The organism is Streptomyces sp. HUAS 15-9, assembly GCF_025642155.1.
GTDB lineage: Bacteria > Actinomycetota > Actinomycetes > Streptomycetales > Streptomycetaceae > Streptomyces.
Genome location: NZ_CP106798.1, coordinates 4,386,607 through 4,444,277, shown reverse-complemented (window position 1 = coordinate 4,444,277; position 57,671 = coordinate 4,386,607). Strand labels below are relative to the sequence as shown.

The 57,671-nt window shown below is 70.1% G+C and carries 49 protein-coding genes, 2 tRNA genes and 2 pseudogenes (2 of these 53 only partly in view); 24 read left to right on the top strand and 29 right to left on the bottom strand.

Annotated elements, in window-relative coordinates; genetic code table 11:
• Together N8I87_RS20560 and mftM are read left to right on the top strand one after the other, a co-directional pair.
• Positions 1-590, top strand: partial view of a VWA domain-containing protein gene (locus N8I87_RS20560; protein WP_263210642.1) — the 3' portion only. Its footprint begins 934 nt before the window's first position; 590 of the gene's 1,524 nt are visible here — the last part of the coding sequence; its start codon lies beyond the left edge, outside the window; its stop codon occupies positions 588-590.
• Entirely contained in the window at positions 587-1,513 is a 927-nt protein-coding gene (mftM, locus tag N8I87_RS20555; RefSeq protein ID WP_263210641.1) for a mycofactocin oligosaccharide methyltransferase MftM, read from the top strand. Before N8I87_RS20560 ends, mftM begins: the two co-directional genes overlap by 4 nt.
• Positions 1,514-1,532: 19 nt before the next feature.
• Here mftM and N8I87_RS20550 read toward each other — a convergent pair whose 3' ends face one another.
• From N8I87_RS20550 to N8I87_RS20540, 3 genes are read right to left on the bottom strand one after another with little or no spacing between them, the layout of a single operon-like run.
• Positions 1,533-2,198: a MadR family response regulator transcription factor gene (locus tag N8I87_RS20550; RefSeq protein ID WP_263210639.1), complete on the bottom strand. Its 666-nt coding sequence runs from the start codon at positions 2,196-2,198 to the stop codon at positions 1,533-1,535.
• The gene (locus N8I87_RS20545) at positions 2,195-3,565 is read right to left on the bottom strand and encodes a MadS family sensor histidine kinase (protein WP_263210638.1); all 1,371 of its coding nucleotides are present in this window, start codon (positions 3,563-3,565) and stop codon (positions 2,195-2,197) included. The genes N8I87_RS20550 and N8I87_RS20545 overlap by 4 nt, the downstream gene beginning before the upstream one ends.
• 10 nt (positions 3,566-3,575) lie before the next feature.
• Positions 3,576-4,850: an iron-containing alcohol dehydrogenase gene (locus N8I87_RS20540; RefSeq protein WP_263210637.1), complete on the bottom strand. Its 1,275-nt coding sequence runs from the start codon at positions 4,848-4,850 to the stop codon at positions 3,576-3,578.
• A 223-nt stretch (positions 4,851-5,073) separates the two neighbouring features.
• On the opposite strand from N8I87_RS20540, the gene N8I87_RS20535 reads away from it, so the two are divergent.
• The 5 genes from N8I87_RS20535 to N8I87_RS20515 all read left to right on the top strand — a co-directional run bounded on the left by N8I87_RS20535 (position 5,074) and on the right by N8I87_RS20515 (position 9,229).
• A complete protein-coding gene (locus tag N8I87_RS20535) occupies positions 5,074-6,315 on the top strand; it encodes a helix-turn-helix domain-containing protein (protein ID WP_263210636.1) in 1,242 nt (413 codons plus the stop codon).
• Between the two features lie 139 nt (positions 6,316-6,454).
• The gene (gene exaC / locus N8I87_RS20530; protein WP_263210635.1) at positions 6,455-7,972 is read left to right on the top strand and encodes an acetaldehyde dehydrogenase ExaC; all 1,518 of its coding nucleotides are present in this window, start codon (positions 6,455-6,457) and stop codon (positions 7,970-7,972) included.
• A gap of 15 nt (positions 7,973-7,987) precedes the next feature.
• Positions 7,988-8,392, top strand: a complete 405-nt coding sequence (locus N8I87_RS20525; RefSeq protein ID WP_263210634.1) for a DUF779 domain-containing protein — start codon at positions 7,988-7,990, stop codon at positions 8,390-8,392.
• Between the two features lie 137 nt (positions 8,393-8,529).
• Positions 8,530-9,054 carry an ATP-binding protein gene (locus N8I87_RS20520; protein WP_263210633.1) on the top strand — a complete coding sequence of 175 codons (525 nt, stop codon included), beginning with the start codon at positions 8,530-8,532 and terminating at the stop codon, positions 9,052-9,054.
• Positions 9,047-9,229 carry a hypothetical protein gene (locus N8I87_RS20515; protein ID WP_263210632.1) on the top strand — a complete coding sequence of 61 codons (183 nt, stop codon included), beginning with the start codon at positions 9,047-9,049 and terminating at the stop codon, positions 9,227-9,229. Before N8I87_RS20520 ends, N8I87_RS20515 begins: the two co-directional genes overlap by 8 nt.
• Positions 9,230-9,695: 466 nt before the next feature.
• Here the strand turns inward: N8I87_RS20515 and N8I87_RS20505 are convergent, their stop codons facing one another.
• The 5 genes from N8I87_RS20505 to N8I87_RS20485 all read right to left on the bottom strand — a co-directional run bounded on the left by N8I87_RS20505 (position 9,696) and on the right by N8I87_RS20485 (position 12,061).
• Positions 9,696-10,742 carry a DMT family transporter gene (locus N8I87_RS20505; RefSeq protein ID WP_263210631.1) on the bottom strand — a complete coding sequence of 349 codons (1,047 nt, stop codon included), beginning with the start codon at positions 10,740-10,742 and terminating at the stop codon, positions 9,696-9,698.
• 52 nt (positions 10,743-10,794) lie between these two features.
• The gene (locus tag N8I87_RS20500) at positions 10,795-11,004 is read right to left on the bottom strand and encodes a 2OG-Fe dioxygenase family protein (RefSeq protein WP_263210630.1); all 210 of its coding nucleotides are present in this window, start codon (positions 11,002-11,004) and stop codon (positions 10,795-10,797) included.
• Entirely contained in the window at positions 11,001-11,138 is a 138-nt protein-coding gene (locus N8I87_RS20495; RefSeq protein ID WP_263210628.1) for an argininosuccinate synthase, read from the bottom strand. The genes N8I87_RS20500 and N8I87_RS20495 overlap by 4 nt, the downstream gene beginning before the upstream one ends.
• Positions 11,087-11,803: an argininosuccinate synthase domain-containing protein gene (locus tag N8I87_RS20490; protein ID WP_263210627.1), complete on the bottom strand. Its 717-nt coding sequence runs from the start codon at positions 11,801-11,803 to the stop codon at positions 11,087-11,089. Before N8I87_RS20490 ends, N8I87_RS20495 begins: the two co-directional genes overlap by 52 nt.
• A 185-nt stretch (positions 11,804-11,988) precedes the next feature.
• Positions 11,989-12,061, bottom strand: a tRNA-Ala gene (locus N8I87_RS20485).
• 173 nt (positions 12,062-12,234) lie between these two features.
• Here N8I87_RS20485 and N8I87_RS20480 point away from each other — a divergent pair.
• Positions 12,235-12,783, top strand: a complete 549-nt coding sequence (locus N8I87_RS20480) for a helix-turn-helix domain-containing protein (RefSeq protein WP_263210626.1) — start codon at positions 12,235-12,237, stop codon at positions 12,781-12,783.
• Positions 12,784-12,926: 143 nt separating this feature from the next.
• The gene (locus N8I87_RS20475; RefSeq protein WP_263210624.1) at positions 12,927-14,408 is read left to right on the top strand and encodes a protein kinase domain-containing protein; all 1,482 of its coding nucleotides are present in this window, start codon (positions 12,927-12,929) and stop codon (positions 14,406-14,408) included.
• Here N8I87_RS20475 and N8I87_RS20470 read toward each other — a convergent pair.
• Complete coding sequence (locus tag N8I87_RS20470) at positions 14,372-15,763, bottom strand: hypothetical protein (RefSeq protein WP_411577257.1); 1,392 nt, start codon at positions 15,761-15,763, stop codon at positions 14,372-14,374. The two genes, N8I87_RS20475 and N8I87_RS20470, sit on opposite strands and share 37 nt — an antisense overlap.
• 218 nt (positions 15,764-15,981) lie before the next feature.
• Positions 15,982-16,110, bottom strand: coding sequence for a DLW-39 family protein (locus tag N8I87_RS20465; protein ID WP_003999697.1), 129 nt, complete (start codon positions 16,108-16,110; stop codon positions 15,982-15,984).
• A gap of 348 nt (positions 16,111-16,458) precedes the next feature.
• Between N8I87_RS20465 and N8I87_RS20460 the strand changes: the two genes are divergently transcribed.
• From N8I87_RS20460 to N8I87_RS20450, 3 genes are all read left to right on the top strand, one after another.
• Complete coding sequence (locus tag N8I87_RS20460; RefSeq protein WP_263210622.1) at positions 16,459-16,806, top strand: DUF6344 domain-containing protein; 348 nt, start codon at positions 16,459-16,461, stop codon at positions 16,804-16,806.
• Between the two features lie 180 nt (positions 16,807-16,986).
• On the top strand, positions 16,987-17,775 hold the full coding sequence (locus tag N8I87_RS20455; RefSeq protein WP_263210620.1) for a GntR family transcriptional regulator: 789 nt from the start codon (positions 16,987-16,989) through the stop codon (positions 17,773-17,775).
• Complete coding sequence (locus N8I87_RS20450) at positions 17,772-18,539, top strand: glycosyltransferase (RefSeq protein WP_263210619.1); 768 nt, start codon at positions 17,772-17,774, stop codon at positions 18,537-18,539. Before N8I87_RS20455 ends, N8I87_RS20450 begins: the two co-directional genes overlap by 4 nt.
• Positions 18,540-18,597: 58 nt before the next feature.
• On the opposite strand, the gene N8I87_RS20445 is transcribed toward N8I87_RS20450, so the two are convergent.
• From N8I87_RS20445 to N8I87_RS20435, 3 genes are read right to left on the bottom strand one after another with little or no spacing between them, the layout of a single operon-like run.
• Positions 18,598-19,518 carry an FkbM family methyltransferase gene (locus tag N8I87_RS20445; RefSeq protein WP_263210618.1) on the bottom strand — a complete coding sequence of 307 codons (921 nt, stop codon included), beginning with the start codon at positions 19,516-19,518 and terminating at the stop codon, positions 18,598-18,600.
• Complete coding sequence (locus N8I87_RS20440) at positions 19,515-19,709, bottom strand: ferredoxin (protein WP_263210617.1); 195 nt, start codon at positions 19,707-19,709, stop codon at positions 19,515-19,517. The genes N8I87_RS20445 and N8I87_RS20440 overlap by 4 nt, the downstream gene beginning before the upstream one ends.
• A 38-nt stretch (positions 19,710-19,747) precedes the next feature.
• Positions 19,748-20,959: an amidohydrolase family protein gene (locus N8I87_RS20435; protein ID WP_263210616.1), complete on the bottom strand. Its 1,212-nt coding sequence runs from the start codon at positions 20,957-20,959 to the stop codon at positions 19,748-19,750.
• Between the two features lie 171 nt (positions 20,960-21,130).
• Here N8I87_RS20435 and N8I87_RS20430 point away from each other — a divergent pair, with 171 nt between their 5' ends.
• Entirely contained in the window at positions 21,131-21,652 is a 522-nt protein-coding gene (locus N8I87_RS20430) for a hypothetical protein (protein ID WP_263210614.1), read from the top strand.
• A 406-nt stretch (positions 21,653-22,058) separates the two neighbouring features.
• Positions 22,059-26,060 carry an nSTAND1 domain-containing NTPase gene (locus N8I87_RS20425; protein ID WP_263210613.1) on the top strand — a complete coding sequence of 1,334 codons (4,002 nt, stop codon included), beginning with the start codon at positions 22,059-22,061 and terminating at the stop codon, positions 26,058-26,060.
• Positions 26,061-26,339: 279 nt separating this feature from the next.
• Here N8I87_RS20425 and N8I87_RS20420 read toward each other — a convergent pair.
• From N8I87_RS20420 to dnaA, 9 genes and pseudogenes are all read right to left on the bottom strand, one after another.
• A tRNA-Ile gene (locus N8I87_RS20420) sits at positions 26,340-26,416 on the bottom strand.
• A gap of 109 nt (positions 26,417-26,525) precedes the next feature.
• A pseudogene (locus N8I87_RS20415) lies at positions 26,526-27,327 on the bottom strand (DUF3566 domain-containing protein).
• Positions 27,328-27,345: 18 nt separating this feature from the next.
• Positions 27,346-29,940 carry a DNA gyrase subunit A gene (gene gyrA, locus N8I87_RS20410; protein ID WP_263210612.1) on the bottom strand — a complete coding sequence of 865 codons (2,595 nt, stop codon included), beginning with the start codon at positions 29,938-29,940 and terminating at the stop codon, positions 27,346-27,348.
• A gap of 42 nt (positions 29,941-29,982) precedes the next feature.
• Entirely contained in the window at positions 29,983-32,022 is a 2,040-nt protein-coding gene (gene gyrB, locus N8I87_RS20405) for a DNA topoisomerase (ATP-hydrolyzing) subunit B (protein WP_263216563.1), read from the bottom strand.
• 420 nt (positions 32,023-32,442) lie between these two features.
• A complete protein-coding gene (locus N8I87_RS20400) occupies positions 32,443-32,985 on the bottom strand; it encodes a DciA family protein (protein WP_263210611.1) in 543 nt (180 codons plus the stop codon).
• Positions 32,982-34,103: a DNA replication/repair protein RecF gene (recF, locus tag N8I87_RS20395; protein ID WP_263210610.1), complete on the bottom strand. Its 1,122-nt coding sequence runs from the start codon at positions 34,101-34,103 to the stop codon at positions 32,982-32,984. The genes N8I87_RS20400 and recF overlap by 4 nt, the downstream gene beginning before the upstream one ends.
• A 67-nt stretch (positions 34,104-34,170) precedes the next feature.
• Positions 34,171-35,046, bottom strand: a complete 876-nt coding sequence (gene gnd, locus N8I87_RS20390; RefSeq protein ID WP_263210609.1) for a phosphogluconate dehydrogenase (NAD(+)-dependent, decarboxylating) — start codon at positions 35,044-35,046, stop codon at positions 34,171-34,173.
• A gap of 163 nt (positions 35,047-35,209) precedes the next feature.
• Positions 35,210-36,340, bottom strand: coding sequence for a DNA polymerase III subunit beta (gene dnaN / locus N8I87_RS20385; RefSeq protein ID WP_263210608.1), 1,131 nt, complete (start codon positions 36,338-36,340; stop codon positions 35,210-35,212).
• Positions 36,341-37,201: 861 nt separating this feature from the next.
• A pseudogene (gene dnaA / locus N8I87_RS44050) lies at positions 37,202-39,162 on the bottom strand (chromosomal replication initiator protein DnaA).
• Between the two features lie 396 nt (positions 39,163-39,558).
• Here dnaA and rpmH point away from each other — a divergent pair.
• The 9 genes from rpmH to N8I87_RS20330 all read left to right on the top strand — a co-directional run bounded on the left by rpmH (position 39,559) and on the right by N8I87_RS20330 (position 46,462).
• The gene (rpmH, locus tag N8I87_RS20370) at positions 39,559-39,696 is read left to right on the top strand and encodes a 50S ribosomal protein L34 (RefSeq protein WP_003956500.1); all 138 of its coding nucleotides are present in this window, start codon (positions 39,559-39,561) and stop codon (positions 39,694-39,696) included.
• Positions 39,697-39,717: 21 nt separating this feature from the next.
• Positions 39,718-40,089, top strand: coding sequence for a ribonuclease P protein component (rnpA, locus tag N8I87_RS20365; RefSeq protein WP_263210606.1), 372 nt, complete (start codon positions 39,718-39,720; stop codon positions 40,087-40,089).
• Positions 40,086-40,451, top strand: coding sequence for a membrane protein insertion efficiency factor YidD (yidD, locus tag N8I87_RS20360; protein WP_263210605.1), 366 nt, complete (start codon positions 40,086-40,088; stop codon positions 40,449-40,451). The genes rnpA and yidD overlap by 4 nt, the downstream gene beginning before the upstream one ends.
• Positions 40,452-40,454: 3 nt before the next feature.
• Entirely contained in the window at positions 40,455-41,714 is a 1,260-nt protein-coding gene (gene yidC / locus N8I87_RS20355; protein WP_263210604.1) for a membrane protein insertase YidC, read from the top strand.
• A gap of 15 nt (positions 41,715-41,729) precedes the next feature.
• Positions 41,730-42,242 (top strand): Jag family protein, encoded by a 513-nt coding sequence (locus N8I87_RS20350; protein WP_189311399.1) that lies wholly within the window; start codon positions 41,730-41,732, stop codon positions 42,240-42,242.
• Positions 42,243-42,359: 117 nt separating this feature from the next.
• Positions 42,360-43,076, top strand: a complete 717-nt coding sequence (gene rsmG / locus N8I87_RS20345; protein WP_263210602.1) for a 16S rRNA (guanine(527)-N(7))-methyltransferase RsmG — start codon at positions 42,360-42,362, stop codon at positions 43,074-43,076.
• A gap of 265 nt (positions 43,077-43,341) precedes the next feature.
• Entirely contained in the window at positions 43,342-44,415 is a 1,074-nt protein-coding gene (locus N8I87_RS20340) for a ParA family protein (RefSeq protein WP_317633561.1), read from the top strand.
• Positions 44,412-45,512 carry a ParB/RepB/Spo0J family partition protein gene (locus N8I87_RS20335; protein ID WP_263210601.1) on the top strand — a complete coding sequence of 367 codons (1,101 nt, stop codon included), beginning with the start codon at positions 44,412-44,414 and terminating at the stop codon, positions 45,510-45,512. Before N8I87_RS20340 ends, N8I87_RS20335 begins: the two co-directional genes overlap by 4 nt.
• A 332-nt stretch (positions 45,513-45,844) precedes the next feature.
• Positions 45,845-46,462: a GNAT family N-acetyltransferase gene (locus N8I87_RS20330; protein WP_263210600.1), complete on the top strand. Its 618-nt coding sequence runs from the start codon at positions 45,845-45,847 to the stop codon at positions 46,460-46,462.
• A gap of 94 nt (positions 46,463-46,556) precedes the next feature.
• On the opposite strand, the gene trxA is transcribed toward N8I87_RS20330, so the two are convergent.
• The 7 genes from trxA to N8I87_RS20295 form a co-directional block, all read right to left on the bottom strand.
• On the bottom strand, positions 46,557-46,889 hold the full coding sequence (trxA, locus tag N8I87_RS20325) for a thioredoxin (RefSeq protein ID WP_263210598.1): 333 nt from the start codon (positions 46,887-46,889) through the stop codon (positions 46,557-46,559).
• Positions 46,890-46,933: 44 nt separating this feature from the next.
• The gene (gene trxB / locus N8I87_RS20320) at positions 46,934-47,902 is read right to left on the bottom strand and encodes a thioredoxin-disulfide reductase (RefSeq protein ID WP_263210596.1); all 969 of its coding nucleotides are present in this window, start codon (positions 47,900-47,902) and stop codon (positions 46,934-46,936) included.
• Positions 47,903-48,071: 169 nt separating this feature from the next.
• Positions 48,072-48,992 (bottom strand): anti-sigma factor family protein, encoded by a 921-nt coding sequence (locus N8I87_RS20315; RefSeq protein WP_263210595.1) that lies wholly within the window; start codon positions 48,990-48,992, stop codon positions 48,072-48,074.
• Positions 48,989-49,711: an RNA polymerase sigma factor SigM gene (gene sigM / locus N8I87_RS20310; RefSeq protein ID WP_263210594.1), complete on the bottom strand. Its 723-nt coding sequence runs from the start codon at positions 49,709-49,711 to the stop codon at positions 48,989-48,991. The genes N8I87_RS20315 and sigM overlap by 4 nt, the downstream gene beginning before the upstream one ends.
• A gap of 22 nt (positions 49,712-49,733) precedes the next feature.
• Positions 49,734-51,431: a protein kinase family protein gene (locus N8I87_RS20305; RefSeq protein WP_263210593.1), complete on the bottom strand. Its 1,698-nt coding sequence runs from the start codon at positions 51,429-51,431 to the stop codon at positions 49,734-49,736.
• 118 nt (positions 51,432-51,549) lie between these two features.
• The gene (gene murJ / locus N8I87_RS20300) at positions 51,550-53,892 is read right to left on the bottom strand and encodes a murein biosynthesis integral membrane protein MurJ (RefSeq protein WP_263210592.1); all 2,343 of its coding nucleotides are present in this window, start codon (positions 53,890-53,892) and stop codon (positions 51,550-51,552) included.
• 46 nt (positions 53,893-53,938) lie between these two features.
• A complete protein-coding gene (locus N8I87_RS20295) occupies positions 53,939-56,302 on the bottom strand; it encodes a DUF6049 family protein (RefSeq protein ID WP_263210591.1) in 2,364 nt (787 codons plus the stop codon).
• Between the two features lie 257 nt (positions 56,303-56,559).
• Between N8I87_RS20295 and N8I87_RS20290 the strand changes: the two genes are divergently transcribed.
• On the top strand, positions 56,560-57,671 hold the 5' portion of the coding sequence (locus tag N8I87_RS20290) for a CCA tRNA nucleotidyltransferase (RefSeq protein ID WP_263210590.1). The gene runs 355 nt beyond the window's last position; 1,112 of the gene's 1,467 nt are visible here — the first part of the coding sequence; its start codon is at positions 56,560-56,562; its stop codon lies beyond the right edge, outside the window.

Below are 57,671 nucleotides of genomic sequence, written 5' to 3'. Positions count from 1 at the left end.
ACGGGGTGCCGTTCCGCCCGGTCACCGTCACCCGCGCCGAGGACCGCCCCCGCCTGGTGATCCTCACCGATGTCTCCCTGTCCGTGCGGGCCACCGCCCGCTTCACCCTGCACCTGGTGCACGGGCTGCAGTCCCTGTTCGGACAGGTCCGCTCCTTCGCCTTCGTGGACGAACCGACCGAGATCACCGAGCTGTTCACCGAGCACCCCCTGGAGCGGGCGCTGGGCCTGGTCTTCGACGGCCTCCCGGCCGGCGGCCTGCTCGACGTGGACGCGAACTCCGACTACGGCCGGACGTTCGAGCTGCTGCTCGCCGAACACGCCCCCGCGCTGAACCGCCGTACCACCCTGCTGGTCCTGGGCGACGGACGCGGCAACGGCAACCCGTCCGGGCTGGCCGCCTTCGAGGAGATCACCCGCAGGGTGCGCGAGACGATCTGGCTGACCCCGGAACCCCGGTTCTCCTGGGGCCTCGGCTCCTGCGACCTGCCGCTCTACGCCGAGTACTGCGCCCGCGTCCAGGTGGTCGCCGACCTCGCCGGTCTCGAACGCACCGCCCGCCGCATGGCCACGGAGGTGACCGGACGATGAGCCTGCCCAGCCTGCGCAGCGCGATCGCCGCGCGCCGCATCGACCCCCTGGCGCCGTGCCCGTCCGGCGCGTACGCCGACCACCTGGTCCGCGTGATCCGCGACAGCCCTCGCCCCGACGACGCCACACCACGGCCCATCGTCCGCACCGAGCACTTCACCCTGCGCCGCCGGGGCCGCCGGGTCGAGCTGGGTCACTCGCTGCGCCCCGAGCACCTGGACAACGATCTGGCCGGCCTGCTCGCCGAGGAGCTGTTCGCCCCCGGCTGGCTGTCCGGCAGCGACATCTTCGAGCGGGTCTTCACCGGGGTGGTGCGCTCCTGCGTGGACGGAGCGCTGCCCGCCTGGACCACGTTCTACGACAACACACTGGCCCGCATCCGGGAGTCCTGGCGGGCACCGAAGCCGGCCGATCACTCGTCGATCGCCGGGTTCGCCCCCGTCTACCGCCGCACCCTGGACCTGGTGGCCCCGGGCACGGTGCTGGACATGGGCTCCTGCTTCGGCTTCCTGCCCCTGCTGATGGCAGAGCAGCAGGGGCACACTGTGATCGCGTCGGATCTCTCCCGCGGCACCATGCGCCTGCTGGCCGCCGTGGCGGGGGCACGCGGCCTCGCCCTCGACACCCTGGCCTGCGACGCGGCACAGGTCCCCCTGCCGGACCGCTCGGTGGACACCGTCACGGTCATCCACGTCCTGGAGCACCTCGATCCCGGGCACGGCGACACCGTCGTACGGGAGGCGCTGAGGCTGGCCGGGCAGCGGGTGGTGGTGGCCGTGCCGTACGAGGACGAACCCACCGCCGCCTACGGGCATGTGCGGTGTTTCGACCCGGCCGGGCTCACCGCACTGGGCCGCCGCACCGGCCACCGTTTCTCCGTCACTTCGCACCACGGCGGCTGGCTGACCCTCGAAACGAGCTGACCGCGCTCGTCTCCCGTTCTCAGATCACGCCCATCTTGGTCGCCTCGTACACGACTTCGGCCCGGCTTCCGGCCTCCGTCTTCCGCATGATGTTGCGGACGTGGAACTTCACCGTGGTCTCCGAGATGTACAGCTCGGCGCCGATCTCCCGGTTGCTCAGCCCGTGGGCGAGCAGCCGGAGCACCTTGAGCTCGCGGTCGGTGAACTTCGGCCGGTCGGGCTGCACGCGCATCGACCGCACCATCGCCGCGGCGGCGTGCGAGTCGAAGGCGCTCTCGTTGCGGGCGACCGCGCGGATGGAGCGCAGCAGCTCGGTGGTGTCGACGTCCTTGACGACGTAACCGCGCGCGCCATGCTGGATCGCCTGCACCACCAGGGAGTCGTCGAGGAAGGTGGTGAGCACCAGCACCGCCAGATCCGGGTACCGCTGGGTCAGCCGGGCGCACAGGTCCAAGCCCTCGGTGTCGGCCGCCGTGGACAGCTTCAGGTCGAGCAGCACGATCGACGGGTCGGTCCGCTCCACGACGGCGGCGGCTTCGGCGGCCGTGCTCGCCTCGCCCACCACCTCCAGGTCGCTCTCGCGTTCCAGGATCGACCTGAGGCCGTGCCGGACGATCGCGTGGTCGTCGACCAGGACGATCCGCTGGGCCTGCGTGGGCGCCGCGGCCGACTGCTGAGTGGTCATCTGCTGCCTCCTGGACAGTGCTTCACCGGCAGCGGGATGCCGACCCGCAGCAGGACGCCTCCCATGCCCGACCGGCGGATGGACAGCCGGCCGCCGAACTCCTCCGCCCGGGTGACCATGTTCGCCAGGCCGCGGTGTCGGCCGCCCAGATCGGCGGCCCTGGACAGCCGCAGCGCGCGGCGCAGCTGGGCCGGATCGCCGCAGCCGTCGTCGGACACCGTCAGCACGACGGCCTCGGGCAGATACCGCAGCCGGACCAGTGCCCGGCCCGCCTTGCCGTGCGTGGCGGAGTTGAACAGCGCCTCGCCGGTCAGCCGGAGGATCGACTGGTCGGCCTCGGGCGGCAGCGGCACCGGGCTGCCCGTCACCTGGACCCGTACGTCGAGGTCCGTGGTGAGATGCACCGTGGACAGCCGCTCCAGCATCACCGGCAGCGGCCCCGTGGGCTCCTGCGACGTGTGCTGAAGGGCGTAGATCGCGGCCCGCAGCCGCTCCACGGCCTGCCGGTTGAGGTCCTTGGCGCCGGCCAGCCGTTCGGCGATGTCCGCGGCCGGCCCGCCCAGCGCCGCCAGCTCCGCCCGGCACACCTCGACGGTCATGCCCGCGCTGAGCACGTACTGGGAGACGCTGTCGTGCAGTTCGCGCGCGATACGGCGCCGTTCGTCGTCCAGTGCCTGCCGCTGCAACGCCTCCAGCAGCCGTGCCTGCGTCTCGGCCAGCTCGGCGCTGCGCGCGGCCAGGTCGCGGGCCTGCCGCTCGGCCGCCTCGGACAGTTCCTCGGCCCGGCCGCGCAGGGTGGTCGCCGCGTGGAAGAGGAAGGTGTGGTGCAGCGCCACGGCGGCCTGGTTGGCCAGGACCCGCAGGATCGCCAGGTCGGTGTCGGCCACCTCGACACCGGGGCCGGGCGCCGCCGCGATCCCGCCGACCGGCTCGTCGTCCAGGGTCATCGGCGCGCGCACCCAGTCCCGGCCCCGGTCCGGCGTGCCGGCCTCCCAGGGGTGACTGCGCAGCAGCGCCAGATGCTCACGCACCTCGGCGGGCACCCTGCTCTCGTTGTCGATCAGCAGGTCGTCGGCGTACAGCAGGAAGCGGGGCCGGGCCGCGCGCAGCGCTCCGTCCGCCACGGCCAGCAGCAGCCAGCGGGCCTGCAGATGCTCGGCCGCCGTCCGGACGACCGCCTCGACCAGGGCACGCGGGCCCTCGGCGGTGCGCACCAGGGCGCGGGAGATCCCGTCGAGTGCCTCCACTGTCCGCTCCAGCCGCTCGGCGGAGCGCACGTAGGCCGGGTAGTACGACCGTTTGCCGGACCGCAGCCCGGTGAGGACGCCCAGGTCGGCGGTCTGCGGGTACCGGTCGGGGACGCTCACCGGGATCGCCTCACAGGGCTTCGCGGAACAGCCGCTCGACGTCCCGCACGTCGACGTCCCTGGGGTTGGTGGCCATGCAGGCGTCCCTCAGCGTGGTGCGGGCCAGCACGGGCACGTCGTGTTCCGCGACCCCCAGGCTCGCCAGGCTCTTCGGGACGCCGAGGTCGTCCGCGAGGGCGCGCACCAGGTCCGCGAGCCGCTCGGCCACCTCGTACGGCGGAACGCCGTCGGTGGGCAGGCCGGCCGCCGCGCCGAGCCGGACGAACCGCTCCGGCCACGCCGCGGCGTTGAACCGGATGACGTGCGGCAGCAGGACACCGTTGACCACGCCGTGCGGCGCGTCCAGCAGTCCGCCGACCTGGTGGCTCATGGCGTGCGTCGCACCGAGGATCGCGTTGGTGAAGGCCATGCCCGCCTCCAGGGAGGCCTGGGCCATGGCCAGCCGGGCACCGAAGTTCTTCGGCTGCACCTGGGTCCGTACCAGGTTGCCGGTGATCAGCTCCACCGCGTGCAGCGCGTGGATGTCGGTCAGCGGGTTGTGCGCCCGGGACACGAACGCCTCGACGGCGTGGGTCAGGGCGTCCAGCCCGGTCGCGGCGTTCAGCCAGTCCGGCATGGTGGTCAGCAGGCGTGGGTCGATCACCGAGATGTCCGGGACCAGGGTGCGGCTGACGATGCTGATCTTGATCTGCTGGGTGGTGTCGGTGATGATGACGAACTGCGAGACGTCCGCCCCGGTGCCCGACGTGGACGGCACCATCACGGTGGGCGGGATGGGCTGTACGACCTGGTCCACACCCTCGTAGTCGAGAATGTGCCCGCCGTTGCCGGACAGGATCGCCACGCCCTTGGCGGCGTCGATGACCGAGCCGCCGCCCACCCCGACGATCACGTCGCAGCCGCTCTGCGCGTACCTCTCGAAGGCGGCCTGGACCTCGTGGTCCTTGGGATTGGGGGTCACGTCGTGCCAGACGACGGGACGCAGGCCGACCCGCCTGAGATGGCCGACCGCCTCGTCCGTCCAGCCCGCCTCCAGCACTCCCGGGTCGGTGACCAGGAACGGGCGACGGCCGCCGAGGCGCAGCGCACAGTGTCCCAGCTCGGTCAGCGAGCCAGGCCCGAACACGACCTCGGGCACGTGGAACTTGGCCAGCCGGGCCGACCTGCGGACGGCGTCACTGCTCGTCTCCTGCGGCCCCAGCAGCTCGCCCTGGCGCTCGTCACGGCTCCAGTCGGCGCTCGGATCGGTGCCACCGGTCGTCACGGCGCCGGTCATGAGCGTCATGCGACCTCCCATGAGCAAGGCCCGCAACGCGGACGCAACCTTGATTTTACCGCCTGATTGACGGATAAAACTTTCTACGGACCGAAGACCAAGCTAGGCACCCCGGTCCGGGTACGGCACCTGTCCGATCGGACAGGGAAACCGGCCCGACAGGTCAGGTGCGCCGACGAAGTTCTCGCGGACAATAGCCGAATGTCCCCGTTCGACGGCAGGGGAAATGCAGATGTCACAGCGCAGTGACCTCCAGCGCCGCAAGGCCACGCTGGAGGGTGAGTGGTTCCGCCTGGTGCCGCGGCTGAAGACCACCGGACCCGCGGCGGACGGCGGCGCCGACGCGTTGCGCCACGAGGTGACCGAGTCCTGGGCGCGCTCGCTCGGCAGCGTGGACCCCGGCCGGGACAGCGCCCCCGTCAGCGACGGCGACACGGTGCATCACCGCTGGACCGACTCCCCGCTGCGCCGGCCGGTCGACGACCTCGCCGACGAGCTGCGCGGCATCGCCGACGACGCCGGATTCGTCACCGCGGTCACCGACGAGTCCGGGACCATCCTGTGGACCTGCGGCGGCCGGACCATGCGCCGCCGCGCCGAGCGCGTCAACTTCGCGCCCGGCGGACGGTGGGACGAGCAGGCCATGGGCACCAACGCCCTCTCCCTCGCCCTGCGCACCGGCCGCCCCAGCTCCATCTTCTCCGCCGAGCACCTGGTGACGGCACTGCACGGCTGGGTCTGCTACTGCGCCCCCGTCCACGGCCCGGACGGACGCGTCCTGGGCGTCCTGGACATGTCCACCACCTGGGACCGCTCGAACCCGCTGGCCATGTCCACGGTGCGCTCGCTGGTGTCCGTCATCGAGGCCCGGCTGCGCACCGAGCCGCCCCGCCGGACCCGCGACAACCCGGGCCCGGTGCGTCTGACCTGCCTGGGGACCGACCAGGCCGTCCGCGAGGAGCGGCCCCTCGCGCTGCGCCCCCGGCAGCTGGAGATCCTGACCCTGCTCGCCCTCGAACCGGACGGCTTCTCACCGGAGCGGCTGCGCGAGGCCCTGTACGGCGACCGCGCCATCACGGCCTCCACGTTCAAGGCGGAGATCTCCCACCTGCGCCGGGCTCTGTCGGGCGGCATCGCCACCCGTCGCTACGCCCTGACCACCCCCGTGTCCTGCGACGCCGTGGACGTGCTGCGCGCCCTGGAGAACGGTGACGCGGAGACCGCCCTGCGCCTGTACCGCGGCCCGCTGCTGCCCCGCTCGGCGGCGCCGGGCATCGAGCGGTGGCGTACGTACCTGGAGGTGGCCGTCCGCGAGGCCGTCCTGGCGAGCGCCCGCCCGGAGCACGCCCTGCGCTACGGCGAGCGCGCCCCGTACGACACGGAGGTGCACGAGCACGCGCTGAGCCTGCTCGGCCCGGGGGACACACGCCGCGCGGTCGCGGCGGGGCGACTGAGCACGGCGCTGCGCGACTGACACCACCGCCGGACTCCTGGCGTCCGGTCCTCGCCGTGGCCCACCAACCTCGCGCCAACCTCGAAGGCTCACAGTGAGCGGCGGCACGGCGGCACGGGCCGTCGTACCACCGCACTCACCATCCCCGAGGAGAGCCGCCATGGTGTACGCGCAGCCAGGAACAGAAGGCAGCATCGTCGACTTCGCCCGCCGCTACGACAATTTCATCGGCGGTGACTGGGTCGCCCCCGTCGAGGGCCGCTACTTCGACAACCTCTCGCCGGTGGACGGCAAGGTCTTCTGCGAGGTCGCCCGTTCCTCCGCCGCCGACGTCGAGCTCGCGCTGGACGCCGCCCACGCCGCCGCCGACCGCTGGGGCCGGACCTCCACCACCGAGCGGGCGAACCTCCTCAACAAGATCGCGGACCGCATCGAGGAGAGCCTGGAGAAGATCGCCGTCGCCGAGACCTGGGAGAACGGCAAGCCGGTCCGGGAGACCCTGAACGTCGACATCCCGCTCGCCGTCGACCACTTCCGCTACTTCGCGGGCGTGGTCCGCAGCCAGGAGGGCACCGTAGGCGAGATCGACGAGGACACCGTCGCCTACCACTTCCACGAGCCGCTGGGCGTGGTCGGCCAGATCATCCCGTGGAACTTCCCGATCCTGATGGCCGCGTGGAAGCTCGCCCCGGCCCTGGCGGCGGGCAACTGCGTGGTCATCAAGCCCGCCGAGCAGACCCCGGTCAGCCTGCTGAAGGTCATCGAGCTGATCGCCGACCTGCTTCCGCCGGGCGTGCTCAACGTGGTCAACGGCTTCGGCGTCGAGACCGGCAAGCCGCTCGCCTCCAGCCCGCGCATCGCCAAGATCGCCTTCACCGGCGAGACCACGACCGGCCGGCTGATCATGCAGTACGCGTCCGAGAACATCATCCCGGTCACCCTGGAGCTGGGCGGCAAGAGCCCGAACATCTTCCTGTCCGACGTCATGGCCGCCGACGACGCCTATCTGGACAAGGCCGTCGAGGGCTTCGTGATGTTCGCGGTCAACCAGGGCGAGGTGTGCACCTGCCCCTCCCGGGCCCTGATCGCCTCCTCCGTCTACGACGAGTTCATGGCCCGCGTCCTGGAGCGCACCAGGGCCATCAAGAGCGGCAGCCCGCTCGACCCCGAGACGATGATCGGCGCGCAGGCCAGCAACGACCAGTTCGAGAAGATCCTCTCCTACATCGACATCGGCAAGCAGGAGGGCGCCGAACTCCTCACCGGTGGCAGGGCCCGCACCGTCGACGGCCTGGAAGGCGGCTACTACATCGAGCCGACGATCTTCAAGGGCACCAACGACATGCGGATCTTCCAGGAGGAGATCTTCGGCCCGGTCGTCTCGGTCGCCACCTTCGACTCCCCCGAAGAGGCCATCAAGATCGCCAACGACACCCCCTACGGCCTCGGCGCCGGCGTCTGGTCCCGCAACGGCAACCTCGCCTACCGCCTCGGCCGCGAGATCAAGGCCGGCCGTGTGTGGACCAACTGCTACCACGCCTACCCGGCCCACGCGGCCTTCGGCGGCTACAAGGGTTCCGGCATCGGCCGCGAGACCCACAAGATGATGCTCGACCACTACCAGCAGACCAAGAACCTCCTGGTCAGCTACTCGGAGCAGAAGCTCGGCTTCTTCTAGGCCGGAGGCTTCACGATGAGCGAGCGGGCGACGCGAGTCGAACTGACCGCAGCCGCTGAGGACTTGCTGAGACGACTGACGGAACATCACGGCCCGCTGATGTTCCACCAGTCCGGCGGCTGCTGCGACGGCAGCGCGCCCATGTGCTACCCGCGCGGCGAGTTCCGGGTCGGCGCCGCGGACGTCCTGCTGGGCCGGGTCGCCGGGGACACACCGTTCTGGATGAGCGCCGGCCAGTACGCGTACTGGCGGCACAGCCGCCTCACCGTCGACGTGGTCCCCGGCCGGGGCAGCGGCTTCTCCCTCGAAGCCCCCGAGGGCGTGCGCTTCCTGCTCCGGTCCCGGATCCTCACCGACGAGGAGTGGCAGCGCCTGGCAGCCGAACCGCCCCTGCCGACCGGGGCGGACATGCCGGGGTGAGCGGATGACCCGGCGCGGGCGGTGGTGACGGGAGGCGGACACCAGGTGTCCGCCCCCGCACCCCTACCCCTACCCCTACCGGCAGTCGACCAGGGCCCCGAACGCCACGTCCCTTCCAGCCAGCCCCAGAGCCGATCATGAGCACCACCACACTCACGAAGAAGAAGCACTGGTCTCCCGGGGCCCGCCCCGCCGCATCCCGCCCGGCCGCACCCCGCCCGGCAGGCCGACCCGCTTCCGAACGCGTGGCCGTCCTGGCACTGCCGGCCGAGATCCCCTGGGTCCCGGAGGCCCGCCACTGCGTCACGGCGGTCCTGGCCCGGTGGCGGCTGTCCTCCGGCGACCGGGAATCCGCCGAACTCATCGTCGCCGAACTCGCCGCGAACGCCGCTCAGCACGGCGGCGAGGACATGACACTTCAGCTGTCCCTGCACGCCGGAGCCCTGCGGATCTCGGTGACGGACTCCGGCACCCGGGCCCGGCCGCTGCCTGCCCGGCACACCGACCCGGACGAACACGGCCGGGGACTGTCCATCCTCGAGCTCCTGGCCCACGAGGTCCGCGTCCACCAGAGCCCTCGCGGCCGGCACGTCAACGTGGTCCTCCACGCGGCGTCCGAGGAACCGGAACCCGTGGAGACCCCGGGTCCACGGTGTGGATGACTTCCAGCTGCCCGACATGCTCAGCGAGCCCCAGGTGCTCGCGTCCACACGCACGCTGCTCGGCCGTGCGGCGCAGTTCCTCGGCCCTGTTCAGCGCTCCCCCGGCTCAGCCCTTCCCGCCACGTCCGGGACTCCAGGACCGCGCCCGACGGACATCGCGTACACGACGGGCTGAACGCGCACACCTCTCGTACGCGCGAGACGCGCCACGCGTCGCCGAGGATTCCGCCGCACACGGCGAGGAGGGCCGGGGATGCCGGCGGGCGGCCTCACGGACGAGGCGATGGCCCGCAAGCTGGGCCTGTCCGAGCGCACGGTCCGCCGCCTCGTCTCCGAGCTGTCCGAACGGCTAGGGGGTGTCGTTTGGATCAGGTCGGCCGTGACAAACGGTGCGGTCTGGCCCTCCCCGAGCGGGGTCATGGGGTCCCCCCTGCTCGAGCGCAGTCGAGAGCTTGGGGGAGCGTGCAGCTGCAAGGCGGAGGAGGGAGTCGACGCGGAGCGGTGGGGGTCCCCCCTGCTCGAGCGAAGCCGAGAGCTTGGGGGAGACCGACGACAACGCGGCTGGGGGTCCCCCCTGCTCGAAGAGCTTGGGGGAGTGCGTGCCAGACCCCGCGACGCCGGGATGATCCAAACGACACACCCTAGGCGCGGCGAGCCGGTTCCAGGCCGGGGTGTGTGCCGTCCGCTCCGGCTGGCTCGACGACTGATCCGAGGGCGGTCTCGGGCTGCGGTGAGGGCCCGGCGGTGGTCTGTGCGGCGGCCGCGGCGCGTTCTTCGGGCTTCGTCCTCGGCGCGGGCTCGGCCGCCGTGCGGCCCCACGACGTACCGGCGAGGACGAGGACGGCGCCCACGAGGCCGAGCCAGCCCGGCCGGTCGCCGGCGAGCGCGATGCCGACGACCGCGGCCCACACCGGCTCGGTACCGAGCAGCAGGCTGACCCGGGACGGGGAGGTGCGCCGTACGGCCCACATCTGCACGAAGAAGGCGAACAGGGTGCAGAAGACGGACAGGTAGAGCAGACCCAGCCAGCCAGCCGCGCCAAGGTCCGCGGCGGCCGTCCAGGGCGCGGTGCCGGTGCCGGGCACCACGGAGAGCAGGGCGAACACCAGGACCGCGGCGGCGAGTTGGACCGTGGTCATGGACAGGGAGTCCGCGCCCTGCGCGGACTTCATCCGGGACATCGCGAGGACGTGCACGGTCCGGGCGACCGCGGCACCCAGCATCAGCAGGTCGCCGAAGGACGGCTCGGTGAAGCCCGCGCCCTGGGTGAGGAGCACCACCCCGAGCACCGAGAGCACGGCCGCCGCCATGAACGACCGGGGCAGCGGGGTGCGCCGCAGCCCGCTCTCCGCGATCGGGGTGAAGATCATGGTGAGGCTGATGATGAGCCCGGCGTTGGTCGCCGAGGTGTGCACGACGCCGTACGTCTCCAGGAGGAAGATCCCGGCAAGGATGAGGCCGAGGATTCCCGCTCCGCGTATGTGTGCGCGGTCCATGGCGCGCAGCCTGCGCCACCCCCCGACGGTGAGCACGGGCAGGACGACCGCGAAGCGCAGGACCAGGACGGCGAGCACGGTCCGGACGGTGGTGACCTCCTTCGCGGCCAGATAGCTGGAACCCCAGACCACCGCGACCAGCAGGACGGGCAGGTCGGTCAGCCATGCACGGCGGGGCGCGGTGGCGGGCACGGGGCTCCTCGGGTAGCTCGGGAAGGCAGGGGGCAGGGCTGGGAGGTGGGGGTCAGCGCGCGGTGTAAGCGATCACCAGGACATCGCGGTGTGCGGCGAGGTCGGGGTCCACCGGCTTTACCGGGGTCACCGAGTGCAGCGTGCGGCGGTCGTCGCCGAGCAGGATGTCGCCGGCCTGGGACAGCGTAGTGGTCATGAGGTGCTCGCCCTCGTCGGTGTACACGCCGCTCTCGCCGCCGGTCACGTCGGTGCGGCCGATCACCGGTTGAGCTGGTCGATCAGCTCGGTCAGCTCGAGGGGAACGCCGTCGACGGTGACGGGCAGGCCGTGCTCGAACGCCACGGTCAGGGTCTCCGTCTCACCAGGAGCGGCGGTGGGCCTGCTCCAGGTGTACATCTCCTCCGGCACCTCGTGCAGTTCGGGATCGTCGAGGATGCCGACTCGAACTCCCGGCACCACAGGTTGGAGTCGCCGCTGACGATGCGCCCCGCGAGCAGCCCGACGCCCGCTTCGCCCAGCTCGGCCGGCTTCCGCTCCCGGGTGACCGCGTCCAGGTCGTACGGGCTGCCGAAGGCACCCTCGTAGCCGAGCAGCCGAAGTGCCCCGTTGAGGCGGCGCAGCGTGTTCTGCGAGCGGTTGGCGGTATGCAGTACGCACTGCGCGCCGATGGCACGGGCGAGGTCGACCGCGGGCCTGGCGATCAGCGGGCGGCTGAGGCTGGAGCTCACCGGATGGATGCCCAGGCAGACGGCCTGTGCGGCAATGGCGGGTGCCACATGGCGGGCGGCGAACTCCTCCCGCCGGTCGGGGATGTGGATCCGGGCGCCGAGTGCCTCGGCCACCTGGCGCTTGTATGTGCGGGACTCGTCCTCGCCGATGTCGACGCTCACCGCGTGGATCTCGCGGACACCCATCTGCCGCAGCCGCAGCAGCAGATACGAGCTGTCCTGGCCGCCGCTGAACAGGGTGACGACGGGCCGGTCCGGATCCAGCGACGCGAGCTGCGCGAAGGACCGTATGAGCGGCGGACGGAGGTCTTCTCCAACCTGATTGCCGATCACGTGATCGAGCCTCGGGGCTGCGGCGGATCACGGACAACGGTTTCCGCCGACCGCCACCGGCCATGACCGCACCCGGAACGGGGAGGAGCCGCCCGGTGTCTCGGCGGTTTGACCCGAAGCCCGGAAAATCGGGACAAAAATACCCCTCTGACCGCGTTTCCACAGGTCAGAGGGGTAGAAGCGAGTGGAGCCTAGGGGAGTCGAACCCCTGACATCTGCCATGCAAAGACAGCGCTCTACCAACTGAGCTAAGGCCCCGTGCAAAAAGCAGCCGCCGGATCACTCCGGTGGGCGCCGCAGACCAGAGTACCGGGTCACCCCCGGTATCTCGCAAAAAACTTGGGGGTCCCCGTGGACGACCACTCTCCGTAAGATGCTCGTCGTGGTTCGCTACAGCGAACCACGTTCTGGGGAAGCGATGGGGAGACGCAATGGACGCCGCACAGCAGGAAGCCACCGCAAGAGCGCGGGAGCTGCAGCGGAACTGGTACGGGGAGCCGTTGGGGGCGCTCTTCCGTAAGCTCATCGACGATCTTGGTCTCAACCAGGCCCGTCTCGCGGCGGTGCTGGGACTCTCCGCTCCGATGCTGTCGCAGCTGATGAGCGGACAGCGCGCGAAGATCGGCAATCCCGCGGTGGTCCAGCGGGTGCAGCTGCTGCAGGACCTGGCGGCGCAGGTCGCGGACGGCAGCGTGAGCGCGGCCGAGGCGACGGACCGCATGGACGAGATCAAGAAGTCGCAGGGGGGCTCCGTGCTCAGCAACACCTCGCAGCCGACGACCAGTTCGGGTGCGCCCACGGTCAAGCGGGTGGTGCGGGAGATCCAGTCGCTGCTGCGCTCGGTGGCCGCCGCGGGGGACATCATCGAGGCCGCCGACACCCTCGCCCCGACCCACCCGGAACTGGCAGAGTTCCTCCGGGTGTACGGCGCGGGCCGCACCTCCGACGCGGTCGCGCACTACCAGTCCCACCAGAGCTGATCCCACGACCCGGTCCACCGGAGGGGGTCCGGCGGACCGGGACACAGGGAACGGCTCGGGGCGCGGAGGGGTCGTATCACTCATCACGGGGGAAGCTCGGGGGAAGCAGGGGGCAACCGCAGGGGGAGGAGCGACGGGCAGCCATGGGTGAGGTCTTCGCCGGCCGGTACGAACTGGTCGACCCGATCGGTCGCGGAGGAGTCGGCGCCGTATGGCGCGCCTGGGACCACCGCCGCCGGCGCTATGTGGCCGCCAAGGTGCTGCAGCAGCGCGACGCCCACTCGCTCCTGCGCTTCGTGCGGGAGCAGGCCCTGCGGATCGACCATCCACATGTGCTCGCACCGGCCAGCTGGGCCGCCGACGACGACCAGGTCCTGTTCACCATGGACCTCGTCGCCGGCGGTTCGCTGGTCCATCTGGTCGGGGACTACGGCCCGCTGCCGCCGGTGTTCGTCTGCACGCTGCTCGACCAGCTCCTGTCCGGGCTCGCCGCGGTGCACGGGGAAGGCGTGGTGCACCGTGACATCAAGCCCGCCAACATCCTGCTCGAAGCGACCGGCACCGGCCGCCCGCGGCTGCGGCTGTCCGACTTCGGGATCGCGATGCGGCTGGGCGAACCGCGTCTGACGGAGACCAACCTCGTGGTGGGGACGCCCGGTTACCTCGCGCCCGAGCAGATGATGGGCGCCGAACCGGACTTCCCGTCCGACCTGTTCGCGGTGGGCCTGGTCGCGCTGTATCTGCTGGAGGGTGCCAAGCCTGACGCCAAGGCCCTCGTCCAGTACTTCGCCGAGCACGGCACGCCGAGTGCGCCCAAGGGCATCCCCGATCCGCTCTGGCAGGTCGTGGCCACCCTGATCCAGCCCGATCCACAGGCCCGCTTCCGCACGGCGACGGGAGCGCGCAAGGCCCTCGCCTCCGCCAGGGAGCTCCTGCCGGAGCCGGGCCCCGACGACGAGTGGATCGAGATCTTCGACCAACTCGGGCCTGTCCCACCGGGCTTCGGTCCCGACGGGCCTCTGGAGCGGGCTCCGGGCGTGGACAGAGGTGTGGACGGAGGTGTGGACACCGGCGCGGAGGCTGTCGGAGCGGGGGAGACGGGCTCCCGGCCGTCGAGGCCGGCCGCCGGCGCGACCACATCTGCCACCGACACCGGCAACACCGTCCCTCCCGCCGATCCACGCCGGGCGACCGGCTCGCAGCCCTCCGCCATGTCGGACACCGGCAGCTTCCATCTGCCGCCGCCCCAGGCGGCCCAGCCGGAGGAGCGGCCGCAGGAGCAGCCGGAAACGCCCACCCCGCCGACGTACACCGCGCACACTCCCCAGGGATTCCAGCCGCAACAGCAGCCGTACCAGCCGTTCCAGCCGCATCAGCCGTGGAACCCCACCCAGGTCCTGACACCGGTGCCGCAGCAGCGCGTCGACGCCACCACCGCTTCGTACACCGCCCAGGAGCCGCAGTTCCCGCCGCCCGCGCCGGGGACCGCGCCGCAGCGCTCCCGCTCCAGACGCCGAGCGCGCCGCGCCCGCCGCCCCGGTCCCCCCGCGAAAGCGGCGGTCCCGATCCTGCTGCTCGCGCTGGCCTGCTACGCCGTGGGCTTCTGGGCGCTGACCCGGATCTGAGCCCCGGCCCGCCGCCGGGCCACCACCGCCCACACCCCGAGCAGGATCAGCAGCGCGGTACCCGTGCCGAGGCCCGCGACCGCGACCGCCTTCATCGCCGGGTCACCGCCGACGGACTCCCCCGCGGCCCCGGCCGCCGCCGCCTGGCGGTCCTGCCGGGTCACTTCGAAGAGCTTGTGCTGTGCGGCCCGGCCGGCGTACCCGGGTCCGGGATGCGCACTGCCGCTGACGCGCACGCGCAGCGTCAGCCCGTACGGCCCCTTGCCGAAGGTGTCGGCCGTCTTGGCGCTGAGATGGACGACGAGGTAGTAGAAGCCGGCGAAGCGCATGCCGCGCACGTCCTCGGCGACGGCGTACCGGTTGCGGTACTCGACGGGGGGCAGGGGGGAGATGGTGGCCGTCGTCTGGCTGCCGGTGTAGCCGCGGGCCACATCGTCCACGTGGCCGCGGACCGGGTTGTGCACCGCGAGATCGAGGGCGCCGTTGACATAGCCGCCGTCGCTGCTCGAACTGCCCAGTTCGGCGGTGGCGTAGAGCTGCTGGCCCCAGTCGACCGGCACCTTGTAGAAGAGGGTCTGCCCTGGCTCGATGCCCGTCTGCCACACGCCCTGTTCCAGCCCCCGTGCCGTGGCGAAGCCCGCTCCGCCGCCACGGCGCTCGGGCTCGCCGGCGAGGGCTTCGGGGGAGGCGGAGTTCCAGACCTCGGGTGCTTCGGTGGCCCCGGCCTTCTCCGGGCGGGGTTCCACGACGGGGGCGAGTTCCAGGTCCCAGGCGCCCGACGAGGCGGCGTTCCCCGATCCGGTGGCGTCGAGGCGCTCGACGAGCAGGTAGTAGCTGCCGGGCTTCTGGCAGAGCGTCTTGCCGGTCTCGCGCATCCCGAGCGCCGTGACGGGACGGGGGCTCAGTCCGGCACCGATGCGGGCGGACGCATAGGAACAGGGGGCGCCGTCGGCGTCCTGCAGCGACACCCTGATGCCGTCGGAGGCGGTGACGGTGGCGTTCGCGGGGGGTACGAGGGTGACGGGGACGTACGCGGTCGTCGTGACGTCGTCGAGTTCGAGGCGGTAGGAGAGCTTGGCGCCCTGGGTGATGGAGCTGCGGTACGTCCTGCCCGGCTCCAGTGGTGCGGCGTCCGTGGTGCTCCTCGCTCCGGCGACATCGCGGTCGCCGTGGGCGAAGTCATAGGCGCTGCCACCCGGCGTACCGGCAGCCACGGCGCTCCCGCTCGGCAGCACCCCCGCCGCGCACAGCACCGCGCCCGCGACGACGGCCAGCACAGCGGCAGCACGCGGACAACGCGGACGACGGAGGCTCCGGTGTCCTCCCGCCCACCGCCACGCCGTACGCCGCATCATCACGCGCCCCCTCGTCGTCGTACACCGGCCGCCATGACCGACTCGTGCCGGACCGTGGCCATCCTGCCCCGCCCGCGTCCACGCCATCCGCGAAATCCGGACGAGCGTCCGAAAAGCACCGTCTCGCAGCCCCTGCCCCGCCGCCTGCGGCACCCCCGGCAACACAAAACCCCGACCGCGAGGGCGGTCGGGGTCTGATCAGATTCCGGTATCGGTACTCACGAACCCGTGGGCACGGAGTCAGTCGCCTCCGTCCACAGATCCTGCTCGGCGCGATCCGCCTGGATCTGGCGGTACACGAGGAGCCCGCCGATGGCGGCCAGTGCGACCAGGAGAAGCTTCTTCACCGCGCGACCTCGTCTTTCCTTGACGTAGGGGACCTCTGCCGCCCGACTATACACACCGACCGATATCGATCGGTGACCTGCGTCGGACGCCAACTCCCGCCCGCGACAGGGCAATGGGTGAGGATCGCACCGCTCCGATCGGAGGGTGATCACATCTCCACGGACGGTCACTTTGCTCGCTCTTCGTGCTCTCTCACCCCGTTCCGGAACATTTCCGACACCCGTGCCTCCATCCGGGTGGTGTTCATCAGAACATCGACGCGCCACGGGCGGAGGTCCACCACTTCGCGACCCCCATACACATCATGAGGAAAGTACGCAAATCGCCCGACCCGAAAGTGAGGGGCCATGGCCCGGAACACGGTCCTGAAGCTGTGGACCACCATCGTCACCGCCTTCATCGCGCTGTTCACGGCGCTCGGACTCGTCTCGGCGACCACCGCCACGGCGGTACCGCAGACCGAGACCCCGCGCAACAGCGACGCGCATCCGACGTTGCCGTCGATGTCCCGATGGTCCTGGTCCCCCACCGGATCCTGGCCCCACGTCAGGGCCCTGCCCCCCACGATGAAGCAACGGATCCACGCGGAGGCCCACGGCAGATCCCCCAGCTGCCGCCACCGGCCCCTCGACGACACGACGGAATCGGACGAGCTGGACGCCCTGGGCGAGCTCACGGCCCCCCTCGCCTGCTGACAGACACGACGCGGTACGAGCAGGACAGATGTGACGGCGAGCTTGCGTACTGAACAGGCAGGACCCTCGGCCTCCACGGGCCGGGGGTCCTCGTCACGCCCAAAACGGCCGACTCTCAAGCCCGAACCAACCGACTCCTCAACTCGTCAAGACCTCTTTAGGAGTCACTAGACTGAATCCGTGCCCAAGGCCTACGAGGAGATCGCCGACGACATACGCCGGACCATCCGGGAGGGCCTGCGCAAGCCCGGCGACCGGCTGCCGTCCGAAGCCGCCCTGGCGAAGCACTACGGCCGGAGCGTGCCGACCGTGCAGAACGCCTTGCGGCTGCTCAGCGAGGAAGGCCTGATCGACAAGCTGCACGGCCGCGGCAACTTCGTCCGGCGCCCCCGTACGCTCGCGGTCCGCGACAACGGACGGCACCAGTGGGAGAAGAACCGCGCGCGGGAGCCCGAGGCCACCCGGGCCGAGACCGGAGCCACGGAGCACGACACCGGTCTGTGCCTCGACGACCTCGTCTTCTACGCGAAATACCGCGAGTTCGCGGCGCCCGACGAACTGGCGGACGCCTTCGGAGTGCCGGTGGGCACGACGCTGCTCGAACGCACGTACAGGACCCGGTGCGCGGCCGAGACCGCACCCTTCAACCTCGTCACCTCCTATCTCGTCCGCGACATGATCGCGGCCAACCCCGACCTGCTGGACGAGACCAAGGAGCCCTGGCCCGGCGGCACACAGCACCAGCTCCACACCGTCGGCATCGAGGTGGACCGCGTCGAGGAACGCTTCTCCGCACGCCCCCCGACGCCGGAGGAGGCGAGGGCGCTGGAGCTCCCGGCGGGCACGTCGGTGATCATCCTCAGGAAGACCTCGTACGACATCGACGGCCGCGTGGTGGACGTCTCCGTCGTCACGCTGCCGGGCGACCGCACGGAACTGCTCTTCACCACGTCCCTGGAAAGGTGGTGAGCGCTGCCGTGAACCGGCGCGTCGTCATCGTCACCGCTGTGCACGCCCCCTCCGCCCGGTTCCTGCCGGAGGCGTACAAGTCCCTGCGCGAGCAGCGGCTCCCGGACGGCTGGGAGTGGCACTGGATCGTCCAGGAGGACGGGAGGACGGACGAGGTGCGTCCGTACGTCCCCGACGACGTGCGGGTGACCTTCCGGCAGGGCCGGCCCGGCGGTCCCGGCGTCGCCCGCACGATCGCCCTGGCGCACGCGGACGGCGAGTACGTCAGGATCCTGGACGCCGACGACCAGCTCCCGCCGGGCGCGCTCGCCCGTGACCTGGCCGTTCTCGAGGCCGACCAGACCATCGGGTGGGCCACCTCCCGAGCCCTGGACCTGCTGCCCGACGGCTCCACCGCCGGCTTCCCGGGCGACCCGGACGAAGGCCCCGTCGAGCGCGGGACCCTGCTCGACTTCTGGAAGGCCAACGGCTTCCGCGCCCAGGTCCACCCGGCGACGCTCTGCGTCCGCCGCGGCCTGCTGCTCGCGCTCGGCGGCTGGATGGCCCTGCCGGCGTCCGAGGACACCGGTCTGCTGCTCGCGCTGAACGCCGTGAGCCGTGGCTGGTTCTCGGCGGAGGCGGGGCTGCTCTACCGGAAGTGGGAGGGGCAGATGACCGGACAGGCCGCCCACGTCGATCCGGTGGAACGCGAGGCGCGCATGGCGGTCGTCGAGGCGAGGGCGCGGGCGCTGGCGGACGTCGACTGGCGCTATCCGCCGGGGTGAAGCGTCGGACCCCTCAGCGCGAAGGGCCGAAGCGGTCGGGACCAGCGCACGGGCCGCGTCACCCGAGCGTCTCGGCGTCGACGCGCGAGAACACCAGTTCGCTCTCGCCCACGACCGGCCCGCGCCACCGCACCGGGGCCACCGGCCGGCTCAGGGCCGCCGGATAGCTCTCCGGCGCATAGTCGTTGAGCAGGCGATACGTATGGAACCCGGCCTTGCGCATGGTCTCCAGCAGGTCGTCAACCGAGTGGCCGAGGTTGGCCATGCGCTCCGGGGTGACCTCGACGGCGATCTCCACGTCGGGGCGCAGTTCGTCGAGGATCGGGGCCAGGCCCTTGACGACGGCGCCCTCCGCGCCCTCGACGTCGATCTTGATGACGCGGGCCCGGGCGATCTCCTCCGGCTCCAGGAGTTCGGGCAGCGGGCACGCCTGCGCCTCGAAGCTCGACTCGGCGGGACCGTCGTAGGGCACGATGCTGTTGGCACCCATGTTGTGGGAGCTGGCCAGGACGAAGGTCAGCGTCTCCCGCTTGTCCGAGACGGCCGCGTTGACCGCCCGGACGGTGCCGCACCGGTTCAGCTCGATGTTCCGCAGCAGCCTGCGGTGGAAGTCGGGTGACGCCTCGACGGCGACCACCCGGCCCGTGTCCCCGACCAGGCGGGCCGCCACCAGGCTCAGACAGCCGACGTTCGCCCCGACGTCGACCAGGACGTCACCTTGCCGCAGCCGGCCCTGGAGCCAGCTGGTCATGTGCGGCTCCCACACCCCGAAGAGATACAGATAGCGCTGGATGAGGTCCTGGGTGTCGACCGCGAACCGGGCGCCGGAGCGGGTCTCGACCACCCGCCGCCGCGGGTGGTCGCGCAGATACGGATTCAGATAGCGCCCGGCCAGCAGCGCTTTGCCGAGGGAGCCCGGGGCGTCACGCACATAGCGTCGGCCGAGGGTGACCATGGCCTCGGAAAGGGCACTGCTCATGCGTTCTCGCTGATCCTTATGGCCTGGGAGGGGCACCGCTCGGCGGCTTCCTGTACGAGTCCGTCGTCGCCGGCGTCCTCATGGCCGGGCCGGACCACGCCGTACCCGTCCTCGAACGCGAACACGGCCGGCGCGCGGTGGGCGCACTCTGCGGAACCGTAACAGAGGCCGGCGTCGATGGAGACCTTCATGCGAGGTCCCTTCCCAGCGGTGCCCCCTCCTACGCGGCCTACTCGAAAGGCAGCTCCAGCATCCGGATCGCGTTGCCGCGCAGCAGCTTGTAGGCCACGTCGGCGGGCAGGCCGCCCACATGCTCCTGGGCCACCCGCTTCGTGTCCGGCCAGGTCGAGTCGACGTGCGGATAGTCGGTCTCGAAGGTCGCGTTGTCCACGCCCACGGTCTCGATCGCCTCGATGCCGTGCCTGTCGCGGAAGAAGCAGCAGAAGATCTGCCGGTAGTAGTACGTCGACGGCGGCTGGGGGATCAGGTCCTTCACCCCGCCCCAGGCCCGGTGTTCCTCCCACACGTCGTCGGCGCGTTCCAGGGCGTACGGGATCCACCCCATCTGCCCTTCGCTGTACGCGAGTTTCAGCCGCGGGAACCTGACCAGGACCCCGGAGAAGAGGAAGTCCATCATCGACGCCATGGCGTTGTTGAAGCTCAGCGAGGCCTGGACCGCGGGGGGAGCGTCCGGCGACGCGGCCGGCATCTGCGACGAGGACCCGATGTGCATGTTGACCACGGTGCCCGTCTCCTCGCACGCCGCGAAGAACGGGTCCCAGTAGCCCGAGTGGATCGAGGGCAGCCCCAGATAGGTGGGGATCTCGCTGAAGGTCACGGCCCGTACGCCACGGGCGGCGTTGCGCCGGATCTCGGCGACCGCGAGCCCGACGTCCCACAGCGGGATGAGACACAGCGGGATCAGGCGCCCGCCGCTGTCACCGCACCACTCCTCGACCATCCAGTCGTTGTAGGCGCGCACACAGGCGAGGGCGACCTCCTTGTCCTCGGCCTCGGCGAAGGTCTGCCCGCAGAAGCGCGGGAAGGTCGGGAAGCAGAGGGAGGCCTCGACATGGTTGAGGTCCATGTCCTCCAGCCGGGCCTTGGGGTCCCAGCAGCCGCGGCGCATCTGCTCGCGGGTGATGCCGTCGAGCGTCATCTCGTCCCGGGAGAAGCCGACGGCCGCGATGATCCGCTTGTACGGGAACAGGCCCCCCTCGTACTCCCACCAGTCGGTGATCTGGCCGTCCGGGTCGGTGGTGAACCGGTACTTGCCGCCGATGTACTGGAGCTCGCCGATGCCCGCCGTGAACGGCTTCGGCCCCTTGTCGCGGTACTTGCTCGGGAGCCACGTCTCGAAGAGGTGCGCGGGCTCGATCACGTGATCGTCCACGCTGATGACCTTCGGCAGCTCACTGGTTTCGCCGGCGCTGGTGACCATGGCCTCGCCTCTCACTGGCCGATGCAATATCTGACGGACCGTCAGAAACAGGTTAGGACCGGCCCCCTTGACGGGCAAGGGCGCGCTTCTGGTCTCTTCGCCCCCGTCGTGACACCCTGCCCGCGCCGCCGAGCAGCGTCAGGCGTCGTACGGGCGAACGAGGAGGCAGGGATGGCTGAACCGCGAGACACGCAAGACGCACAGGACGTACGGGTCGTACGGGGCGTACGGGGCGTAGGGGATCCGGTGTCGGTGGAGGCGCTCAGGAAACTTCACTCCGCCCGCGCGAACAGCGCGTACGACCGCGCCGCGGCCATGTGCCGGCACGCCGGAATCGAGCGGGACGCGGCCGAGATCGTGCCGAAGAGCCCCGTCGGACGGGCCGCCAACGCCCTGCGCCTGTCCGGGGAGTCGATCACCGCGCTCACCGAGAGGGCACCCGACCCGGCGGCGGACGCCCGGTGCGCCCGGAACGCCGCGGCCGCCGCGGCGCTGGCCGCGCAGGTGGCCCAGTCGCGCGACGACCGCACCGAAGCCGTCGAGGCGCTGCGCGCGGCCCTGGCCGCCTCCCGGGCCGCCGCGGTCGCGGCGGGCGGGACGGCTGCGGGAAGGGACCCGTCCCTGAACGACGCGGCCGAGGACACGGAGGGACACGCGGTCGCCGCCGCTCGTGCCGCGGGCTGGATCCGCTGACCGGAACCGGGACCTCTGCTGTGCCGCGTCGTTCGGCTCCGGTCCCTCCCCACGTGGGGACCGGCGCCGAACGACGCGGAGGAGGCCGGACCCGAGGTGGGTTGGAGACAGCCCTCGAGGGACTGTCCGCACGGGTCCTTCAAGCTCGTACGACGAGAGCGACACCGCCGTCCGGTGAGTCCGCCGGAAGGTGACCGAGAACATGCGGCGTCGTGAGCTGTCTCTTCGAACGCTGAGCAGGTGGCCTGTCCGGGCGGCGTCCGCGGGACCCGCCCCTACGGCGGAATCCTGCCAGTCGAGGCCCCCGCCGAGGAGGCTCGGGCGTCCGGGTACCGGCTTCCTCGCAGGTCAGCCGGATAGAGTGGGTTTTCCGGTCCGGATGCCCAGGTGCGGGGGGAAGTAAGGGGTGGACACCTTGAGTTCCGACTCAGGGGCACGAACAGCCTTCGCGGAACGTCTCGCGCTGCTGTACAAGGAGGCGGGAAACCCTCCCCTCAAACGCGTGGCCGAGGCGGTCGACCGGCTTCACCGGGTCGACGAACGAGGGCGCCCGGTACGGGTGTCCGCCCAGCGGATCAGCGACTGGCGGAGGGCGAAGAACGTACCGGCCCAGTTCGCCGCGCTCGCCGCGGTGCTGCACGTACTGATCCCCCAGGCCCGGCGCTCGCAGCCCGCGCCGGTCTCCGCGGGCCTGTACGACCTGGCCCAGTGGCAGCGTCTGTGGGAGCGCGCGGTGGCCGACCCGGTGGGCGACCGGGCCGCGGGATCCGCGGAGGATGAGGAACAGGCTCCGGCCGACGTCCGGGCCGTCCCCGGCGTGTGCCCGTACCGGGGGCTCGCCTCGTACCGCAGGCAGGACGCCCGGTGGTTCTTCGGCCGCGAGCGCAGCACGGACGCCCTGGTCGCCCAGCTCCGCGCCGCCGAGCGGACCGGTGGTCTGGTCGTGCTCGTCGGGGCCTCGGGCGCGGGGAAGTCCTCCCTGCTGAACGCCGGTCTGGTGCCCGCGCTGCAGAGCGGCGCGGCGGACGACGAGGACGGCCCGGCCCGGGGCGTCCTGCAGCTCATGCCCGGCGCCGATCCGCTCGCGGAACTGGTCCGCCGCATCCCCGAACTGGAGAAGGTCCTCTCCCCGAAGGAGGAACCCGGCACCCCGGAGTTCGATCGGGCGGTGCGGGAGGCCGTGACGGCATGGGCGCGGCGCGAGGCGCCCGGGGCCGCCCGTCCGGTCGTCATCGTGGACCAGTTCGAAGAGGCGTTCACCCTCTGCTCCGACGAGACGAGCAGGCGCACCTTCGTCCGGCTGCTGCACACCGCCTGCTCACCCGGCGGCCCTGACGACCCGGCCCCCGTGCTCGTGGTCCTGGGCATACGCGCCGACTTCTACGACCAGTGCCTGCGCCACCCCGAACTCGCCGACGCGCTGCAGCACCGGCACATGGTCCTCGGCCCGCTGACCACGGCGGAACTGCGCGAGGCGGTGACGGGTCCGGCCAAGGCCGTCGGTGTGGAACTCGAGCCGGGGCTCGCGGAGCTGATAGTCCGGGAGGTGAGCGCCGACGGCCCCCGGGGTGCGCACGACGCCGGCGTACTGCCGCTGTTGTCCCACGCCCTGCTCGCCACCTGGCAGCGGCGCAAGGCGGGACGGCTGAGCCTGGCCGGCTACCGCGCGGCGGGCGGCATCCAGGGGGCGGTGGCGGCGACCGCCGAACGGGCCTGGTCCGGCCTCGACCCGGCGGCCCGCGCGGCCGCGCGGCTGCTCCTGCTCAGGCTGGTCCGGCTGAGCGAGGACACCCAGGCCACCCGTCGCCGGGGCACTCGACGCCAGCTGGCCCAGGAGTCGACGGACCCCGGCAAGACGGAGGAGTCGCTGGAGGCTCTGGTGCGTGCCCGGCTGGTGACCCTGGACGCGGAGACCGTCGAGATCACCCATGAGGCGCTGCTGCACGCCTGGCCCCGGCTGCGCGACTGGATCGACGAGGACCGGGGCGGCAACCTGCTGCGCCAGCGACTGGAGGAGGACGGCCGGTCCTGGGAGGACTCCGAGCGCGACACGTCACTGCTCTACCGGGGTTCCAGGCTGGAGCAGGCCCACAACTGGGTGAAGTCCGCCGGTGACACCTTCCTCACCAGGAGCGCGGTGGAGTTCCTGGAGGCTTCGGTCCGGCTGCGCAGGCGCACGGTGTGGATCAGCCGTGCCGCCGTGTCGGCCCTGGTCGTCCTGGCCGTACTGGCCGTCGGCTCGGCGGTGATCGCCCGCCAGCAGCGCGACGACGCGGTGTTCCAGCAGGTGGTCGCCGAGGCCGACCGCGTCCAGTACACGGACCCGTCGCTGTCCGCCCAGCTCGACCTGGTGGCGCACGGTCTGCGGCCCGACGACGAGGGCACGAACAGCCGGCTGATCTCGATCGTCAACGCCCCGCTGGCCACCCCCCTCCTGGGCCACACCGGCGCCGTCTACCTCACCACGTTCAGCCCGAACGGCCACGTCCTGGCCACCGCCAGCTACGACCGGACCGTCCGGCTGTGGGACGTGACCGACCCGACCCACCCGAGGCCCCTCGGCAAGCCCCTCACCGGCCACACCAGTTGGGTGAGCACCGCGGTCTTCAGCCCCGACGGCCACACCCTCGCCAGCGCCGCGGACGACGGGACGATCCGGCTGTGGGACGTACGGGACCCCGCGCACCCGCGCGCCCTCGGCAAGCCCCTGACCGGCCACGACGGCACGATCTACCTGCTCGCCTTCAGCCCGGACGGCCGCACCCTGGCCGCCGCGGACGAAGATCGCACCGTACGCCTGTGGGACGTACACGCACCGGCCCGGCCCACCTCGCTCTCCACCCTGACCGGCCACACCGGCGCCGTACGCTCCGTGGCCTTCAGCCCCGACGGCCACACGCTGGCGGCCGGGGGCGACGACAACACGATCCTGCTGTGGAACACCACCGACCCACGCCGTCCGGCGCCGCTCGGCACCCCGCTCACCGGCCACACCTCCACCGTGCACTCGGTCGCCTTCAGCCCCGACGGCCGCACCCTCGCCTCCGGCAGCGCGGACGACACCATCCGCCTGTGGGACGTGAGCTCACCGCGCCGTGCCCGCCAGTTCGGCGCGCCGCTCACCGGGCACACCGGTCCCATCTGGTCGGTGGCCTTCAGCCCGGACGGCACCATGCTCGCCGCCGGCAGCGCCGACAGCACGGCGAGCCTGTGGAACGTCCGCAATCCGGCCTACCCGTCCCAGGTCGGCGAGCCCCTCGCGGGCAGCAGCGGCGAGATGTACGCGGTGGGCTTCAGCCCCGACGGGCGGACCCTGGCCACCGGCAGCGGGGACAACAAGGTGCGGTTGTGGTCGATCCCGGCCTCGGACATGATCGGCCGGATCGGGGCGTACCGCCCGGACGGGCGGGTGCTCGCCACGGCCGCGCGCGACGGGCGGGTGCGGCTGTGGAACGTGCAGAGCCCCGACCGGCCCGTCCTGCTGAGCGAGCCCTTCACGACCGGGGAGCGGGACCTGCGGTCGCTGGTGTTCTCCCCCGACGGCCGCACGCTCGCCGTGCTGACCGGGACCAGCAACACGGTGCAGCTGTGGAACGTCGCCGATCCCGGTGATCCCGTCGCCCACGGCCGGCCGCTCGCGCTGCGGACCCGGTTCGCGGGCGGCGACGCGCTGGCCATCAGCCCCGACGGCCGCACCCTGGCCGCCGACTACGACGACCGGACCATCCAGCTGCTGGACATCACCGACCCGGCCCGCCCGAGGCGCCTGGGCAAGCTCCTCACCGGCCACACCGGATACGTCAACGCGCTCGTCTTCAGCCCGGACGGCCGCACCCTCGCCAGTGGCAGCGCCGATACGACGGTCCGCCTGTGGAACGTGACCGACCCACGTCACGCCACCGTCCTCGGCGCTCCCCTCAAGGAGCACCTGGGGCCGGTCAACGCGCTCGCCTACAGCCCCGACGGCCACACGCTGGCCAGCGGCAGCGACGACGGCACGGTCCGGCTGTGGAACGTCGCCCACCCCGTGCGGGCGACCGGGCTCGGCCCCGTTCCCAGCGGCCACACCGAGGCGGTCGTGTCGCTGACGTTCAGCCAGGACGGCCGCACGCTGGCCAGCGGCGGCAACGACGACACGGTCCGGCTGTGGAACGTCGCCCACCCCTCCTCGGCCTCTCCCATCGGCCAGTCGATGAGCCCCAACGCCAAGACGGGCAACTTCCTGTCGTTCAGCCCCAACAGCCACATGCTCGGGGTGTCCAGCGGCGCCGACACCGTGCGGCTGTGGAAGCTGGACGTGGACGAGGCGATCGACCACATCTGCTCGATCACCCGGGGCGTTCTGACGCCGGAGAAGTGGCAGGAGTACCTGCCCAGGCTCTCGTACGAGCCGCCTTGCGACCGGTGACGTCACCGACCGTTCCGGACAGCGCTTGCGTGATCCCGATCACAACTGCTCGGTGCAGCAGAGCGGTCGGCTCCCATGGCGCCAGCACCCTTGTTACTGTTGGCCACAGCCCGATCGCTGGTGCATCCCCCGTCGCCAGCGGTCGGGTCTTTTGCTGCACCGATTCATGCGCCGCCGGGCGTTCTCGCCCGCCCAGGAGCATGACATGCCACAACACGAACCTGACGTGCCACAACACGCGAAGACCCCCGGCCCTTGCTGGACCGGGGGTCTTCATGCTGGTGGGGCTAACAGGATTTGAACCTGTGGCCTCATCCTTATCAGGGATGCGCTCTAACCAACTGAGCTATAGCCCCGCCGCGCTCTGCGGTGTGTCCCGCGCGCTGACTCCTGAAGATTAGCGCACGACCGGGGCAGTCCCAAAATCGGTTGTCGGAGGACTGTCAGCGAACGTTCGTGCGACGGTCACTCGTCCTCGGCCAGCGTCAGTTCGACACCGCCGACGAAGCCCGCGGAGAGGTTGTAGATGAACGCGCCGAGGGTGGCCAGGGCCGTCGCGAGGACGACATCGATCACCGCGATGATCGTCGCGAACATCAGGACGTGCGGGAGGGACAGGAAGGCCTGCAGGTCGAAGCCGTTGGCCTCGTTCGAGCCGGTCGCCTCCGAGATGGTTCCGCCGACCGTCGAGAACACGCCCATCGCGTTCATGACCATCCACAGCACGGCGGACGCGACGATCGTGCAGATGCCCAGCGCGATGGAGAGCAGGAAGCTGACCTTCATCACCGACCACGGGTCGGCCTTGGCCACGCGCAGCCGCGCCTTGCGGGTGCGGGGCGTGGTGCGCGCGCCGGTGCGCGCCCGGCGTACGGCACCCGCCGGAGCCTGCGCCGGGTAGGCCTGCGGCGGATGGTAGGGCCCGGAGGGCTGCTGCTGCTCGGCGCTCGCCGGGCAGCGGCGAAGCGGCCTGCGCCTCGGGGGCGTCGGCCGGGGGCTGGGCGCCCGGAGCGGCCGGGCCCGCTCCAGCCGCGTGCTGCTGGGTCTGCGGGCCTCGGGTGTCCGTCACAGTTCCCCCCTGGGATCCATGAGTGTCGGGCGAGTGCGAGTCGGTCCCGGAGGACTTGACCGGCTTGAGATTGGTCGTGTGCGGGTCCGTCGGGGTTCCCGCGTTCGTGGCGGAGCCACGGCCGCTGCCGTCGTCGTGCATCCCGGCAGAGGTCCCGGTCGGGCTACCGACCGGACCGGCGCCCGTGGCTCCGCTCACGCTGACTCACTCCTCGTGCTACTCGGCCGAGGGCGCCTCACCCTCGTCCGTGCCGGTGGCCGCGGCACCCTCGGCGGTCTCGTCCACGACATCCTCGCCGTCGACCTCCTCCGCCTCGCGCCCCGCCTCGGCGTTTCGGGCGATACCGACCACGGCATCGCGCTTGCCCAGGTTGATCAGTTGGACGCCCATGGTGTCACGGCCCGTCTCCCTGACCTCGTTGACTCGCGTACGAATCACACCGCCGGACAGCGTGATGGCGAGGATCTCGTCGGTCTCCTCGACCACCAGCGCGCCGACGAGCGATCCACGGTCCTCCACGATCTTGGCGGCCTTGATGCCGAGGCCACCGCGACCCTGAACGCGGTACTCGTCGACGACGGTCCGCTTCGCGTACCCGCCGTCCGTGGCAGTGAACACGAACGTACCGGGTCGAACAACATTCATCGACAAGAGTTCATCGCCCTCGCGGAAACTCATGCCCTTGACACCCGAGGTGGCACGGCCCATCGGCCGCAGCGACTCGTCCGTAGCGGTGAACCTGATCGACTGCGCCTTCTTGCTGATCAGCAGCAGATCATCATCGGCCGAAACGAGCTCGGCCCCGATCAGTTCGTCATCGGATCCGTCCTCACGCTCCCGCAGGTTGATGGCGATCACACCACCCGAGCGCGGCGAGTCGTAGTCCTTCAGCGAGGTCTTCTTGACCAGACCCCCCTTGGTGGCCAGCACCAGGTACGGGGCCGCCTCGTAGTCCCGGATCGCGAGGATCTCGGCGATCGACTCGTCCGGCTGGAAGGCCAGCAGGTTCGCGACATGCTGCCCGCGCGCGTCACGCCCGGCGTCCGGAAGCTCGTACGCCTTCGCCCGGTACACCCGGCCCTTGTTCGTGAAGAACAGCAGCCAGTGGTGCGTGGTCGAGACGAAGAAGTGGTCGACGATGTCGTCTTCCTTCAGCTTCGTACCACGCACACCCTTGCCGCCGCGCTTCTGCGCCCGGTAGTCGACGGTCTTGGTGCGCTTGACGTAGCCACCGCGCGAGACGGTGACCACGATGTCCTCCTCGGCGATGAGGTCCTCGATGGACATGTCACCGTCGTAGGGCACCAGCATGGTCTTGCGGTCCTCGCCGAACTTCTCGACGATCGCGGCGAGCTCCGCGCTGACGATGCCGCGCTGGCGGACCGGCGAGGCGAGGATCGCGTTGTACTCGGTGATCTTCGCCTGGAGTTCGTCGTGCTCCTGGACGATCTTCTGGCGCTCCAGGGCGGCCAGTCGGCGCAGCTGCATCTCGAGGATGGCGTTCGCCTGGATCTCGTCGATCTCCAGGAGACCCATCAGGCCCGTGCGCGCGACCTCGACGGTCTCGCTGCCCCGGATCAGGGCGATGACCTCGTCGATGGCGTCCAGGGCCTTCAGCAGACCGCGCAGGATGTGCGCCCGCTCCTCGGCCTTGCGTAGCCTGAAGCGCGTACGGCGGACGATGACCTCGATCTGGTGCGTCACCCAGTGCCGGATGAACGCGTCCAGGGACAGGGTGCGGGGCACTCCGTCGACCAGCGCCAGCATGTTGGCGCCGAAGTTCGTCTGCAGGTCGGTGTGCTTGTAGAGGTTGTTCAGCACGACCTTGGCGACCGCGTCCCGCTTCAGGACGATGACCAGGCGCTGGCCCGTGCGCGAGGAGGTCTCGTCACGGACGTCGGCGATGCCGCCGATCTTGCCGTCCTTCACCAGGTCGGCGATCTTCTGCGCCAGGTTGTCCGGGTTGACCTGGTACGGCAGCTCCGTCACCACCAGGCACTGGCGGTTCTGGATCTCCTCGACCTCGACGACCGCGCGCATGGTGATCGAGCCGCGGCCCGTGCGGTAGGCCTCCTCGATGCCCTTGCGGCCCACCACGAGCGCGCCGGTGGGGAAGTCCGGGCCCTTGATGCGCTCGACGAGCGCGTCGAGGAGCTCCTCGTGCGAGGCCTCCGGGTTCTCCAGGTACCACTGGGCGCCGGCCGCGACCTCCCGCAGGTTGTGCGGCGGGATGTTGGTCGCCATACCGACCGCGATCCCGGCCGAGCCGTTGATCAGCAGGTTCGGGAAGCGGGCAGGCAGGACGGTCGGCTCCTGGGAGCGGCCGTCGTAGTTGTCCGTGAAGTCGACGGTCTCCTCGTCGATGTCACGGACCATCTCCATCGACAGCGGCGCCATCTTGCACTCGGTGTAGCGCATGGCGGCCGCCGGGTCGTTGCCCGGGGAGCCGAAGTTGCCGTTGGAGTCGACGAGCGGCATCCGCATCGCCCACGGCTGGGCGAGACGCACCAGCGCGTCGTAGATGGAGCTGTCGCCGTGCGGGTGGTAATTGCCCATGACGTCGCCGACGACGCGGGCGCACTTGTAGAAGCCGCGCTCGGGGCGGTAGCCCCCGTCGTACATGGCGTACAGGACACGGCGGTGGACGGGCTTGAGACCGTCACGGACGTCGGGCAGAGCGCGGGAGACGATGACGGACATCGCGTAGTCGAGGTACGAGCGCTGCATCTCCGTCTCGAGCCCGACGGGCTCGACGCGGACGATCGCCTCGCCGCTGTCTTCAGGGGTGACAGGAGTGTTCTCGTCGGCCATTGCTGGTGAAGATCCTTCCTGGTGCGGTCAGCTGAGACCGACTCAGATGTCGAGGAAGCGGACGTCCTTGGCGTTGCGCTGGATGAACGCGCGGCGGGCCTCGACGTCCTCGCCCATGAGGACCGAGAAGAGATCGTCCGCCTGGGCGGCGTCGTCGAGGGTGACCTGGCCGAGCACGCGGTGCTCGATGTCCATGGTGGTCACCCGCAGCTCCTCGGCGTTCATCTCGCCGAGACCCTTGAAGCGCTGGATCGAGTCCTCCCTGACGCGCTTGCCGCGCTGCCGGCCCAGCTCCAGCAGGGCGTCGCGCTCACGGTCGGAGTACGCGTACTCCACCTCGTCCCGGCCCCACTTGATCTTGTAGAGCGGGGGACGGGACAGGAACACGTGCCCGGCCTCGACCAGCGGCCGCATGAAGCGGAACAGGAAGGTCAGCAGCAGGGTGTTGATGTGCTGGCCGTCGACGTCGGCGTCCGCCATCAGGATGATCTTGTGATAGCGGAGCTTCTCGATGTCGAAGTCCTCGTGCACACCCGTGCCGAAGGCCGAGATCAGCGCCTGGATCTCCTGGTTCTGCAGGATCTTGTCGATCCGCGCCTTCTCCACGTTGAGGATCTTGCCGCGGATCGGGAGGATCGCCTGGTACTGCGGGTTGCGGCCGGACTTGGCCGAGCCGCCGGCGGAGTCACCCTCGACGATGAAGATCTCGCACTTGGTGGGGTCGTTCGACTGGCAGTCGGAGAGCTTGCCCGGCAGGGACGCCGACTCCAGCAGGCCCTTGCGCCGCGTGAGGTCACGGGCCTTGCGGGCCGCCACGCGCGCGGTGGCCGCCTGGATGCCCTTGCGGATGATGTCCGCGGCCTCGTTCGGGTTGCGGTCCAGCCAGTCGTTGAGGTGCTCGTAGACCGCCTTCTGGACGAAGGTCTTCGCCTCCGTGTTGCCCAGCTTGGTCTTGGTCTGGCCCTCGAACTGGGGCTCGCTCAGCTTCACCGAGATGATCGCGGTCAGACCCTCACGGATGTCGTCACCGGTGAGGTTGTCGTCCTTCTCGCGCAGCAGCTTCTTGTCGCGCGCGTACTTGTTGATCAGGCTCGTGAGGGCCGCGCGGAAGCCCTCCTCGTGCGTGCCGCCCTCGTGCGTGTGGATGATGTTCGCGAAGGAGTACACACCCTCGCTGTAGCCGCTGTTCCACTGCATCGCGACCTCGAGGGACAGGCTCTTGTCCTTGTCCTCGGCCTCCAGGTCGATCACGGTGGCGTGCACCACGTCGCCCTTGCGGGAGTTGAGGTACTTCACGAAGTCGACGATGCCGCCCTCGTAGCGGTACGTGACGGTCTTGACCTCGTCCTTCTCGTCCGCGCCCGCCTCGTCCGCACCGGCCGTGGCCTTCGCCGACTCGCGCTCGTCGGTGAGCCTGATGGTCAGGCCCTTGTTGAGGAACGCCATCTCCTGGAAACGCCGCGAGAGCGTCTCGAAGGAGTACTCGGTGGTCTCGAAGATGTCCTGGTCGGCCCAGAAGGTGACCGACGTGCCATGCTCGTCCGTCTCCTCGTGCCGGTCGAGCGGCGCCGTCGGGACACCCATCTTGTAGTCCTGCGTCCAGCGGTGACCGTCGGTCCTGACCTCGACCGACACCTTGCTGGACAGGGCGTTCACGACGGACACGCCGACACCGTGCAGACCGCCGGAGACGGCGTAGCCGCCACCGCCGAACTTGCCGCCCGCGTGCAGCACCGTCAGGACGACCTCGAGGGCCGGCTTCCCCTCGGAGGGGACGATGCCCACCGGGATGCCACGGCCGTTGTCGACGACGCGCACACCGCCGTCGGCCAGGATCGTCACGTCGATGGTGTCCGCATGACCGGCCAGCGCCTCGTCGACCGAGTTGTCGACGACCTCGTACACCAGGTGGTGCAGACCGCGCTCGCCGGTGGAGCCGATGTACATACCGGGTCGCTTGCGGACCGCGTCCAGCCCTTCGAGCACGGTGATGGCGCTGGCGTCGTACGAGGCGGTGACCTCACCGTTCGCGCCGGCGTCGGTGGACGGGATGTTCTCGTTGGGGTTGCCGGAATCGGCCACGAAGCGCCCTTTCTGGCACTGGCACAGCACGAGCCGGACTCCTGGGGGCGCCCCCTTGGGGAAGGGTTGCCGGAGCGGCTGCGGCATGTTGCGTTGGTAAGCCTTGATCAGCGTTGCTCAGCTTTTCCCGGGCCTCCCCACGACTGGGGCGGGATTGGCTTCCAGTCTACCGGTAGCGCCGACAGTGATGGGGGTTTGCCGGTACCTGAGTCCCCATGTGCCGCCCTGAACCGGTCTCGGCCGGGTCCCGATATACGGAAGGGGGCTCCAAGAGGCTCACGGAGGCACTCAGCGCTTCCGGCTGTCAACCCTTGGCTACTCCGGGGTCAGGTCGGGATTCGCCACCGCGTGCGGTCGTACGACAAGACGTCGCGCCTGTGTACGACGGCACCGCGCACCGGCTCCACCACGTGAGGTATGTCACTCGTAGGTGTCACCGGGGCCCGTGCTCCCCGGGGCGCGCAAGGAGCCGTAGCGGCGGACGGGACCACCGGGACCGTTCACCTTGATCAGCTTCACGGTGCCGTGGCCGAGGTCCTCGTTGAGCCGGGCGACCAGCGTCGGGGCCAGCAGCCGCAGCTGGGTCGCCCACGCCGTGGAGTCGCACTGCACGCTCAGGACACGCTCGTCCTCGTCGTACCGCTGCGGTACGCAGTGCTTGGCCAGGTCCTCGCCGACGATCTGCGGCCAGCGGCCCATGACCCCGCCCACCGCGGCCGGCGTCTCCCAGCCGCGCTCATTGATCAGCCGGTTGATCGCGGCACCGAGCGCCATGGGGTCGCGGCCGTCGGCGCGCGCGCCGGAGCGCAGGCCACCGCGCCGCGCCTGCTTCCTCTCCTGCGCCGCGGCGCCACGCGCGCGCGCCTGCTCCTTCGCGGCGCGCAACGCCACGCGCGCCAGGTCGACCCCGGAGGGCTCGGGAGCCTTCCCGGGGCCCTGGGGAGCGGTTTCGTCGCCGCTCATACGCGCTCCACCGTCCCCTCGGCCACGGTGTACCGCGCCCCCGCCAGCACGTGCGGCACGTCGTCGTCGACCGCGGCGGTCACCAGGACCTGCTCACCGGGCGCGACCAGCTCGGCCAGCCGCTCCCGGCGCCGGGCGTCCAGCTCGGCGAACACGTCGTCCAGGATCAGCACCGGCTCATTGCCCTCCGCGCGCAGAAGGTCGTACGACGCCAGGCGCAGCGCCAGCGCACAGGACCAGGACTCGCCGTGGGAGGCGTACCCCTTGGCGGGCAGCTGACCGAGTCTGAGGATCACATCGTCACGGTGCGGGCCCACCAGCGTCACGCCCCGCTCGATCTCCTGCTTACGGGCGTCGGCCAGGGCCGCCATCAGCTGGGCGCAGAGGTCCTCGCGCGTGTGGGCCTCGCCGGGGGCGGACGGCTTGTACTCCAGGGCGACAGGACCGCCGCCGGGGGCCAGCTGCTCGTACGCCTTGTCGGTCAGCGGATGGATCGCGGCGATCAGATCGAGGCGCTGGGCGAGCAGCTCGGCGCCCGCGCGCGCCAGATGCTGGTCCCACACGTCGAGCGTGGACAGGTCCATGGAACGGCCGCCGTGCCGACGGGCCAGCGCGGCCGACTTCAGGAGCGTGTTGCGCTGCTTGAGCACCCGCTCGTAGTCGGAGCGCACACCCGCCATGCGCGGGGAGCGGGCGGTGATCAGCTCGTCGAGGAAGCGGCGCCGCTCACCGGGGTCGCCCTTGACCAGGGCGAGGTCCTCGGGCGCGAACAGCACGGTCCGTACGATCCCGAGCACATCACGCGGCCTGACCTGCGAGGACCTGTTGATACGGGCGCGGTTGGCCTTGCCCGGGTTCAGCTCCAGCTCGATTAGTTGCTGCCGTTCGCCCTGTCTGACCTGCGCCCGGATGATCGCGCGGTCGGCGCCCATGCGGACCAGGGGAGCGTCGGAGGCGACCCGGTGGCTGCCCAGGGTGGCGAGATAGCCGATGGCCTCGACGAGATTCGTCTTCCCCTGCCCGTTGGGGCCGACGAAGGCGGTGACGCCCGGGTCGAGCGGGACCTCGACCCGGGCGTACGAGCGGAAGTCGGCCAGCGACAGATGCGTGACGTGCATGGTCGTTCGCCGACCTCCCCCAAGGTTGTGGATCGCGGGGCGACCCTGTGGACCATTTCTTCGTGGACTACTTCTTCTCCACGGCGTGACCGCCGAACTGGTTGCGCAGCGCGGCGATCATCTTCATCTGCGGCGAGTCCTCCTGCCGGGAGGCGAACCGCGCGAACAGCGAGGCGGTGATCGCGGGAAGCGGCACCGCGTTGTCTATGGCGGCCTCCACAGTCCACCGGCCCTCGCCGGAGTCCTGTGCATAACCCTTCAGCTCGTCCAGGTGCTCGTCCTCGTCGAGGGCGTTGACCGCGAGGTCGAGCAGCCAGGAACGGATGACCGTGCCCTCCTGCCAGGAGCGGAAGACCTCACGGACGTCGGTCACGGAGTCGACCTTCTCCAGGAGCTCCCAGCCCTCGGCATAGGCCTGCATCATCGCGTACTCGATGCCGTTGTGGACCATCTTCGCGAAGTGGCCCGCGCCGACCTTGCCCGCGTGCACCGCGCCCAGGTCGCCCTCGGGCTTGAGCGCGTCGAAGACCGGCTGCACCTTGGCGACGTTCTCGGCGTCGCCGCCGTACATCAGCGCGTAGCCGTTCTCCAGGCCCCAGACGCCGCCGGAGACACCGCAGTCGACGAAGCCGATGCCCTTGGCGGCCAGCTCCCGGGCGTGCCGCTCGTCGTCCGTCCAGCGGGAGTTGCCGCCGTCCACGACCACGTCGCCGGGCTCCAGGAGCTCGGCGAGCTCGTCGATCGTGGACTGCGTGGGCTCACCGGCCGGGACCATCACCCAGACCACGCGCGGGCCGGAGAGCTTGCCCACAAGCTCTTCCAGGCTGGGGACATCCGCGAGGTCCGCGTTGCGGTCGTATCCGATGACGGTGTGGCCCGCGCGGCGAATCCGCTCGCGCATGTTGCCGCCCATCTTGCCGAGGCCGACGAGACCGAGGTCCATCAGTTGATCCTTAGGTTGCTGTGTGACGTGTGGGGCACCTTCGTACCCACGTCCGAGCCTAAACCCGGACGCTCACGCACATCTGTGGGCATACGCGCTCATGCGTACGCCCTCACCTGCGGCTTCGTCCGACGGGGCGGTGACCGGTGGGAACGCGGCCCGCTCAGCCGCTGAGGCGCACCGGCATGATCAGGTACTTGTAGGCCTCGTCCGCCTCGGCGTCCACCGCCGGCTTGCCGCTGAGCAGCGCGGGCTTCGTGGACGTCGTGAACGACAGCTGGGCCACCGGGGAGTCGATGGCGCTCAGACCGTCGAGCAGGAAGGTCGGGTTGAAGGCGATCGAGATGTCGTCGCCGTCCAGCTGTGCGTCGACCCTTTCCACAGCCTGTGCGTCGTCGCTGGAGCCGGCCTCCAGGATGAGCACACCCTGCTCGAAGCTCAGCCGCACCGGGGTATTCCGCTCGGCGACCAGGGCGACGCGCTTGACGGCCTCCACGAAGGGGGCGGTCTCGATCACGGCGATGCTGTTGAACTCGGTCGGGAACAGCGTGCGGTACTTCGGGAGGTCGCCCTCCAGCAGGCGGGTCGTGGTCCGCCGCCCGGCCCCCTCGAAACCGATCAGACCCTCGCCCGCGCCCGAGCCGGACAGCGCAAGGGTCACGCTGTCGCCGCTGGTGAGCGCCTTGGCGGTGTCCAGGAGCGTCTTGGCGGGCACCAGGGCGACCGCGGAGGCGTCGGGGTTCTCCGGCTTCCACAGGAACTCACGGACCGCGAAGCGGTAGCGGTCGGTGGAGGCCAGGGTGACCGTGTCGCCCTCGATCTCGATGCGCACACCGGTGAGGACGGGCAGGGTGTCGTCGCGCCCCGCGGCGATGGCGACCTGCTGGACGGCGGAGGCGAAGACCTCACCGGGGACCGTGCCCGTCGCGTTCGGCATCTGGGGCAGGGACGGGTACTCCTCCACAGGCAGGGTGTGGAGTGTGAAGCGCGAGGAGCCGCAGACCACCGTCGCCCGTACACCGTCTGTGGAAATCTCCACCGGCCGGTTGGGCAGGGCGCGGGAGATGTCGGCGAGCAGACGGCCGGAGACCAGGACCGTGCCCTCCTCCTCGACCTCGGCCTCGACGGACACCCGCGCGGAGACCTCGTAGTCGAAGCTGGACAGGCTCAGCTGGCCGTCCTCGGCCTTCAGAAGCAGGCCGGCGAGGACAGGCGCCGGCGGACGGGCCGGAAGGCTGCGTGCCGCCCAGGCCACTGCCTCCGCGAGTACGTCGCGTTCCACCCGGATCTTCACCGTAAGCCGCCTCCTGCTGTTGCTACTGAGCCCTACGACTCGGTGTCACCGCCCACTGTGGCGGGAAGAACACCGGGGACCAGTCTGACGCACGGCACTGACAGTAGGTGCCCGTCGGGGTCAAGTCGTGCCGAGGGGCAGCCGGGCTCGAAACGGCGAGTTGTGCACAGGCCCCGCTTCGAAACGGATTCCGCACTCTCTCTAGTCGGAAGTAGTAGTAGGGCCTGTGGATACCGTGGATAACCACGTTTGCCCAGCTCAGCGCGGAAATTTTGTCCACCGGTCCTGTGGGTGACGGCGGTGGACAACCGGGCGTCTCTGTGGAGAACAAGAAGTTCTGCACACACCGCCCACAGCCCGAGGGCAGTTCTCCCCAGCTGCGTCCCCAGATTTACCCACGTTTCCCACACCCCAACCCGGCACCTTGATGTGACGCCTTTCACTCGACGCGGTGATCGGGTGCGCCGCGTTGCCGAACAGTGGACAGCCATGTGGAGAAGCTGGGGATCGCTGGGGACAACCGGCCCCAGCCTGTGGGCCGCCGGTGGACAACTCCGTGCACAGCCTGTGGATCTTTCCTTCGTCCACAGTCTGTGGAGATCCTTCGTCCACCAATCCACAACCAGGTGACCTGGTCTGATGGTCTTTCAACCGGGTCCGCTGTGGACACGATCTGGACAACTCCACAGTCCCCAGGATGTGGACGGAAGAAAGTCACCGAATCTGTGGAGAGAGGCCGTAACCCGGCTGGTAATCGAACATCGGGTTGCCGCCGGGTGACGGTCGAAGCCCCAGTGGAACGACGAAAGGCGCCCCCGGATGTCCTCCCGGGGGCGCCTTCACCGCATGAGGGGCTGGCGGTCAGCCGTTCTTGATGCGGTTGGTCAGCTCGGTGACCTGGTTGTAGATGGAGCGCCGCTCGGCCATCAGCGCGCGGATCTTGCGGTCGGCGTGCATCACGGTCGTGTGGTCTCGGCCGCCGAACTGGGCGCCGATCTTCGGCAGCGACAGGTCGGTGAGCTCACGGCACAGATACATGGCGATCTGGCGCGCGGTCACCAGGGCGCGGCCGCGCGAGGTGCCGCACAGGTCCTCGACCGTGAGGCCGAAGTAGTCGGCCGTCGCCGCCATGATGGCCGTCGCCGTGATCTCCGGCGCCGAGTCCTCGCCGCCCGGGATCAGGTCCTTGAGGACGATCTCCGTCAGGCCCAGGTCCACCGGCTGCCGGTTGAGCGACGCGAACGCGGTCACCCGGATCAGCGCGCCCTCCAGCTCGCGGATGTTGCGCGAGATGCGGGAGGCGATGAACTCCAGCACCTCCGGCGGGGCGTTCAGCTGCTCCTGCACCGCCTTCTTGCGCAGGATCGCGATGCGCGTCTCGAGCTCGGGCGGCTGGACGTCGGTGATCAGACCCCACTCGAAACGGTTGCGCAGCCGGTCCTCCAGCGTGACCAGCTGCTTGGGCGGCCGGTCGGAGGACAGCACGATCTGCTTGTTCGCGTTGTGGAGCGTGTTGAAGGTGTGGAAGAACTCCTCCTGCGTCGACTCCTTGTCCGCGAGGAACTGGATGTCGTCGACGAGCAGGATGTCCATCTCGCGGTAGCGCTTGCGGAAGCTGTCGCCCTTGCCGTCGCGGATGGAGTTGATGAACTCGTTGGTGAACTCCTCGGAGCTCACATAACGCACGCGCGTGCCCGGGTAGAGGCTGCGCGCGTAGTGCCCGATCGCGTGCAGCAGGTGCGTCTTGCCGAGTCCGGACTCCCCGTAGATGAAGAGGGGGTTGTACGCCTTCGCGGGTGCCTCGGCGACGGCGACCGCGGCCGCGTGCGCGAAGCGGTTCGAGGCGCCGATGACGAACGTGTCGAAGAGGTACTTCGGGTTCAGCCGCGCGGTCGGCTCGCCCGGACCGGTCGCCGCGCGGGCTGCGCGGCCAGCGGGCCGGGAGCACCGGTCGCCGGGCGCCCGGAGCCGCCCGGACCACCGCGGTGCGCCTGACCGGGGCCGGACGGCTCGGGCAGATCACGGCGGACGGTGTCGCGCTGGTCGTAGTCGGCGCGTGGCGGGTCGTACTCGGAGCGCTGCTGGTGGTCGTACCCAGGACGCTCCATCGACTGGGGGCGGTAGTCCTGGGACGGCGTGCCGTACGAGTCCTTGGCCGGGCCGTACGCGTCCTGGCCCGGACCGTAGGAGTCCTGTGAGCCGTAGGAGTCCTGCGCCGGCGGACCGTAGGAGTCGCGTGACGGCGGGCCGTAGGAGTCCTGCGAGGGCGAGGCATAGGGGTCCCGCTCCGGGAAGCCGAGCCGCGGCTGCTGCCAGCTGTACTCGTCCTGGGCGGGGCGCGGCCAGGCGCCGGGCTCGGGGCGCTGGTACTCGGAGGGATAGGCGGGACGGGCGGTCGGCAGCTGGTCCGGACGCGGAGCCTGGTCGCCGCCCTGCCGCTGGTCGCCGCGGTGGCGGCCGTAGCCGTCGTACTGCCCGGTGGGCAGCTCCGGCTCCTCGTAGCGGGACTGCTGGGCGGGGGGCGCCGGCGGGGCCGGGGGCTCGCCCGCGGAGTCGTCGACGGTGATCGCGATGCGGATCGGGCGGCCGCACTCGCGGCTCAGGGTGTCACTGACGATCGGGGCGAGGCGGCCTTCCAGTACGCCCTTCGCGAATTCGTTCGGTACGGCGAGCAGAGCGGTGTCCGCGACCAGCGCGAGGGGCTGGCAGCGCCGGATCCAGTGCTCGTCCTTCGCCTCCACACCCTGACCGCGGCCCTCACCGAGGAGCTGCTCCAGTACTCGTGGCCACACTGCGGCAAGATCGGCAGGTACGTCAGCCACAGGGCACGCTCTCTCACAGGTCCCACGAACGTGTGGTTCGAGGACGGGTCGGGATGTAGATCGGGTGGGCGGGCGGGAGGAACCCCGCTCGGCCGGGGATAAGGGAACGAATCGGAGTTCAGCCACGGTAGTCAGCGCGGCCCGTGCGGTTCAAGTTGTTGTCCCCAGCCTGTGGATAGTGTCTCGCGGTGACCCCTGGTTTGACCGGATGGCGCAGCCCCGCGTACCGTGACCAGGTCGAGTTGTCGATGGCTGCTGCCGCCTGCCTCCGATGGGCACAGGTCACTGAAGGTGATCGGTAAGCGGTGCACTCGGGCGTAACGCGAGCTACTCGTGGGCGCACGGTGACAGCCAGGACGGCACCCCGCAACTACCCGATTTTTCTGGAGCCCCCGAGTGAGCAAGCGCACCTTCCAGCCGAACAACCGTCGTCGCGCGAAGACCCACGGCTTCCGGCTGCGTATGCGTACCCGTGCCGGCCGCGCGATTCTTGCGTCCCGCCGTAGCAAGGGTCGCGCCCGCCTGTCCGCCTGATTCCGATCAGGTCATGACGTCGTGCTGCCCACCGAGAACCGGCTGAGGCGGCGCGAGGACTTCGCGACCGCGGTACGACGGGGTCGTCGGGCTGGCCGCCCGCTTCTCGTCGTCCACCTTCGTAGCGGTGCCACGGACCCGCACGCGCCTGGGGAGAGCGCTCCCTCGACGCGTGCGGGTTTCGTCGTGAGCAAGGCAGTGGGTGGAGCGGTCGTACGCAACACAGTGAAGCGCAGACTTCGCCATCTGATGCGTGACCGAGTCGCCCTGTTTCCCCCCGGTAGCCTGGTAGTCGTACGAGCGCTGCCCGGAGCGGGTGACGCAGACCATGCACAGCTGGCCCGAGACCTGGATGCCGCCCTTCAACGGCTGCTGGGAGGGGGCGCGCGATGAAGTACCCACTGCTGGCCCTGATCAAGCTGTACCAGTGGACGATCAGTCCGCTGCTCGGGCCGGTGTGCAAGTACTACCCGTCATGCTCCCACTACGGCTACACAGCCATCGACCGGCACGGTGCGATCAAGGGGACGGCACTCACCGCCTGGCGCATCCTCCGGTGCAATCCGTGGTCGCTGGGCGGTGTGGACCATGTTCCGCCGCGCAAGCGACCGCGGTGGCACGAAATGCTGCGCGGCGCCTGGCGCGCACGCAGGGGCGGGCCCTCCGCCGCCGAACCGGCCATCGACGGGAAGCTCCCTTCCGAGCCCCCTTCGAGCCCGGCCGCAGAGACCTCGTCCCATGCCCAAGGAGCATGATTAGTGGACACGATTGCCAGCCTCTTCAGCTTCATCACCACACCCGTCTCCTGGGTCATCGTCCAGTTCCACACGGTGTACGGCGCCATCTTCGGCCCTGACACCGGCTGGGCCTGGGGCCTGTCCATCGTGTCCCTGGTGATCCTGATCCGTATCTGCCTGATCCCGCTGTTCGTGAAGCAGATCAAGGCGACCCGGGCCATGCAGACGCTCCAGCCCGAGATGAAGAAGATCCAGGAGCGCTACAAGAACGACAAGCAGCGTCAGTCCGAAGAGATGATGAAGCTGTACAAGGAGTCGGGTACCAACCCGCTCTCCTCGTGCCTTCCCATCCTGGCGCAGTCCCCGTTCTTCTTCGCCCTGTACCACGTGCTCAACGGCATCGCGTCGGGCCAGACCATCGGTGTCATCAACCAGAGTCTCCTGGAGAGCGCGCAGAAGGCGCACATCTTCGGTGCTCCGCTGGCCGCGAAGTTCACGGACGGTGCGGCGAAGGTTGAGTCGCTCGGTGCCTCCATCACCGACGTCCGGGTCGTCACCGCGATCATGATCGTCCTGATGTCGGCGTCGCAGTTCTACACGCAGCGTCAGCTGATGACGAAGAACGTCGACACGACGGTGAAGACACCGTTCATGCAGCAGCAGAAGATGCTGATGTACGTCTTCCCGGTCATGTTCGCTGTCTTCGGCATCAACTTTCCGGTCGGTGTCCTCGTTTACTGGCTGACCACCAACGTGTGGACCATGGGCCAGCAGATGTACGTCATCCACAACAACCCGACCCCGGGTTCCAAGGCCCAGGCCGCCTACCTGGAGCGTCTGACCAAGCACGTGACGAGCCACGGCAAGACCCGTCGCCGCAGCGAGAAGACCATCGTCAAGGCGATTGTCGCCAAGGGCCGTGACCGCAACGAGTTCGAGCGCAAGTTCATCAACGCCCTGAGCAAGGCGGGCCTCGCCGCCGAGGCCGACGGCACCGTGGTGAAGAGCGAGAGCCCGGCCGCCGCTGTGTCCGAGGACGGTACGACCGCCGCTCCCCGGCGCCAGCAGCCCAAGCGCCAGTCGAAGGCGCAGCGGCAGTCCGGCGGCCCGAAGCAGGCCGACGACCCCACGCCGACCACCTCGCTGGAGAAGTCCGACGAGCCGCAGGACGCCAAGCCCGCCGCCAAGCAGGACCCGAAGCCCGGCACCGGGAACCGCAGCAAGGCCCAGTCCGGTCAGCGCAAGGGTCCGCAGCGGCCCAAGTCCCCGTCCAAGAAGTAAGAAGGAGTCCATCCCGTGACGGAAGGCACCACCTCCGCCGCTGCCGAGGGTGCAGACACCCTGACCCGCCTGGAGCAGGAGGGCGAGATCGCGGCGGACTACCTCGAGGGTCTGCTGGACATCGCCGATCTCGACGGCGATATCGACATGGACGTCGAGGCCGACCGCGCCTCCGTGTCGATCATCAGCGACGCGGGCAGCCGCGACCTGCAGAAGCTGGTCGGCCGGGACGGCGAGGTGCTGGAGGCTCTGCAGGAGCTGACCCGACTGGCCGTGCACCGGGAGACCGGGGACCGCAGCCGGCTGATGCTGGACATCGCGGGCTACCGTGCCAAGAAGCGCGCCGAGCTCTCCGAGCTGGGTGCCAAGGCCGCCGCCGAGGTCAAGAGCTCCGGCGAGCCCGTGAAGCTCAAGCCGATGACCCCGTTCGAGCGCAAGGTCGTGCACGACGCGGTCAAGGCCGCGGGGCTGCGCAGCGAGTCGGAGGGCGAGGAGCCGCAGCGCTTCGTCGTCGTGCTGCCCGCCTGATCGGTCTCACCATTCCACCGGCCCCGTCTGTTGCGCAGACGGGGCCGAACTTTGTCAGCCTGATAGTTCTGGTGGCCGGCGCTCGGTGCGCCGGCGCTGTACGGAAGGACGGTCCCCGTGACGGAGGCAGCGGAGCTCCCCCCTGCGCCCGAACAGGCGCGGGAGGTGTTTGGTCATCGCTTCGCCGATGCGGTCCGCTACGCGGAACTGCTCGCCGAGGCGGGCGTGCAGCGTGGTCTGATCGGCCCGCGGGAAGTGCCCCGCCTGTGGGAGCGCCACCTGCTGAACTGTGCGGTGCTCTCGGAAGTCGTCCCCGAGGGGGTGACGGTGTGCGACGTCGGCTCGGGCGCGGGGCTTCCGGGCATTCCCCTGGCGCTTGTCCGGGAGGACCTGAAGATCACGCTTCTGGAGCCGCTGCTGCGGCGTACGACCTTCCTCACCGAGGTTGTCGAGCTCCTGGGTCTTGATCACGTCACCGTCGTGCGTGGCCGTGCCGAGGAGGTCATGGGCACGCTGCCACCGGTCCATGTGGTGACGGCACGGGCCGTGGCTCCGCTGGACCGGCTGGCCACCTGGGGCATCCCGCTGCTGCGGCCGTACGGCGAGATGCTTGCCCTGAAGGGTGACACCGCCGAGGAGGAGCTCAAGAGCGCGGCCACCGCGCTGAGCAAGCTCGGGGCGGTGGAGACGTCCGTGCTCCACGTGGGTGAAGGCGTCGTGGACCCGCTGTCCACGGTGGTGCGGGTCGAGGTCGGGGAGAGTCCCGGCGGGGTGCGGTTCGCGGCGAAGCGGGCGAAGGCCGCCCGTACGGGGCGGGCACGCCGACGGCGCTGATCCGTCCTGTGGACGAGACGTACTCCACACAAGCTGCCAGACCCATGCGTGCCGGAGTGTCGTGAGGGCCCGGCCGCGGCCGCTGTGCATCGTGTTTCACGTGAAACGTCGCTCACTGTTGCACGGCATCATCAGTCGCGGCCGCGCGGCGGCCGAACCCCGCGACCGCAGGCCTCTCGGTTCACTCGGAGAGGCATCGGAGTTGTCCACAGAGGTGGATTTCTCCACAGAACAACAGGCCTCACTGGTTCGCGACCCCGAAGACATGGGAGGCTCTGTTCATTGCGAGCCTGAAGTCGAGGAGAGTGAATCCTTGCGGTCCGACGCCAACATCGCGGGACCGATGACCGATCCGGTCCCCGGTCCCCGTACCGAGTCGATGGGGGCGGATGTTTCACGTGAAACACCGCCTCCTATGGACGACACTCCGATCGGTCGTGCTGCCCAGCTGGCGGTGGAGGCTTTGGGCCGCGCCGGCGAAGGACTGCCACGACCGGAGCAGACCCGGGTCGTGGTCGTTGCCAACCAGAAGGGCGGTGTGGGCAAGACGACGACGACCGTCAATCTTGCCGCTTCACTGGCCCTGCATGGCGGCCGCGTCCTGGTGATCGACCTCGACCCACAGGGCAATGCGTCCACTGCGCTGGGGATCGACCATCACGCCGATGTTCCTTCCATCTACGACGTGCTGGTCGAGAGCAAGCCTCTCGCGGATGTCGTGCAGCCGGTCCCCGATGTGGAGGGGCTCTTCTGCGCCCCCGCCACGATCGATCTCGCCGGTGCGGAGATCGAGCTGGTGTCCCTCGTGGCGCGGGAGAGCAGGCTGCAGCGTGCGATCCAGGCATACGAGCAGCCGCTGGACTACATCCTCATCGACTGCCCGCCGTCTCTCGGTCTGCTCACGGTCAATGCTCTGGTCGCGGGACAGGAGGTCCTGATCCCGATCCAGTGCGAGTACTACGCGCTGGAGGGCCTGGGGCAGCTGCTGCGCAACGTCGACCTGGTGCGGGGCCACCTCAACCCCGCCCTGCATGTATCGACGATCCTGCTCACCATGTACGACGGCCGGACGCGTCTCGCCTCCCAGGTCGCGGACGAGGTGCGCAGCCACTTTGGTGATGAGGTGCTGCGCACTAGCATTCCCCGGTCGGTCCGTATCTCCGAGGCGCCCAGCTATGGGCAGACGGTGCTGACATACGATCCAGGATCGAGCGGTGCCCTCTCCTATCTGGAGGCCGCCCGAGAAATCGCGCTGAAGGGTGTCGGTGTCAGCTATGACCCGACGCAGGCCCACATCGGCGCCCAGAACAACCCGAGCATGGTGGAGGGGATCCAGTGAGCGAGCGACGGAGGGGTCTGGGCCGTGGACTCGGCGCACTGATTCCCGCTGCCCCGACGGAGAGGACACCGGCCCAGACCGCGTTGGGTGGTGCGGCTCCCGCGTCCCCCGCAGCGGTTCCGGTGCTGTCGAGCGACCGTGGGGTGGCCGCGGCGAAGGTGGCCACGCTGCCGCCCGTTTCACATGAAACCGAGGAGCCGGCGATGAACGGCTTCGCGGAGACGCCCGCGCCTCCGGTGGGCGCCCACTTCGCCGAGATCCCCCTCGAGTCCATCACACCGAACCCGCGCCAGCCGCGTGAGGTCTTCGACGAAGAGGCGCTGAAGGAACTGGTCACCTCCATCAAGGAGGTCGGTCTCCTCCAGCCCGTCGTCGTACGGCAGCTCGGCCCCGCCCGCTATGAACTCATCATGGGTGAGCGGCGCTGGCGTGCCTGCCGTGAGGCCGGCCTCGAGGCGATCCCGGCGATCGTGCGGGCCACGGAGGACGAGAAGCTCCTCCTGGACGCGCTGCTGGAGAACCTGCACCGAGCCCAGCTGAACCCGCTGGAAGAAGCCGCTGCCTACGACCAGTTGCTGAAGGACTTCAACTGCACGCACGACCAGCTGGCGGACCGCATCGGGCGCTCCCGTCCGCAGGTCTCCAACACCCTGCGTCTGCTGAAGCTTTCCCCCGCGGTCCAGCGCCGGGTCGCCGCCGGAGTCCTCTCCGCCGGACATGCCCGCGCACTGCTGTCCGTCGAGGATTCGGAGGAGCAGGACCGCCTGGCCCACCGGATCGTGGCCGAGGGGCTCTCGGTGCGGGCCGTGGAGGAGATCGTGACCCTCATGGGATCGCGGCCCCAGACGACACAGCGGGCCAAGGGACCGCGTGCCGGTGCCCGGGTCTCCCCGGCACTGAGCGATCTCGCGACGCGTCTGTCGGACCGTTTCGAGACGCGGGTGAAGGTCGACCTGGGCCAGAAGAAGGGTAAGATCACCGTCGAGTTCGCCTCGATGGATGACCTTGAGCGGATCCTCGGCACGCTCGCCCCGGGCGAGGGGCCGGTCCTGCAGCGGGGCGTCCAGGACGATCTGTCCGAGGAGGCGGAGGACTGATCCCCGGGCGGCCCTCCTTGGCCGGGGGCCGCTTGTTCAGGCAGCTGAGCGGATGGTGTCCGGTGCGTACCGGAACACGATCCGCTCTTTGCTTTCAGGCGCTATCGATGCAATCGCATCGTGGATACGATGCGATCGGGTTTGGCGCGTCCACCTGGCAGCACCTCTGAGTGGGAGGCGGGGGCCATGCGAATGATGAGCCGTACCGGACTGGTGAGCGCGGGCCTGGGCTTGGGCGCGGTCGGCGGTTTCGTCGGCAGTCTGCTCAGGGAACGCAGCGCTCTGACAGCCGCTTGCGATGCCGCGGGCGAAGAAAGCGAGGAACAGCCTTCATGGGGCGTCGGCTCGTACCACTCACGCTGGACAACCTTCAGGACCTTCCCCAGCGCTGTCGGGCGTGTGTCTTCTGGGAGTTGGACCCCGTCAGCGGTGAGGCCGCGGTAAGGGCGGGCACCCCCGCCATGGAGAAGGAGGCCTGGATCTCCGCCGTCCTGCTGGACTGGGGGTCCTGCGGCCGCGTGGTCTACGTCGACGACGCACCGGTCGGCTTTGTGCTCTACGCTCCGCCCGCCTACGTTCCCCGCTCCACGGCGTTCCCCACGAGCCCTGTCTCCCCGGACGCCGTGCAGTTGATCACCGGCTTCATCCTGCCCGGCTATCAGGGGCAGGGGCTCGGCAGAGTGATGGTCCAGACGGTCGCCAAGGATCTGCTGCGACGCGGCTTCAAGGCGATCGAGGCCTTCGGTGACGCGCGCTGGAAGGAGCCGGCCTGTGTCCTGCCCGCCGACCACCTTCTGGCCGTGGGTTTCAAGACGGTCCGGCAGCACCCCATCCATCCGCGGCTGCGGCTGGAACTGCGGTCCACGCTCTCCTGGAAGGAAGACGTGGAGCTCGCCATCGACCGGCTGCTGGGGGCCGTACAGAAGGAACCCGTGCTGCGGCCGCTCTGAGACCCGCTGGAAACGCCGAATGGGCCGGCCCTTCCGGGCTGGCCCATTCGTGTTTCACGTGAAACATCCGCCGTCGCCTCGACGGCCCTGCCGACTACTCGGCGATGAAGTCCTCAAGGTCGCGGACGATCGCGGCCTTCGGCTTCGCACCGACGATCGTCCTGGCGACCTCGCCGTTCTGGTAGACGTTCAGGGTCGGGATGGACATGACGCCGTACTTGGCGGCCGTAGCCGGGTTCTCGTCGATGTTGAGCTTGACGACTTCGATCTTGTCGCCGTGCTCGGCGGCGATCGCCTCGAGGGACGGCGCGATCTGGCGGCACGGTCCGCACCAGGCGGCCCAGAAGTCCACCAGGACGGGCTTGTCGCTCTTGAGGACGTCCTGCTCGAAGGAGTCGTCGGTCACATTCTTCAGGGTGCCGGCCACGGCGGGCTCCTTAACTTGATCGTGCGGTGGGGCGGGAAGGGGAATCAGGCGGAGGTCTTCTCGGGCTCGGCCTTCTCACCGTCCGCGAGGGCGGCGAGGAAACGCTCGGCGTCGAGAGCGGCGGAGCAGCCGGTGCCGGCCGCGGTGATCGCCTGACGGTAGGTGTGGTCGACCACGTCACCCGCGGCGAAGACGCCCGTCAGGTTCGTCCGGGTGGAGGGCGAGTCGACCTTAAGGTAGCCCTCCTCGTCGAGGTCCAGCTGGCCCTTGAACAGCTCGGTGCGCGGGTCGTGGCCGATCGCGATGAACAGACCCGTCACCGCCAGGTCCGAGAGCTCGCCGGTCTTGACGTTGCGGAGCTTGAGGCCGGAGAGCTTCTGGTCGCCCTGGATCTCGGCGACCTCGCTGTGCCAGGCAAACTTGATCTTCGGGTCGGCGAAGGCACGCTCCTGCATCGCCTTGGAGGCGCGCAGGCTGTCCCGGCGGTGCACGATCGTCACGGACTTGGCGAAGCGCGACAGGAAGGTGGCCTCCTCCATCGCGGTGTCACCGCCGCCGATCACTGCGATGTCCTGGTCCTTGAAGAAGAACCCGTCACAGGTGGCGCACCATGAGACACCACGGCCGGAGAGGGCGTCCTCGTTGGGCAGGCCGAGCTTGCGGTGCTGGGAGCCGGTGGTGACGATGACGGCCTTGGCCTGGTGGACGGTGCCCGCGGTGTCCGTGACGGTCTTGATCTCACCGCTCAGGTCGACGGAGACGATGTCGTCCGGGATGAGCTCGGCGCCGAAGCGCTCGGCCTGGGCGCGCATGTTGTCCATGAGATCGGGGCCCATGATCCCGTCGCGGAAGCCGGGGAAGTTCTCCACCTCGGTCGTGTTCATCAGCGCACCGCCCGCGGTGACGGCACCCTCGAACACCAGGGGCTTCAGCGACGCCCGCGCGGTGTACAGCGCCGCCGTGTACCCGGCGGGCCCGGAGCCGATGATGATCACGTTACGGACGTCGCTCACGGCTTGATTCCTCGTCTCTGGTCTGTCTCAGTCGACCGGTGGGAGCCATTTCGGGACCCTCACCCCACCCAACGGATCCTAAGGGTCCCGCATTCCCGGTGTGTCCGGGCACACGGGATGCCACATGGGTAGGGATTCACCACGCTGGGCCGAGACGAAGAACGGTCGCTCAGGGACGCGCGAAGGACTGCGTCAGAAGGACCTTGCCGGGGGTGGCCGCCTCCTTGCTCATCTTCATACAGGTTGCGTCGACGACGTATGCCGTCACCCGTGTGTTGTCGCCCGCGTCGGGCAGGATGACGAGATAGGCATCCGTTCCCTCGTATGTCCCCTTCTGGGCGCCCAGGACGGCGCCGGTGTTGTTGATGCCCTGCCGCACACAGCCGGGGACCGGGATCTGCGGCTGGATGAGGGTCTTGGCGGTCGACCCGGGTGTCTCGGTCTCCGACTGGATCCCCAGCCGGGGCTTCTGGCTCCCGGAGCCGTGCGGCAGGCCCTTCTTCGTGGTGAGCAGATCCGTCACCTGGCCCTTGAGGCTTCCGCTGGAGAAGGCGTCGTGCGCCGCGGTGGTCGGCTGGTCGTTGCCCAGCGACTCCAGGAAGAGAGAACCGGCCCCCAGCAGGGCAGCGGTGAAGACGGCTCCCAGGACGACCGTCCGGCGACGCCGGCCGCGTCCGCGGTCCTTGCGGCCCGGGCCGGTCGCCGCATGGGGGCGTCCGGCGGGCCGGTCCACCGGTGCCGATGTTTCACGTGAAACAGGCGCCTCGGCGTCCTCGTCCGACAGCTCGGGGGAGGCGGAGACCAGGACCGGCGTGTCCGCGGACCCGGCGGCGGTGGCCTGCAGCAGGGCTTCCGCGGCGAGGGCGGCATCGATACGCCCGGCGACGTCGTCGGGCATCCGCACCGGGCCCGGCAGCGTGCCCAGGAGGCCCCGGATCTCCTCCAGCGAGGTGAAGACGTCCGTGCACAGTTCGCACTCGTCCAGATGGCGCCGTACGTCCGCGGTCCGTGTGGGCGGGAGCAGACCTTCGGTGAGGTCGGAGATCTCGGCGACGTCCGGGTGCCCGGTTGTGTCCGTCGTGGAAGTCACGCTCGCCCACCTCCGCCCTTCACTGCGGCTGAATCGCTCGGTCCGGTGTGTGGACCTCTGTTCTGAGGTCCCGCTGCCGGTGGGACGGAAGTCCCCGGCGCCCGGTTCCGTCCCGAGCCCGGCTCTGTCCCGTCGGCGGCGTTTTCCGGCCTGAGATGGGAGAGCAGTGGCAGCAGCCTTGCTCTACCCCGAGCGCAGCGGCTTTTCACCGTTCCGGTCGGCACATCGAGGATGCGGGCCGCCTCCGCCACGGGGTAGCCCTGCATGTCCACCAGGACGAGGGCCGCACGCTGCTCGTGGGGAAGTGTGCCGAGGGCTTCGAGGAGCTGGCGGTGCAGGTCGTTCCGCTCGGCCGGCGCCGAGGCCGACTCGTGCGGCTCGAGGAGCTGTTCCAGGCGCTCGGTGTCGTCGACGGGAGCGGTCTTCCGGGAGGCCGCCTTGCGGGCACGGTCCAGGCAGGCGTTCACGGTGATGCGATGCAGCCAGGTCGTGACGGCCGACTGCCCCCGGAAGGTGTGCGCGGCCCGGTAGGCGGACACCAGGGCGTCCTGGACCGCGTCAGCGGCCTCCTCACGGTCCCCCAGCGTCCGCAGCGCGACCGCCCAGAGCCGGTCCCGGTGCCGCCGCACGATCTCACCGAAGGCATCGGGGTCGCCTTCCACATGGCGGGCGAGCAGGTCCTGGTCGCTCACTCCGTCGTATCCGGCGCCTTCCGCCATCTACCCCTCCCGAGTGGAGACCTCAGCTGGTCACCTTGATGTCCGCCACTCTGCCCCGCCAGTGGCCCTCATTGTCCGCGGGCAGCTTGGTCAACCACACCAGAAGGTACCGAGTCTTGAGGGACTTGCCGGGCTGGAGCACGACCGTCGTACCCGAGCCGTCGGCCGTCTTGGTGTAGGCGTCGAAAGACGTCGGCTCCGAACCCGCGTCCGCACCAGCGGCACGGAGTTCGACCGAAGTCTGCCCGACGAAGGTGACCGTCACCTTTCCGACCTGCTGGACCTTGCCGAGGTCGAGGATGACACCGACGCCTGGCTTCAGGTTGCCGAACTTCGGACTCAGATAGAAGTCCGTCTGCCAGTAAGAGGTCGTGCTGCTGTCGTAGACCTTCCCTATGTCGGCCGGCTTCTCGGTCTGGTCGCTGAACGGGTCGAAGTCGCGAGCGCCCTTGATGGGGATGGGAGTGCCGGACGTCGGCTTCTTCGGGCCCTTGTCGCCGTCGTCCGTCGACTGTGAGCTCGGCGTGTCCTCGGACTTGCCGCTCTGGTCCATCAGGGCGTCCGCGAGCTGCCAGCTGCCCAGGCCCAGGGCCGCGATGAGGAGGGCGGACACCGCCCACTTCAGGGCCTTGCCGGTGCGGCTCTGCAGTGGGGGCGGCGGCGTCGTGAGCGGCTGGGTGACGCCGGGATGCGCGGCCGGACGGCCGTACGTGCCCTGCTGGTACGTCGTGCGCTGGTACTCGGGTGGTGCGGTGAACGCGGGCTCCGGCGGGCGGATGCGGGGCATCTCGCCGATTGCCTTCACCAGCTCCTCGGGCGTGGTGCACGCGGACTCGTGCCGGGAGGCGGTGGCACCGTCGTTGACGAGCGCGCGCATGGAGAGCTCGGACAGGCCCCGGTGGACGCCCGCGCGCACCTGGTCGGGCGCGATGAGGCCGATGTCCTTGGGCAGCCCGGACAGGCCGTACGCGTCGTTCTCGTAGGGCCACCGCTGGGTCAGCGCCGCGTACAGCAGGGCGCCGATCGACTCGGTGTCGGTGCGCTGCGGGGTGTCGGAGCTGATGCCGCGCAGCGCGGCGTTCACGGCGAGCCCCCGGATGCGCCACTGGCCGGTGGAGGCGCGCAGTACGGCGTTCGGGTTGAGGCGCAGATGGGCGAGGCCCTCGCGGTGAGCGGCCGCCATGGCGGAGGACACCTGGCTGACCATCTGGTAGGCGTCGTGCGGCTCCAACGGCCCGGCGGAGAGCAGGGTGCCCAGCTCCGTGGCATCGGGCAGCCACTCGTGCACGACATAGACGAGGTCGTTCTCCTCGACCGCGTCCAGGACTTGGACGAAGCGGGGATCGCCGAGCAGTGCGGCTGAACGGGCCGCGGCCAGCACCGAGCGGGCTCGTGCGTGGTCCGCGGGCAGGATATGGACGCCGACGGCGCGGCGGAGTTTCTCGTCGACCGCTCTCCAGCTGCTGAATCCGTCCAGACGGGTGACGCACTCCTCCAGGCGGTAACGCCTGGCGAGTTTGTGACCGCTGTGCAGTTCGGAAGGTGCTGCCTTCCCGGGACCACCATCGGTCCCGCCGCTCCCCTGTGCCTCGTTGCTGTCCGTGTCCAGCTCCGGGTTCTGGGCCACCCCGTCGGCCGTGGACTGGTCCGCCTTGGCGGTCAGCGGCTCGTCACCGCTGTTGTCTGCCACGTCGACGGCAGCCGTGCTCCGTTCCGCCACCGTCGTCCCTGCCTCCCCATCCGTTGCACGCTGTCCGACGCCGAAACCAATTGTGCCCACAGTCCGCCGCTATGCACGACACGCGGCGGCGGACGATGGTTGTGCGCGTACCCCCTCTTCAGCGCCCCAGACGCCCGCGCACCATGCCGACGAGGGAGTTGAGCTCCTCGATGCGCATACGCCGGGCAGCGACGAAGAAGATCCCGAGCAGTACGGCACCGCCCGCCAGGAGTGCGGCGAACGAGCCGACGACGCCCTGGCCGAGGGTGTGTCCGATCCCGTAGCAGGCCGCGCCGCTGAGCAGCGCCGCCGGCACCGAGGCGATGCACAGACGCGCGTACGTCCGCAGTACGCGAGAGCCGTCCAGATCGCCGCCCAACCGCTTCCGCAGCCGCTTCCAGGCAACCCCTACGCCGATCGCGTAGGCGAGGCCGTAGGAGGCGGCCATGCCGATGACCGCCCAGCGGGCCGGGAGGAGGAAGTAACAGAGCACCGAGGCTCCCGCGTTGACCGCGGCCACGATCACCGTGTTGTAGAACGGTGTGCGGGTGTCCTCGTAGGCGTAGAAGGCGCGCAGGACGACGTACTGCACGGAGTACGGGACCAGGCCGAGGCCGAAGGCCATCAGCATGTACCCCATGTTGGTGGCCTCGCTGGTGCCCGAGGAGCCGAAGATCAGCGTGCACATCGGGATGCCGAGGGCCAGGAAGCCGAACGCGATGGGCACGATCGCCACGGCGGTCGTCCGCAGACCCTGCGAGATGTCGTCGCGGACCGCGCCCGCGTCGTCCTCGGAGGCCGAGCGCGAGATGCGCGGCAGCAGGGCCGCCATCAGCGAGACCGTGATGATGGCCTGCGGCAGGCCCCAGATCAGCTGGGCGTTGGCGTAGGCGGCGAAGCCGGTGCCGTCGACGGGCGAGGCCTTGCCGGCCGCGGTGGACAGCTGGGAGACGACGAGCGCGCCCGCCTGGTTGGCGAGGACGAACAGGATGGTCCACTTGGCGAGCGTGGCCGCCTTGCCGAGGCCGTGCCCGCGCCAGTCGAAGCGCAGCCGCAGCCGGAAGCCGGTCTCCCGCAGGTACGGGATCATCGCCAGGGCCTGGACGACGAGGCCGAGCAGTACGCCGATGCCGAGCAGCCGCTGCCCCTCCGGCGGGATGCTCGTGACCGTCATTCCGGAGTTGGCGGCGCTGCCGTACACCCAGATGAACATGCCGAGCGTGACGATGATGACGATGTTGTTGAGGACCGGGGTCCACATCATCGCGCCGAACTTCCCACGGGCGTTGAGGATCTGACCCATCACCACGTGGATGCCCATGAAGAAGATCGAGGGCAGGAAGTAGCGGACGAAGGTGACGCCGACCTCATTGGCCGCCGGGTCGCTGGCGACCGAGTCGGACAGCAGCCGGATCAGGACCGGGGCGGCCACGATCGCGAGGCCCGTGAGGGCGCCCAGCGCCACCATCACCAGCGTGAGCAGCCGGTTGGCGTACGCCTCGCCGCCGTCCTCGTCCTCCTTCATGGCGCGGACGAGCTGCGGCACGAAGACCGAGTTGAGGCCGCCGCCGACGGTCAGGATGTAGATCATCGTCGGCAGCTGGTAGGCGACCTGGAATGTGTCGCCGAGCAGGCCGACGCCCAGTGCGGAGACGATGAGCGCGGAGCGGACGAAGCCGGTGAGCCGGGAGACCATCGTGCCCGCCGCCATTACGGCGCTGGACTTCAGCAGGCCCGAGGCCCGCCCGCCCTTCTTCGCGGCAGGCGCGGCGGAAGCGGAGTCGGCGCCGGGAGCGGCGGCCCCGGCGGATGCCGGAGCGGGTGCCCCGGCGGCATGAGGCGCGGCGGGGTGGGCGGCCGCGGCGTGCGGGGCGGCGGGGTACTGGGGGGCGGCGGCAGGATGCTGCGGGGTCGCCGCGTACGGCCCCACAGGGCCCGGGCCGACGCCCGGTGCGGCCGGGCCCGGAACGGCCGGGGACCCCATGGCGGGGTGCCCGCCGCCCTGCTGCTGGTCCCGGAAGAGATGTGCGAAGGCGTCCGGCTCGTGGTGCTCCTCGCCGGAGTGCGTGACGAGGTCGTCCACGCCCACGAACTGAGTCGTGCGGGGGTTGTCGCCGTACGGCATGTACTGCGCCGGGCGCTCCGGCTCCGGCGCGGGGGTCTGGGCCCACACGTGGGGGTCGGGGGCGTACGGGGACTGGGCCGGCTGGGAGTACAGCGGCTGCTGCGCCTCGTACGTGCCCGGGGGCGGCGGAGGGTGCGAGGCACGGTCGTAGAGCGCCTCGGCGACCGGGTCCTGGGCGGAGAGGTCCTGTGCCCGGTAGGGGTCCTGGTCGTAGGCGTCCTGGAGGTACATGTCCGCTGCGGGCTGCGGCGGCACCTGGCCGGGCTCGGGCGGCGGCTCGGGGTAGCCCGAGCCGGCCGCGGCCTGGCCACGGTCACCCTCGTACGGCGCGTTCATGGTTACCCCACCTCATCGTCCCCGGGCCCACCGGCCACGACATCGCTCAACGGTCCACTCTCTCACCCGTCCCGGACGGGTCGGCGCTTTCCGGTGCGGTGTCCGGTGTCGGGTCACTCGGCTGCTCCGGGTCGTCTGCCCCGCAGCGGGCGTCGGACTCCTCCTGAAGACGGTCTTCAGGGCCTTCGGGGTTCTCGGGACCGTCGGCGTCCTTGCCCGCGTCCTCGGGGCCGTCCTCTTCGGCCTCCTTGGCGGCCGCGCGCTTGCGCTGGGTGTACATCCGGAAGCCGGCGAGGACAAGCAGCAGGACACCGCCGCCGATGACCAGCATCACGGTGGGCGTGACCTCGGTGACCTTCACATCGAAGCTGACCGCGTTGCCGTACTCCTGGCCGTCCTCGGTGTACAGCTGGGCGATCACGGTCCCCTGGCCGTTGGCGTTGGCGGACGTGGTGAACTTCACGGACTGGCTGTGCCCTCCGGACACCGCGACGCGCTGCTCCTGGTACGCCTCGCCGCCGATCTTGAGGCGGGTGGGATTGGTCGAGGTCAGCCGCAGGACCAGGTGCTCGACGCCCTGCACCAGGTTGTTCTGCACGGTCACCGGGATGGTGGCGCTGCGGCCGGAGAGCTTGGTCGGGGACTTGTCGATCAGCTTGACCTGGTCGGTGAGCTCGTCGAGCCATGCCTCCACGCCGGCCCGGAAGTGGTCCGCCCCGACGGTACGGCCTCGCCATGACGTGGACATCCCACGGTCTATGGCCCGCCCGAAGGGGGTCGCCACCCGGGACGGGTCGGTGAGGATCACCTGGAAGTTGTCGAGCTTGTCCTGTGTGCGCGCGATCTGTTCGAACACCGACCGGGGCAGTTCCTGCCTGCGCAGCGAGGAGGGGTACGCGGACGTCGACGGGATCCTTGTGGTGGCGCTCGGGTCGGGTTTGGCCTTGGCGGCGGCGGTGAGGTCCTGGGTCTGGACCCAGTTGGCCTCCTGGAGGGCCCCGATCGCCTGGGCCATCGCCTGGGCCTGGCTCGAGGACGGCATGCGCTGCGGGGCGACGACGACGCTGCGCTGTCTGTCCGTCTGGACGTGCAGGGCCAGGCTCTGGGCCAGGTACTCCTGGACGGCGAGCGTGGCCGAGTCCGCCTTCGTCAGATCGCCCTCGAACGCCCTGGACAGCCGTGAGTCCGCGACCACCGCCGTGGTGCCGCCGCCGATCGGACGGGCCGCGGACGGCGCGTAGGTGAGGCCGCCGGTCTCCTGGAGGCTGTCGCTGCGGGCGATCACCTTGTCGGCGCCCGCGGAGGTGGCGACCTTGATGATCGACGGGTCGACGGCGCCGTTCACGGGCCAGGCGAAGTCAGTGGTCGGCTTCACATGGAGGATCGGCTCCACCGTGTTCATGATGACGTCCGTGGCGTCCTTGAGGTGGCTCAGCGAGCCGGTGACGCTCGTGCCGTTGTGGGCGAGGGAGGCCAGGTCCGGGTCCGCGAAGGGCAGCGCGACGACCTCCTTGTCCACCACGGCCTTCTGCAGGTCGGCGAGCCACTGCTTGGCGACTGCCTGGTGCGTGCCGGCCGTGGTGGTGCCGTCGTCGCCCTGGATGCGGTAGCTGCGCGTCATCGCGTCCACGGAGGCGAGCAGGTCGGGGTCGATCACCCAGGTGACGTCGAGGTCCTTGCCGAGGGCCAGCATCTGGGCCAGGCGGCCGCCCGGCGCGATGTCCGTGGCCAGGTCGTCGTTGAGGAAGACCGGCGTCTGCTGTTCGCCGGCGCCTGTCCTCGCCGTCATGTGGACGGTGGAGATCAGCGGCCACAGGAACGTCGTCTTCGTCTTGGTGTCGGCCTCGTCCGGCTGCCACGGCAGGAACGTCCGCTGGATGCCGAGCACCTGCTCCCAGGGCTGCGCCGAGGTCTGGCCGGAGAGCGAGACGCCGAGCTCGTAGACACCGTCCCTGCCGAGGTCGAGCTTGTCGACCGGTACGGCGATGCTGAAGTGCTGGGCGACGTGCGGGGGGAGCTTGGCGAACTTCGCGACGTACTTGCCGCCGACCTCGGAGCCGACGGAGGTCTGGAGGCTGTCGGACCGGTCGGCGGCGCTGTCGATGGCCGAGCGGATGGTCAGCTCAGGCCCCACGCGCAGGCCCACGTGGGCGCCGGTGACCGACTGCTTGCCGTTGTTCGTCACCGTGCCGGACACGGTCAGCGTGTCCCCGTCCGTCGGGACGCTGGGGCTGAGCGAGTCCAGTGAGACGGACACCACGTCCGAGGAGGCGGCCCGGGCGGGTGTCGCGGCGGGCAGCTGGAGCAGACCGGCCAGCAGAGGCGCCCCGGCGAGCAGTGCCCCGGTGCGCCTCAGCCACCGGCGGGCAGGTGAGGGACTCATCCCCTGGAAGTCTGCCGCCTCGGCCACGCGCTCGTCCGTCCCTCGTCGTCGTCAGTGGTCGTCGGAATGTGCGTCCCCGCATGGTAACGAGGTGCGCTGAGGGGAAGTGCCGCGGTCCGCTCCACAAGATCGAGGACCTGGGTGACAAATCCCGTATGCCCTTTATTAAGCGGAGAGTGGATGTACGTAATAGGAGCGGAGCCTGTGACCCTTATCGCGGTAGATGTTCGCGGGCGTTTAATGGGGGCGCTCCCGGCCGTCCGGGCCACGTACCCTCTTTTGTTGTGCCGAACGCCAACGAAGACAGTCCCAATGCCCTGAACCAGGTGCAGCAGCGCGCGGTGAGCGAGCTGCTGCGGGTGGCCCCCGTCGCCGACGACCTGGCCCGCCGTTTCCATGAGGCCGGGTTCTCGCTCGCCCTGGTCGGCGGCTCGGTCCGCGATGCGCTGCTCGGCCGGCTCGGCAACGACCTGGACTTCACCACCGATGCCCGTCCCGAGGACGTACTGAAGATCGTGCGGCCGTGGGCGGACGCCGTATGGGAGGTCGGGATCGCCTTCGGCACGGTGGGGGCGCAGAAGGATGCCCGCGTCGGAGACGCTGATCGGTGCTTTCAGATCGAGGTGACCACCTACCGGTCGGAGGCGTACGACCGGACCTCGCGCAAGCCCGAGGTGTCGTACGGCGACTCCATCGAGGAGGACCTCGTCCGGCGTGACTTCACGGTGAACGCGATGGCCGTGGCGTTGCCGGAGAAGGAGTTCATCGACCCGCACGGCGGGCTCGAGGACCTCGCGTCACGGGTGCTGCGCACCCCGGGCACGCCCGAGGACTCCTTCTCGGACGATCCGCTGCGGATGATGCGCGCCGCGCGCTTCGCCGCCCAGCTGGACTTCGAGGTCGCCCCCGAGGTCGTCACGGCGATGAAGGACATGTCCGGCCGCCTCGAGATCGTGTCGGCGGAGCGGGTCCGGGACGAGCTGAACAAGCTGATCCTGTCCGCGTACCCGCGCAAGGGCCTCAGGCTTCTGGTCGACACCGGTCTGGCCGACCACGTCCTGCCGGAGCTGCCCGCGCTGCGCCTGGAGCGTGACGAGCACCATCGGCACAAGGACGTCTACGAGCACACGCTGATCGTCCTGGAGCAGGCGATGGCCCTGGAGGAGGCCGGTCCTGACCTGACCCTCCGCCTGGCCGCCCTGCTGCACGACATCGGCAAGCCGCGCACGCGCCGTTTCGAGAAGGACGGCCGAGTCTCGTTCCATCACCACGAGGTGGTCGGAGCGAAGATGACCAAGAAGCGCATGACGGCCCTCAAGTACTCCAATGAGCTGGTGAAGGACGTCTCGCGTCTGGTCGAACTCCACCTGCGCTTCCATGGCTATGGCACCGGTGA

Coding starts and splice junctions, on each gene's coding strand:
- mftM (WP_263210641.1), top strand. CDS start 587: ATGAGCCTGCCCAGCCTGCGCAGCGCGATCGCCGCGCGCCGCATCGAC.
- N8I87_RS20550 (WP_263210639.1), bottom strand. CDS start 2,198: ATGACCACTCAGCAGTCGGCCGCGGCGCCCACGCAGGCCCAGCGGATC.
- N8I87_RS20540 (WP_263210637.1), bottom strand. CDS start 4,850: ATGACGCTCATGACCGGCGCCGTGACGACCGGTGGCACCGATCCGAGC.
- N8I87_RS20535 (WP_263210636.1), top strand. CDS start 5,074: ATGTCACAGCGCAGTGACCTCCAGCGCCGCAAGGCCACGCTGGAGGGT.
- exaC (WP_263210635.1), top strand. CDS start 6,455: ATGGTGTACGCGCAGCCAGGAACAGAAGGCAGCATCGTCGACTTCGCC.
- N8I87_RS20525 (WP_263210634.1), top strand. CDS start 7,988: ATGAGCGAGCGGGCGACGCGAGTCGAACTGACCGCAGCCGCTGAGGAC.
- N8I87_RS20520 (WP_263210633.1), top strand. CDS start 8,530: ATGAGCACCACCACACTCACGAAGAAGAAGCACTGGTCTCCCGGGGCC.
- N8I87_RS20495 (WP_263210628.1), bottom strand. CDS start 11,138: ATGTACACCTGGAGCAGGCCCACCGCCGCTCCTGGTGAGACGGAGACC.
- N8I87_RS20480 (WP_263210626.1), top strand. CDS start 12,235: ATGGACGCCGCACAGCAGGAAGCCACCGCAAGAGCGCGGGAGCTGCAG.
- N8I87_RS20475 (WP_263210624.1), top strand. CDS start 12,927: ATGGGTGAGGTCTTCGCCGGCCGGTACGAACTGGTCGACCCGATCGGT.
- N8I87_RS20470 (WP_411577257.1), bottom strand. CDS start 15,763: ATGATGCGGCGTACGGCGTGGCGGTGGGCGGGAGGACACCGGAGCCTC.
- N8I87_RS20460 (WP_263210622.1), top strand. CDS start 16,459: ATGGCCCGGAACACGGTCCTGAAGCTGTGGACCACCATCGTCACCGCC.
- N8I87_RS20445 (WP_263210618.1), bottom strand. CDS start 19,518: ATGAGCAGTGCCCTTTCCGAGGCCATGGTCACCCTCGGCCGACGCTAT.
- N8I87_RS20440 (WP_263210617.1), bottom strand. CDS start 19,709: ATGAAGGTCTCCATCGACGCCGGCCTCTGTTACGGTTCCGCAGAGTGC.
- N8I87_RS20435 (WP_263210616.1), bottom strand. CDS start 20,959: ATGGTCACCAGCGCCGGCGAAACCAGTGAGCTGCCGAAGGTCATCAGC.
- N8I87_RS20430 (WP_263210614.1), top strand. CDS start 21,131: ATGGCTGAACCGCGAGACACGCAAGACGCACAGGACGTACGGGTCGTA.
- gyrA (WP_263210612.1), bottom strand. CDS start 29,940: ATGGCCGACGAGAACACTCCTGTCACCCCTGAAGACAGCGGCGAGGCG.
- N8I87_RS20400 (WP_263210611.1), bottom strand. CDS start 32,985: ATGAGCGGCGACGAAACCGCTCCCCAGGGCCCCGGGAAGGCTCCCGAG.
- recF (WP_263210610.1), bottom strand. CDS start 34,103: ATGCACGTCACGCATCTGTCGCTGGCCGACTTCCGCTCGTACGCCCGG.
- gnd (WP_263210609.1), bottom strand. CDS start 35,046: ATGGACCTCGGTCTCGTCGGCCTCGGCAAGATGGGCGGCAACATGCGC.
- yidD (WP_263210605.1), top strand. CDS start 40,086: ATGAAGTACCCACTGCTGGCCCTGATCAAGCTGTACCAGTGGACGATC.
- N8I87_RS20340 (WP_317633561.1), top strand. CDS start 43,342: ATGGGAGGCTCTGTTCATTGCGAGCCTGAAGTCGAGGAGAGTGAATCC.
- N8I87_RS20330 (WP_263210600.1), top strand. CDS start 45,845: ATGGGGCGTCGGCTCGTACCACTCACGCTGGACAACCTTCAGGACCTT.
- sigM (WP_263210594.1), bottom strand. CDS start 49,711: ATGGCGGAAGGCGCCGGATACGACGGAGTGAGCGACCAGGACCTGCTC.
- murJ (WP_263210592.1), bottom strand. CDS start 53,892: ATGAACGCGCCGTACGAGGGTGACCGTGGCCAGGCCGCGGCCGGCTCG.